Genomic DNA, 56,315 nt, shown 5'->3' on the forward strand with positions numbered 1-56,315 from the left:
TGCAACACGGATGTGACGTCGGGTGCCACGGTCGGGATCTCGGGTGGGCCGTCGGCGCAGATGAACATTTCGTATCCGCCGGCGGTGGTGATCGGTGCGACGGTGACCCCAAACATTTCCACGACGTTGCGGCCGGGCACGATCGCCGATATTCCGTTCGGCAGCAAGAAGATGCAGACCGGGAAAGCCGGTATCACCGTCGACGGGGTGCATGTGAAGGTCGACGGTTGTTTGGGGCCGGTCGCCCTGCGCGCGTATGTGACCGTGAGTGTGTCAACGGCGTTGAACGACAACACGATCAACGTGCACGGCACACCGCACTACCTCTGACCTGTGGTGTTGTCGGTCGCCGTCATGTGACGACTGGTGGTTCGGCCACCGTGTTCGTCCTCGCCGCGGTACATCTCTCAATTCTCTGTTCGTTCTCCGAAGGGCTGTGATTCTTATGATTGCTCCTGCTTCGTCCGTTCCGGGTGGCGCGCATCGCCTCGACGCCGATGCCGTGACCACCGAACTCCCTACCGTATCCGAGACTGCGGGCCGCTCCCTCGCTAGTACCAAAGCCGAAAGAGAACCTGACAACGCAGCAGGTGGCGGCGGTGTGCCGGTACTGAAGGTGATGTTGTTTCTCGTCGGGTGTGTGTTGCTGGTGCTCGCTGCGGCGAACGTGATGAATATTGGCCAGTGGTCGGACCGGTGGGGGGTGATCCCGGTGTTCCTGGCGTTCTTTCTGGTGATGTCGATCGCCGGACGCTGGTTTTGGGCCGGTGCGGACGCCATCGTTGGTGCCCTGATGTGGGGCAAAACCAAATGACCCGCAGTCAGCGACACCAGCATCGCTTGGGAGAGTCGGTGACGGTGAAGCCTCGTCGTGGGCGTCACCGGGTGCCGCGTCGTCGGCTCGGGGCTGGGTTGCTGGCTGCTGCGGTGCTGGCGGTCGGTGGCGGGGTCACGGTCGCCGCACTTGGGAGTGACCCTGCTCCGGCGCATGCGGATGCGTTGTGTGATCAGATGCGCGCTCAGTACGGCTCGAACTGGCCGTGCATTTCGGTTCCGACGAACACGTTCCAGCCGACGACGAACACCCCGGCACCCACGACGGGTGCAAACGATGCGGGGTCGGGTGGCCCGCAGGTCGGTAGCAATATCGGGCCCGGCCCGGGCGAAGGCAACGGCACACCGATCGTGACTGTGCCGGGACAGGCTGTCCCGCAACCACCAGCAGCAGGCGGCGGTGTGAACGGTGGGGCGCAGCCAACGAGCACGAATGGTGGTGGCTCCGGGCCGTCAGCGCCGCAATCGGTACCCCCGGGCGACACCACAGGGCAGGTTCCGGCGGTGTCCTCCAGTGCTGCGCCTGCGGCGACGACAGTACCGGGTGTGGTCACTGCGAACCCACAGCCAAATAACCCGCGACACGCGTTGGATTCCGGGTCGAAGCAGCCGGAGATCCCGCTGGCGGTGTGGGTCGTGGCAGGTGCGGCGGCGTTCGCTGCGGCGAATCCGCGGGTGCGTCGCGCGGCACTTGGTGGCGCGTCGATGAAATCGGGAAGTTCTGCTGCTCCGCAGAGTGTCTGGGGTCGCCGCTTCGGTTATGTTCAAGCCGCAGCGATCCGTCCGCAACAAGGCCCCGACGATCCGAATGCAGATGCTCGGGCGGATAACGAGCATCACGATCCGCCAGCAAGCAGCAGTACCAGCGGTAATGACGATGGCGGGAACACGTTCAGTGGTGGTGCGGGCGGAGGCTCGCAGTACACACCACAGTCTCCTCCGGCCGCGGTGTCGCCCGCACCGGCACCAGCGCCCGCACCTGCTCCGACTCCTGATGTTGAGCCGACTCCCGATCCGCAGGACGAGCAGCCGTCGTTCACGTTGCCGAATTACGTGCCTCCTGGTGGTGACAAGGGGATCGAGGCTGACCCGGTCTTCTTCCTCATCGATGACGCTGCCGAAGCTGCGATTCTTGCCCTTTTGCTCTCCGCCATCATGGCCACGATCATCAGTGAATACGGCTGGGAGTGGGTACGTACCCACCCCGACCAGCTGCCCGATCTGATGATCGACAAGCTTCCTGGATGGCTCGCTGACCAGGTCGATAAGGTGAAGGACTGGATCAGTCAGTACTTCACGGAGAACCATGACGGTAACGATAACGACACACCTGACCGCACAAAGCCTTGGCAAGGCCAGGGTGATAACCCCCCAGACCGTCCCGAAGGGGTGCCAAGTGATTGGGTACCCAGGCGGTCCGACAACGGAAAAGGGTGGGTATGGCAAAAGCCGGGTGCGACAGGTAACGCGGACTCGGTTCGCGTGATGCAGCCAGATGCCCGAAATCCATCCGGATATGTACGGATCTACAATGGGCACGGTCAGGCGATTGACCTCAACGGTAAACCTTCTGGCAACCCCCAGACCCATATCCCAATCAAGCCCGACGGGTCATTCCCACTGCCGAAAGGGTGGAAACCATGAACGTAGCCATACCACTCCCGCTGGCTGGCGACAAAGTTATCGATATTGACGGTGGCTACACCATTATTCTAAGAACGAACAATGGCAATTTCCTCACTCTTGAGGACCCCATGGTCTGTGTCACTAATGCGGGCGAAAGATTCGTTGTTGATCCACGAGAGGGGTCTCCTCGCGTCGAATTGCTAACACCGTTGATGGAGAGTCCGATTACTTCGGCGGCCTACACCGAGGAATATCAGCTGACTGTGCTACTCGATAGTGGGTTCTCCTTCTTCGTTGAACCAAATCACGATGGATATGAATCGTGGAATGCGCGGTACGGCGACCACCTAATTGTGGCAATGTGGGCGCCAGACCTCGGGAATCATTAGCTTGCCGAGTTCAGCACCTTACGTCATCTGTCGGTGCGAGGACCTGCATGTGTCCGTCTCGCCACCAGGTCAGTAGTCGTGTGGCTTCGGTGTTGGGGTTCGAAAGCTGTCCCGGTAGCTCCGCCAAGTCATGAGTCGCGACATCGTTGACATACGGTGTCGCGGCTCATTGCTTTTGCGCGCCGAAGTGGATGATCGGCAAGTACATTCCACGTGAGCGGCTCTCGCCCCGCGAAAGCACCCGTATTCGTACTGCTGCAGAGTTTCGTCTATTCAGCGTCGAGCGGGTTGGCGGCGATGCGCGTCAAGATGTCATCAGCGACAGCGTGTGCGGCAGCGCAGCCGGGCTTTCGGCCGGTCTGATCACGTAAGTTGGTCGAGAACTCCGAGGCAATGTCCAGGCGTGGGTATCGGCGGAGTACCTCAGCACGGAAACTGGTGTCCATGGGGAGTGGCGCACCCGAGAACTCGTAACCCGTTGCCAGCCAAAGCGCGCGAGATTCCGCGTCGGTGTTGGGCTGTTCGGGCGCCATGTGTTCGACGATGATCCTGCGGGCACGAGCGCGACGGTTGATAGTCCAACCTGCTCCGGCGGTCAGGACCGAGGCGATGTGCCCGCCCGCATCTTCGAAGGCGAGAGAGTGGTTGTCGAATTCGGCGACGAGCCCGATATCGTGCAACAGCGCGGCGACGTAGAGAAGTTCGTGATCGAGTTGAAGGCGAGAAGCGCGGGCGTGCGCGGCGGCCCACACGTAGGACCGCAGGCTGTGGTTGAGAAGCGCCGGCGTGCAGTACTCGGTGGCCACCTCAAGAGCCCCGCGAGCAGCGGCCGTTGACGGCGCGGAGAGATCGGCCAAGCGCATGGCGAACGATCATGCCAGATCTGCCGGCGTCCGAAGTTGAACCGGTGGGCCCCACATGGCACCTTGCTTCTCGTGCCAGATATGCCCGGTGCCGCAACGCTGCGGCGAACCGTGATCGCGATCGTCGCTCTCCTCTCCTCGATGCTCGGCGTGGTCGTCGGGAGTCCTGCGGCTCATGCACTGCCGTCGGGCCTGAACTATGTCGCGCTGGGCGACTCCCGTGCCTCCGGCAACATGCCGGGTCTGCAACCGTCCGACGGTTGCTAGCGGAGTTCCACGTCCTATCCCAGCGTGCTGGAGCGCATCGCGCACGTGCACAGCTTCGTCGACCGCTCATGCGCGGGTGCGTGGGCCGCCAACGTCACCCTTCTGCCGGAGAACGGGCCGTTCGGGTCGATCCCACCCCAGATCCGCGGCGTCACCAAGACCACCAACCTCGTCACCATCTCCATCGGCGGAAACGACCTCAACGGGGGAGCGATCGCCGAGCGGTGCCAAGTTCCCCTACCCGGCGGCGACGCGCGTTGTCGATTCAACACGGGGCACATCGCTGCGGCACATCGCATGCTCGCCTACATGGAAGGCCAGGTTGACGGCGTGATGCGCGGAGAAGGCGGCACCCAACGCCCGCATCGTCCTCGTCGGCCACGGTGGTCAGGTCGGCAGACGGGGATGCTGGCCGTTCGTCCCCGCCTCCGACGGCGACGCCGCCTGGATGAATGACTTTCTCGCACAGTTCAATATGACTCAGGCACGGATCGCGGCACGATACGGCGCAGCGTTCGTCGACGTCGGAGCGCGCTCGGCCGGACATGACCCGTGCTCGGCTCAACCGTGGTTTGAGGGAGCGGTCCCGCGCGAGATCGCGGTGTTCGGTCACCCCCATCAGGTCGGCGCGGCGATGATCGCGGAATGGCTTCGCGAGGTCGCCTGAGGGCGGGCGGGCGACGTTCGTCGGCCGGGGTCAGGGCACGGCGACCGTGGCGAACCCCGGCGTGTACACACCGCCGGGAAGCAAGGTCAGTGCGACCTGTCCCGGACCGGTGCGCAGATCGGCGTGCGCCGGTATGTCGTTGAGTCCGTTGCTGAGTCGGGCAGCACCGGTGGCGCCGGTCGACAGGTTGATCCAGCGCACCTCGGAGTTCGGTGGGCAGAACCACCGCGCCCACTTCTCGGCGGTGACGGTGACCTCGCCTCGGTGGCGGCCGACCTCGGTGAAACACCGGGCGGGCGTGGAGTCGAGGCTGCCGGTCGGCATCCCGTACGGCGCAGGGTTGATCTGGAACCCGATGGCGGTGACCGACGCCGACGCGTCGGCGGGTTGTGCGAGAACGAGTGCCCCCAGGGCCACGCCTGCGGCGGCGAAAGAGCGGATCAAAGTGCGAATGGTCATGAGTGACCTCCTTGACTGCTCTATCGCCACCGCGGCCGGAAATGTGACATTTCCGACGGAAGTGCTACTGCTGCGCGGGGGTGACCGGATGCGGATCGGTGCTGCGCTTCTGGACGATCACCCCGGCCGCGACGATGATCAGCGCGGAGATCGCGGAGAAGATGATCGCCTGGCGCTGTCCTGCATCGAACACCATGAGCACCAGTACCGCGACGATGAACACCATCACCGCACCGGTGAGGTAGGGGAACAACCACATCGTCACCGCAGGCCGATGTCCCTCCTGTCGCAACGTGCGGCCGAGCTTGAGCTGGCTCGCGGCGATGGTCAGGTAGACGAACAGCGCGATCGCGCCGCTGGTGGCCAGCAGCCACGCAAAGATCTTGTCCGGCAACACGTAGTTACCGATCACCGCCAGGAATCCGATGACCATCGACAACAGCACCGACACCCACGGCACGCCGTTACGGGACAGCCGTCGCACGGCCCACGGCGCGTCGTGCCGGGTGCCGAGCGAGAACAGCATGCGTGAGGCGGTGTAGAGCGCGGAGTTCAGGCACGAGGCGACGGCGGTCAGGATGACGATGTCCATGATCAGCGCGGCGTGCGGGATGCCGATCGCCTCGAGCACCGACTGGTAGGAGCCGTCGGGCAGCTTGTTGTAGGGCAGCAGGGACACGACGACGAAAATCGAGCCGAGATAGAACAGCGAGATCCGCCAGATCACCGAGTTGACCGGCCTGGTGATGCCCTTCTCCGGGTTGGGTGATTCGGCTGCGGCGATCGTGACGATCTCGGTGCCCATGAACGAGAACATGGTGATGAGCATGCCTGCGATGACCGCGCCGAAACCGTTGGGCATGAAGCCGTCCGGCTGCCACAGATGATGGATGCCGCTGACCTCCGAACTCGGAATCCAGCCGAGCATTGCCGCCACGCCGACGATGATGAACAACACGATCGCCACGACCTTGATCAACGCGAACCAGAACTCGAACTCGCCGTAGTTGCCGACGCTGATCAGGTTGGTGACGGTCAACAACACCGTGACCGCCAGTGCCCAGATCCATTGCGCGCCACCGATGAGATCGGTGAGGATCGACGCCGCGGCCGTCGCCTCGACGGGGATCACGAGCACCCAGAACCACCAGTACAGCCAGCCGACGGAGAAGCCGGCCCAGCGGCCGAGGGCGCGGTCGGCGTATACCGAGAACGAGCCGGTGTCGGGGTTGGCGGTCGCCATCTCGCCGAGCATGCGCATCACCAGCACCACCAGTGCGCCGGCCATCGCATACGAGATCAGTACCGCCGGGCCGGCCTTCTCGATGGCGTTCGCCGAACCGACGAACAGACCGGCACCGATGACGCCGGCGATGGAGATCATGGTGATGTGTCGGGGCTTGAGGCTCGACCCGAGTGAACCGTGGCCGCCGGCGGCGGTCGATTCGGAGGATTGTCGGTCGACAGAGGTCATGGGTTGCGTCTCCTACGGTGGTGAGAGTTCACACAGAATTCAGCCCCTTGTGGGGGCGCGGTGACCGAATCTACGGCGGGTGCGGCGGACTCGCAGCAGAAGCGAACTTTGTCCGATTCAGGAGAACCCTCAAGTGCCCGCCGTCCAGGATCGCCGCTGGTGGGGACCGTCGCACGGACCGATTGCAGATCGCGCCGACCCACTCGCTACACTTGACGACGGATCCCGCGCGGCGTGCATCCTGTGAACTCCCCCAGGGCCGGAAGGCAGCAAGGGTCAACGGGCTCTCTCGGGTGCGCGGGGTCCCCATACATCTCACGCCGATGCACATCTCAGTCCGATACATGAGGTCCCCCGTTGAACTATCACTCCAAGAGTGCCGACGAGCTTCGCGCCACCCAGGAGGACCTCCGAAAGCTCTACGACGCGCTGTGCGCGGCAGGGCTGACCCTCGATCTCACCCGCGGCAAGCCCGCGCCCGAGCAACTTGATCTGTCCAACGAGTTGCTGTCACTGCCCGGCGCCGATTTCCGCGCCGCGGATGGCACCGACACCCGCAACTACGGCGGCCTGCGTGGTCTGCCGGAGCTGCGGGAGATCTTCGGCGAGATCTTCGCGGTCGATCCCGCGAATCTGATCGCCTACGGCAACGCGAGCCTCGAGATCATGCATCACCTGACGACGTTCGGGTTGCTGCGTGGCACCGTGGATTCGGCGCAACCGTGGTCGTCGGGTCCGGTGAAATTCCTGTGCCCGGTTCCCGGATACGACCGCCACTTCGCGATCACCGAGCAGTACGGCATCGAGATGGTGCCGGTGCCGATGAACCCCGACGGCCCCGACGTCGACGCGTGCGCGGCACTGACCGCCGCCGACCCGTCGATCAAGGGCATGTGGGCGGTACCCACGTACTCCAACCCGACCGGCGTCACCTTCTCCGCGGAGGTCACCGAGGGCCTGCTGTCGATGCCGGCCGCCGACGACTTCCGTATCTACTGGGACAACGCCTACGCGGTGCACACCCTCGTCGACGAGGCGCCGACGCCTCTGCCGGTGATCGAGATGGCCGCTGCCGCAGGCAATCCCAACCGCGTCTACGTTCTCGGCTCGACGTCGAAGATCACCTTCGCCGGTGCCGGGGTCTCGTTCTTCGGATCGTCGAAGGCCAACGTCGACTGGTTCGTCGAGAACATCGGCTTCGCGACCATCGGACCCGACAAGGTCAATCAGCTGCGCCACGCACGATTCTTCGGTGACGCGGCCGGGGTGCGTGCCCACATGGCCCGCCACCGCGACATCCTCGCCCCCAAGTTCACGACGGTGCTCGGCATCCTCGAGGATCGGCTCGCGGAGTCGAAGGTCGCGTCGTGGTCCGAACCCGAGGGCGGCTATTTCATCAACCTCGACGTGCCCGACGGCGCGGCGAGCCGGACCATCGCGTTGGCCAAGGACGCGGGTATCGCGCTGACCCCCGCGGGCTCGACGTTCCCGTACAAGCACGACCCGCACGACCGCAACATCCGGTTGGCGCCGACCTTCCCGAGCATCGACGACCTGCAGGTCGCGATGGACGGTGTCGCCACCTGCGTGCTGCTCGCCGCGACGGAGACGCTGCTCTCCGCGCACGGTTCCTGAAGGGCGCCGAACTTCGGTGGGCGTGGCGGGTGACCGATCGTGACAGGTGGCCGCGGGCGCCGATTGGCTCTGTGCGTGGCTGCGCTCGCGATCGCCGCACTCGCCCTGTGGTGCCAGCACCTGATCCTGCCGTTCTCCACCCCGTTCTGGGGTTTGTTCGACTATCAACTCGACCTCGACGTCTACCGCGCGGGCGCACTGACCGTGTGGGACGGCGGCAGTCTCTACGACGCCAAGTTGCTCGGTCAGATGGACTACACCTACGCGCCGGTGTCGGTCATCGTGTTGATGCCGTTCGCCTGGATGTCCTTCGAGGCCGCCCGGATCGTGTGGAGTGTCGGCATCATCGTCGCGCTCTATCTGGTGATCGTCCTGTGCTTCCGGGCCCTCGGCAGGGATGTGAACTGGCCGCTGCGATGTCTGGCGGTCGCACTGGTCGCCGTCTCCATGCTCCTGGAACCGGTGCGCACCACCATCTGGTATGGCCAGATCAACGTGTTCCTGCTGCTGATCATTCTCGCCGACCTCGTCCGCCCCGACGGTTCACGACTCAAGGGCGTCGGCGCAGGCATCGCCGCCGGCATCAAACTGACGCCGCTGATCTTCGTCCTCTACTTCGCGCTGCTGCGGCGCTGGCGTGCGATGGCCGGGGTAGTCGGCGGATTCCTGCTGACCGCCGTCGTCGGATTCGTGGTGCTGCCCAAGGAATCCTGGTCGTACTGGACCGACAAGATCTTCGACTCCAACCGAGTGGGTGCGCCGCAGACTCTCGGTAATCAGTCGTTGCGCGGGCTCATCGCCAATCTGATGCACACCGACGCCCCCAACACCGCGGTGTGGATGGTCCTCGTGCTCATCGCGCTGGGCCTGGGGATGGGCTCGGCGGTCCTCGCCCATCGACGCGGCCATGAGTTGCTCGCGATCTCGATCGTCGGTATGACCTCGTGTGCGGTGTCGCCGATGGCCTGGGGGCATCACTGGGTGTGGTTCGTGCCGATCGTCGTGATCTGCGTGAACCTGTTGCTGCGCACCGATTTGTCGGCGATGCGCCGCGTGTCCGCCGGGATCGGACTCGTTGCGCTGATCCTGACGGCATTCGCCTGGCGCACGCACTTCGCCTATCCGATGTGGTTCGTGAACCGCACCGTGCCCGACGCGTACTTCACCGGGTTGTTCTTCAAGGCGCAGACGGGACCGGCGTGGGCACAGGCTTTCCTGGTCTATCCGTACAACGCGATCTTCCTCGGTACGACGATCGGGACCCTCGTCGTGCTCGGACTGCTCGACCGCCCCGCGCGCCCGACCGAGGAGAACACGGACCCGACGGACACCGCTACGCTGCCCAGCTGATTTCGGGGCTGCCCGGCTGGTTCCCGGTTAGTCGAAATTCACCGAATCGGACATGGCGTCGTGTGCCGCGATCTACGCTGACGCCATCGTCGCCGACCACCGCTGGATCAGTCGGCCCGCGTATGAGGAGAACTGCCATGCCCAGTATCAGTACCCCGGAATCGATGGACCTCGGATCGTGGATCGCGCGCCGGGCCGCCATCGGCCCCAACCGCCCGGCCATCACCTGCGACGACACGACGATGAACTTCCGGGAGTTCTCCGACCGCATCGACCGGTTGGCCGCCGCTCTGCGCGCCGGTGGTGTCGGCGTCGGTGACCGCGTCGCCTATCTCGGCCTGAACCATCCGATGTTCCTGGTCGCCTTGTTCGCCTCGGCGCGTGCCGGAGCGACGTTCGTGCCGTTGAACTTTCGGCTCACCGGAGCCGAACTCGCCTACATCATCAACGACGCCGGCGCGCACACCCTGATCGCCGACCCCGCGCTCACGGCCGTCGTCGACGAGGTGGCCGATCAACTCACGCTACAGCGGCGCATCGCCGTCGGTGAGCACGCCGGCTGGGAATCCGCCGAAGCCGTCATCGCCCACGCCGAGCCGATCGTCGACCCGGCCCGTCCGTCGCCGGACGCCATCGCTGTCATCATGTACACCTCGGGAACGACCGGTCGCCCCAAAGGGGCGATGCTCACCCACGGAAACCTGTTCTGGAACAACATGAACTCGCTACTGTGTCTGGACGTCGAGACCTCCGACATCAGCTACTGCGCCGCACCGCTGTTCCACATCGGGGGACTCAACGTCACGACACTGGTCACCCTGCAGAAGGGTGGGCACATCGTGCTGGCGCCGTCGTTCGATCCGGCCGCGGCACTCGCCTCCATTGAAAAGCATCGTGTGACAACGATGTTCGGTGTGCCGGCGATGTTCCTGTTCATGACCCAGGTGCCGCAGTTCGAGACCGCGGACCTGTCCAGCCTGCGCTACCTCATCTGCGGTGGCGCACCGGTGCCCGAACCGTTGATGCGTCGCTACGCCGAGCGCGGGCTGGCCTTCGCCCAGGGATACGGACTCACCGAAACCGCCCCGCTGGCACTCGTGATGGGACTCGACGAGTCGGCGGCCAAGATCGGCGCCGCAGGCAACAAGGTGGTGCCGCTGTCGGATGTGCGACTCGTCGATGCCACCAATTCGCCTGTTCCGGTGGGCACCCCGGGCGAGGTGTGTGTCCGCGGCCCACAGGTGATGGTCGGGTACTGGCGCAACCAGGCGGCCACCGACGCCGTCATCGACGACGAGGGCTGGTTCCACACCGGCGACATCGGCCGCGAGGACGACGACGGCTACATCTACGTCGTCGACCGCGTCAAGGACATGGTGATCACCGGCGGCGAGAACGTGTACCCGGCCGAGGTCGAGAGCGTCCTCTACAGCCATCCCGCGGTCGCCGAGATCGCGATCCTCGGGCTGCCCGACGTGAAGTGGGGAGAGGCGGTCACCGCCGTCATCGCCACCGCCCCCGGCCACGAGGTCACCCTCGAGGAGCTGCGTGACTTCGCCAAGGACCAACTCGCCCGCTACAAGCTGCCGTTGCGTCTGGAGTTCGTCGACGCCCTGCCACGCAACCCCTCGGGCAAGGTGCTCAAATACCAGCTTCGTGAGCAGTTCTCCACTCCTGTCCCCCAGGCGTGATCGACCGGTCCGACCTGTGGGGGAGCGGGTCGGACTGTCGGGGTTCGCCGGTACTCTCGACGCGTGGCCCTGTATCGCACCTACCGTCCGGCGACGTTCGCCCAAGTCGTGGGCCAGGAGCACGTCACCGACCCCTTGAGCCGCGCACTCGACAGCGGACGGATCAATCACGCCTACTTGTTCTCCGGGCCGCGCGGCTGCGGCAAGACGTCGTCGGCGCGCATCCTCGCCCGTTCGCTCAACTGCGTGCAGGGCCCGACGTCGACGCCGTGCGGGGAGTGCTCGTCGTGTGTGGCGCTCGCGCCGGGCGGGCCGGGCAACCTCGACGTCATCGAACTCGACGCGGCCAGCCACGGTGGTGTCGACGACACCCGTGAGCTCCGGGATCGCGCGTTCTACGCCCCGTCCGAGTCGCGCTACCGCGTGTTCATCGTCGACGAGGCGCACATGGTCACCAACGCCGGGTTCAACGCCCTGTTGAAGATCGTCGAGGAGCCGCCGGAGCATCTGATCTTCGTGTTCGCGACCACCGAACCGGAGAAGGTGCTGCCGACGATCCGCTCGCGCACCCATCATTATCCGTTCCGGCTGCTCGCCCCGCCGGTGATGCGCGGGCTCCTCGAGGACATCTGCGCCAAGGAGCACGTGCGGGTGGCTGCCGACGTCTACCCGCTGGTGATCCGCGCCGGCGGCGGTTCGCCGCGCGATTCGCTGTCGATCCTCGACCAGCTCCTCGCCGGGGCCGGCGAGGAGGGGGTCACCTACGAGCGGGCGCTCGCCCTGCTCGGCGTCACCGACATCGCCCTGATCGACTCCGCCGTGGACGCTCTCGCCGTCGCCGACGGGGCCGCGTTGTTCACCGTGGTGGAGCAGGTCGTCGACGCCGGCCACGATCCTCGCCGCTTTGCCGTCGATCTACTCGAGCGCCTTCGGGATCTGATTCTGCTGCAAGCGGTTCCGGATGCCGCCGACCGCGGTCTGGTGGAGGCGCCGGGTGATCAGCTGGCGCGGATGCGCAGTCAGATCGATCGCCTCGGCCCCGGCGGGCTGACGCGTTTCGCCGAGATCGTCCATAGCGCGCTCGGCGAGATGCGCGGCACCACCTCACCACGGCTACTGCTGGAGGTGATGTGCGCGCGAATGCTGTTGCCCACCACCTCAGCCGACGACGCGGCACTCCTGCAACGCCTCGAGCGGATCGAGTCCGGGGTGGTCGTGGCCGCACCCGCGGCGTCGGCGACCCCGGCCCCGGCGGCATCGACAGCGTCTGCCCCGGCGGCTCCGGCGCCTCCCGCAGACGGGCCACCACCGAAGTATGTGCGCCCGTCCCAGCGCAAGGCCACCGAAGATCATGTGGGACAACAGGACACGTCGCCATCGGCTGATGCCCCGGATGAGACGGAGCGCGCGGCGGCCGAGAAGGCGGCAGCCGAGCGCGCGGCGGCAGAGAAGGCGGTAGCGGAGAAGGCTGCGGCGGAAAAGGCTGCGGCAGATCGTGAGGCCGAGCAGGCTGCTGCCGCGAAGGCCGCAGCCGAGCGCGCGGCAGCGGAGAAGGCTGCAGCGGAGAAGGCTGCAGCGGAGAAGGCTGCTGCAGAAAAAGCGGCCGCAGAAAGGGCAGCGGCCGAAAAGGTGGCGGCCCAGGTGCCGGTCGCGGATCCGACTGCCCCCCAACCGCCGTCACGGACCCGGTCGGAACCCGAGCCGGAACCCGAACCCGAGCCGATCGCGGAGGTCGCCGGCTTCGACGACGAGATCCCGCTTCCCGACGAGCCGTTCGACGAGTACGAAGCGCCACCGGACGAACCGGTCCCGGCGGCGCCCCGCAGCGCACCGGAACCCGAACCCACACCGGAGCCGCAGACGGGTCTCGACCCCGATACGCTGCGCAAACGGTTCCAGGAAGTGCGCACCGCTGTTCGGACACGCTCGAAGAGCCTGGAACCGATGCTGTCGGCGGCGGTCGTCGACGATCTCGACGGCACCACCGTCGTTCTCGCTCACCCGATCGACGTGTTGGTGGGCAGATTGTCTGCCCCGCACGCGGTCTCGATCATTCGTGAGGCGTTACAGGAGGTGTTCGGCGCCGATCTCGACGTGCGCACCGTCCACCGTGACACCTCGACCCCGGGCCCCGCGGCTGCGCGGCCGCAGGCTGCTGCCGCACCCAAACGGCAGACGTTCTCGCGGCCGAGTCGGGCGCGCTCGGACTCGGCGGAGGGAAGTGCTCCCGCGCCCGAACCCGATCCGGAACCCGAGGAGCCCGAACCGCCCCGTTCCGACGAGGAGATCAGTGACGACGAGCGTGCGGAGATGGTCGCCGACGCGCACAACGCCACCCCCGACGCGCGGATCGACCCCGACAAACTCGCCCTGGATCTACTTCAGACCGAGTTGGGTGCGCGGCCGCTCGAGTAGCGAACCAGCTGTGGCGCGCGGGGTCTCGAGGCTCCGGCGCTGGCGCGCCTGCGCACCTCGACCAGCGGGGTGGAGGGCGTCCGGCGTCGACCAGCGGGCCTTACAACCGATGGTCGAGGTGTGACGAGCCGCAAGGTGAGGAGCCTCGAGACCCGGTGCGCTGCAGGTGGACTCGCCCTATGCGTCCCACCACGGCCGCAGCGGGAGCTCGTGACGACCCTTGTCGTCGAGCTTGACGCCGAGAACGTGGTGTAGCTGAACGATGTTGCGTTCGAAGCCGATGCGGCAGCCGGCCATGTAGAGGCCCCACAGGCGCGCGGTGCCCTCGCCGACCTCTTCGACGGCCTCGTCCCAGTGTTCGACGAGATTGCGGTTCCAGTCACGCAACGTCATCGCGTAGTGGTAGCGGAAGTCCTCCTCGTGCACCACCTCGACGCCGCCGATGTCCTGCAGTTTGGAGATGATCTTGCCCGAGCCGGTCAGCTCGCCGTCGGGGAAGACGTAGCGGTCGATGAACGACCCGGCCCGTGAACTCTTGGCGTTGTCGGGACGGGTGATGCAGTGATTCAACAACATTCCGCCGTCGCGCAGCTTGTCGCGCATGAACGAGAAGTACGACGGGTAGTTGTGGACGCCGATGTGCTCGGTCAAACCGATCGAGGACACCGCATCGAATCCCGACTCGGTGACGTCGCGGTAGTCGCTGTGGCGGACCTCGGCGAACTCGGACAGCCCCTCGTCGATGATCGCCTGCTGCGCCCACTGCGCCTGCTCGGCCGAGAGGGTCACGCCGAGTACATGGACCCCGCGTCGGGCGGCGTAGCGGACCATTCCGCCCCAGCCGCAACCGATGTCGAGGAGCCGGTCGCCGGCCTTGAGCCGAAGCTTGTCGAAGATCAGCCGGTACTTGTTCTCCTGCGCGGCTTCCAGCGATGCGTCGAGGTCGGGGTACACCGCGCACGTGTAGGTCATCGACGGTCCGAGTACCCACTCGTAGAAAGTGTTCGACACGTCGTAGTGGTGGTGGATGACCTCGGCGTCACGGGCCTTGCTGTGCCGCAACCCCTCGGCGAACCGACGCCAGCGCGGCAGTGCCTCCTGCGGGGGCGGTGCGATCGGCTTGAAGTGTTCGATACCGAGCGACCGCGCCACCTGCGCCAGCACCAGCGGTGAGGGGCGTTTGAACTCGAGGTCGGCGGCCAGGGCCTGCAGGGCGCCGTACGGGTCGCCGGGGTGGGCGCCGATCAGCTCCAGATCGCCGGACACGTACGCGCGGGCCAAGCCGAGGTCACCGGGGGCGGTCACCAGGTAGGTGGTGCCGCGCGGCGTCACCAGGTTCAGGCCGAACTCGGCGTCCTCGGGACCGGCAGAACTGCCGTCGTAGGCGGTGACGCGGATGTTGAGATTGCCGCCCACGATGGACTCGAACACCTGGGCCAGGGTCATCTTGGCATGCTGCGCATCGTTTTTCGACGGTGCGCTGTCCTTGTAGGTCGTCATTGCCGTTTCACCGCTTTCGCATAGAGATCGAGCAGTCGGCCACGTGGGTCGTACCGCTTCTTGAGCAGTCGGTAGTGCTCGCCTCCGTAGAGTTCATCGAATTCCTCAGGGCTGTAGAAGGATTCCGAATACAGAGACTTGTGGCCATCGAGCTCGGCCACCTTGCGTTCGATCAATTTGTTGGTGTATCCCGGATCGCCGGGCGTCACCGGAACCGCCGACCAGAACCCGACGTTGACATAGGTGCGGTCGGGCTGCAGCGGGTACAGCGGCCAGGGGCGCAGCGGATTCGCATCGGGTGTGCTGCCGCCGACCTTCTCACGAAGGCGCAACGGGCACAACCAGATCGGCTCGATCGGCACGCTGGTCAAGAACCAGTCGAGATAGTCGGTGGTGTGCTCGATCGGCACCTCGATGTCCTGCACGACTCGCTCGTTGGCAGGTAGGCCCTTGCGCTTGTTGAGGCGATCGGCGATGTCGAAGCGCTGGTCGTAGCCGATCAGCTTCCAATAGAAACTGCTGCGCAGCAAACGTTTCGGCCACAGGCGGCGGATGCGGGGCTCTTGCGCGCCGAACGCCCGGGAACACCAGAACCAGTCGGTGTCCCACCGCCACAGATAGTCGTGGATAGTCAACCGATCGCGCTGGGGTGTGCGCGTCGAATCGTGCTGAATGGACCGGTAATAGATGTCCATCCCCGTGTAATCGCTGACCGGTCCGGCTTCATCGGTCTGCCGCCCCAGCGTCAGATAGGCCTCGTCGGCGCTGAACACGGTTCCGTCGAGATAGTCGACCCGCTCGCCGTCGTAGGACCTGTCGGTGACGATCGCATCCATCGTCGTCTGCAACGCCGACAGATCGGTGAACCGCACATGCCGCAGCGCGACGTACGGGGCGACCTCTTCCAACTCGATTCGCAGCCGCACCGAATAGCCGAGCGTCCCATACGAATTGGGGAATCCGTAGAATAGATCCGCATAGTCGTTGGTCGGGGTCGCGGTGATGATCTCGCCGTCGCCGGTGAGGATGTCAATCTCGAGGACCGACTCGTGGGGCAGTCCGTTGCGGAACGAGGTGCTCTCGATGCCCAGGCCGGTCACGGCGCCGCCGAGGGTGATCGTCTTGAGCTGCGGAACGACCTTGGGAGCCAACCCGTACGGCAGCGTCGCGGCGACGAGGTTCTCGTAGGTGCACATCCCCGCGACATCGGCCGTCTTGGCGGCCGCATCGACCGAGATCACCCGGTCGAGGCCGGAGACGTCGAGACCGGGGTGCGGGTTCTTGGCCCGGGCCCGGAAGAGGTTGGAGGTCTTCTTCGCCAGACGGACCGTGGCCTGCGGTCCGATGGCGCGGTAGCTGGCCAGGAGGGTGGCCACACCCTCGTCGAATGCCGCTGCCCCCATCTCCATCTGTGCCGAGCTCACTTGGCTAGCCTAGGACGTGAGCAGCACGCCCGCCAATCAGTACATCGTGAAGGAGTTGGGTCAGTGGGTCAGATTTCCGCCAGTCAAACGACAGAGGTGGCCGCGTCCCCGGATGCCGTGATCGGCGCGCTCGCCGACTACGCCGACACCCGCCCGGCGATCCTGCCCGAGCAGTACCGCGACTACCAGGTGATCAGCGGCGGCAACGGCGACGGCACCGTCGTGCACTGGATCCTGCAGGCGACCTCCAAGCGTCAGCGTGACGTCAAGGCCACCGTCTCCGTGACACCCGGCGCCGGGAGCGCAGCGAGCGGGCCGGACGCCGCAGCCACGATCACCGAGAAAGACGAAAATTCGTCGATGGTGACCACCTATCAGGTCTCGCCGTCCGGCTCGGGCAGCAAGGTCACCACCACGACCACCTGGAACAGCAACGCCAGCGGCATCGGCGGCTTCTTCGAGAAGACCTTCGCGCCCAAGGGACTCGCCCGCATCCAGGCCGCCCTGCTCGCGAATCTCAAGACGCGGCTGGAGAAGTAGCCCACCGCGGTGGGTAGCCGGACCGGGAAACAGCGCGGTCGCGCACGGCCGTCACCGCTGCCGCCGCGCGACGGTGTCGACGCCACCCGGGTCGTGTTGCGGTCGGGGCCGGAGTCGACCGTCGGGGAGTGTCTGCGGGCCACGCCGTCGTTGCAGGAGCTGACCGACGCCGACCTCGCCGATCGCGCGCAGCGGGGAGAGATCGTCGACGCCGACGGCCGGCCGCTGACGCTCGAGCAGCCCGCGCGTGTCAACACGTCGGTCTACCTCTACCGCGACCTGCCCGACGAGATCACGATTCCCTTCGATCTGCCGATCCTGTACCGCGACGAGTACATCGTCGTCGTCGACAAACCACACTTCCTCGCGACGATGCCGCGCGGACAGCACGTCACCCAGACCGCGCTGGTGCGGTTGCGCCGCGTGCTCGGCACCGACCTCGTCGCCCCCGCACATCGGCTCGACCGCCTCACCGCGGGGGTGTTGCTGTTCACCCTGCGACCCGAGGTGCGTTCGGCCTACCAGGATCTGTTCGCGCAGCGCCGGGCCGAGAAGGAGTATCGGGCGCTCGCCCCGGCCGCGGGGGTCACCGATACCAGGGTGGTCCGCAATCGGATCGAGAAAACCGCCGGTGACCTGCGGGCACGTATCGTCGACGGACCGGTGAATGCGATCAGTGAGATCACCGAGATCGAGCAGACCGCGGGCGGGTCGGTCTATCGGCTGGTCCCGCATACCGGTCGCACCCATCAGCTGCGCCTGCACATGGCTCTGCTCGACGTGCCGATCGTCGGCGACCCGCTCTACCCCGAGGTTCGGCCCGAGGTGGCCGGGCGACCCGCGCACGGTGACTTCTCCGAGCCACTGCGACTCGTCGCGCACAGCCTGTCGTTCGTCGATCCGTTGACCGGGCAACCGCGTCGATTCGAATCCCGGCGCACCCTCACCGACGGTCACCACTGACCACCGCGGGAACTGGTTACGCTGTCCCCGTGACCATCCTCGCCTCCTACGAACGCCACCCCGACCTGGGGTGCGAGGCCGTGGTGTTCATCGACGACGAGTCGATGGCCTGCTTCCAGATCCAACGCGAACTCGTCGGTGGGGACCGCGCGGGCGATCGGTACTGCATCTCCACCGGTGCCAGCGCCCCGATCTACGATGCGATCCGGCAATGGCGTCGCGTCGAGCACAATCGCCTCGAGTTCGCCCTCACCCCTCGCGCGAGCAGGCTCTTCGGCGACGAGGAGCTGTCCTTCGAGATCACCCCGGTCGGTGACGACACCGTCGACGACATCGTGGCCCATGTCGAGCGCCTGTTGCGCTGATCCGGTCCGGCCCGGCACGCGCGCCCCGTCGGCACCGCCGACTACCCTGGGGCCCGTGAATCAACCTTTCGATCCCAGCGCACTCTTCGGCGGCGGAGCCGGCGGCGACAACCCGATGGCCGGGTTGCTGCAGCAGGCCCAGCAGATGCAGGCCAAGTTGCTCGAAGCGCAGAACGAGATCGCGGCGACAGAGGTCACCGGTACCGCGGGCAACGGTCTGGTGACCGTGACCGGCAACGGGACCGGTGAGATCACCGCGGTCACCATCGACCCCAAGGTCGTCGACCCCGACGACGTCGAGACCCTGCAGGATCTGCTGCTCGGCGCACTCGCCGACCTCTCGAACAAGCGCGAGGAGCTCGCCGGCGAGAAGATGGGACCGCTCGCCGGAGGTCTCGGCGGCGGACTGCCCGGCCTGGGCTGAGGTACGACGCACCGATGTATGAGGGCCCCATCCAGGATCTGATCGACGAGCTCGCCAAACAACCCGGGCTCGGCCCGAAGGGTGCCCAGCGCATCGCGTTCGCGCTGCTGGCCGGCGAGAAGAAGGAGATCGATCGACTTGTCGCGGCCCTCATCCAGGTCCGCGACAACGTCACCTTCTGCGCCGAGTGCGGCAACGTCTCGGCCAACAATCTCTGCCGGATCTGCTCGGATGCCCGACGTGACGCGACCAAGATCTGCGTCGTCGAGGAGCCCAAAGACGTCCACGCGATCGAGCGCACCAAGGAGTTCCACGGCCGCTATCACGTGCTCGGCGGCGCGCTCGACCCGCTGTCGGGGATCGGCCCCGACCAGTTGCGTATCCGCGAGTTGCTGCGACGGCTGGCCACCACCGACGACGGCACTGAGGTCACCGAGATCATCGTGGCCACCGACCCCAACACCGAGGGCGAGGCCACCGCGACATACCTGCTGCGGATGCTCAAGGACTTCCCGGGGCTGTCGGTGACGCGTCTGGCGTCGGGGCTGCCGATGGGCGGCGACCTGGAGTTCGCCGACGAACTCACCCTCGGCCGTGCGCTGTCGGGCCGCCGCATCCTGGCATGACGATGACGGCGCCCACCCTGTCGGCCGATCTCGACGCCCGGCTCGACGACCTCGCCGCGGAGATGATCTCCGGGATCGTCGCCATCGACGGCCCGTCCGGTGCGGGCAAGTCGACGGTTGCCGACGCCCTCGTCGCCCGCTTGCGGGCCCGCGGCACCGGGGTGGTGCTCGTCCGCACCGACGACTTCGCCACGTGGGACAACCCGGTCGCGTGGTGGCCGGAGCTGGAAACCGATGTGCTGCATGCCTTTGTGCGTCGGCACGATTACCGTTATCGGCCACGGGAGTGGGTCGACGGTGTGCCGCAACTCGGTGGTCGGGTGTGGGTGCGGTGGGAGCCGCTACTGGTGATCGAGGGCGTGTCGTCGGCGCGGCGTCGTATCGCCGACCGGCTCAGCCACGCGCTGTGGCTCGACGGCGGTGACGCCGACGCGCGGCTCGAACGCGCCGTCGCCCGCGACGGTGAATCCTCGCGTCCCCTGCTGCAACGATGGCAGCAGTTCGAGCGCGGCTGGTTTGCCGTCGATCGCACCCGCGAGCGCTGCAAGGTCCTCGACTGAGCTCGGCTCGGTGAGCACCGCATGGCCCGACGACGATCCCGATACCGCGATCTCGCCGATCTCGATGCCGCGCTGATCGACTGCCGCGCCTGCCCTCGTCTGGTGGCGTGGCGCGAGAAGGTGGCGCGGGAGAAACGTGCCGCCTTCGCCGACTGGGACTATTGGGGACGGCCCGTCCCGGGGTTCGGGCCCGTCGACTCCCGCATGCTCATCCTCGGGCTCGCGCCGGCCGCGCACGGCGCCAATCGCACCGGCCGCATGTTCACCGGCGACCAGAGTGGTGACGTGCTGTTCCGCGCGCTCTACGATGTCGGGCTCGCCTCGCAACCGACCGTCGTCTCCGCCGATGACGGGATGGAGTTGTTCGGGGTGCGCATGACTGCCCCGGTGCGTTGCGCTCCGCCGCAGAACAAGCCGACCACCACCGAGCGCGACCGATGCGCCCACTGGTTACGCGCCGAGCTGGACCTCCTGGCGCCCACGGTGCGCTCGGTGATGGTGCTCGGCGGCTTCGGATGGCAGGTGGGGTTGCGGACGTTCGAGGAACTCGGCTGGCAGATCGACCGTCCCCGACCGAAGTTCGGCCACGGCGCGCGTACGGTCATCCGACGTGACGACGGCGCCGAGCTGACGGTCTTCGCCAGCTACCACGTCAGCCAGCACAACACCTTCACCGGGCGGCTCACCCCGGCGATGTTGCGGGCGGTGATCGTCGAGGCCGCCCGGCACGCCGGATTACCCGCGCGCGACCGCACGGTCGGGTGAGCCGGCGGTCGATCAGTGGGCGTCGAGATCGATCTCGTAGTGCACGAATCCGGTGTCGGTGGCGACGGCGTCGTAAAGTCTTCGCGCAGTGGCATTCTGCTGTTGGGTCAGCCAGTAGACCTTGGTGAGTCCGGCGTCGCGTGCCGCCTCGCGGACGTGGTCGATCAGGGCGCGTCCGACGCCGGACCTGCGACTGTCGGGGGCGACGAACAGGTCCTCGAGATAGCAGTAGCCGGTGCGGCTCCAGGTCGACGGATGGGCGAGCCAGTGGACCAGACCGATGGCGCGCCGCTGGTCGTCGCGTGCGATCGCACCGTGAATACCGTCACCGGAGACGATGCGCCGGAACGTGATTGCGGTGATCTCGGGGTCGAGGTCGGTCTCGTAGAAGCGCAGATAGCCGTCCCAGAGTGTCAGCCAGTCGTCGTGATCGTCGGCGCTGCAGGGCGAGATCGTGGTCATGGCGACACAGTACGTCGGGCTGCGGATTCCCGACAGCCGACGTCGTCGTGTGGCGTAGGGTGAGGCCATGTCCCAGCGTGGTGATCAGGTGTGCCGGTGCGGCCATCCGCGGTCGGCGCACGACCACCTGCGTGCGGGCACCGACTGTGCCCTGTGCGGGGCGTCGGGCTGCTCGCGGTTCCGCCGGTTCCGCTTCTGGCATCGGGGCGGGGCGGGTGCGGCCGACGGCTCAGCGTCGGGCGGCGGCGAGTCGCTCGGCGCGCAGCCGGTCAACCTCTGGGAGGTCCAGCGGCGCAAGCGAATCGGTCCCGATCGCCCGGGCGAGGAGAAAATCGGCTAGCTCCGGGTTGCGGGCCAGCGCCGGGCCGTGAAGGTAGGTGCCGATCACCGACCCCGCGACCACACCCTCGGTGCCGTCGCCCACGCCGTTGCCGACGCCGTGACGCACCCGCCCGAGCGGGGTGGCATCGGCCCCGAGAGTGCTTCCGCCCCTATGGTTTTCGAATCCCGACAACGGCTGGGTGAGTCCGGGCAGCACCGGGTCGGTGACGAGCTCGCCGATGCTGCGGGTCTGCTGCGGTGCGGTGGTGAGGTCGAACAGCGAGATGCCGTCCACCCGTTCGCCGGCCGACGTCTCATACCAGTGGCCGAGCACCTGGATGGCCGCGCAGATCGCCAGCACCGGACGGCCCGCGGCCGCCGCACGTTGCAGCCCCGGATAGCGGGTGAGGTGCCGGGTGGCCAGCCGCTGCGCGTAATCCTCGGCGCCACCGAGGGTGTAGACGTCGAGTGAATCGGGGACCTCGTCGTCGAGGGTGATCGAGATGATCTCGGCGTCGATGCCCCGCATCCGGGCCCGCTGCCGCAGCACCAGGGCGTTCCCGCCGTCGCCGTAGGTGCCCATCACGTCGGGGAGCACCAGCCCGATACGCAGCGTCGAGTCGCTCATTTGCGTTCCTCCCGTACGCGTTCCATCGCGGTGCCGAGATCGCGGAAGGCGGTGTAGTTCGCCAGGACCTCGACGCGTCCCGGCGGACATGAGGCGATGGCCTTCATCGGGTCGGGGATGGTGGTGTGTTCGGCGCCCGCGTAGAGCAACCGCACCGACAGGTCGGCGGCGCGTTCGCCTGCGGCGACCACCGCCATCGTCTCGAACGCCTCGAACCGCACGTCCCACAGCCAGGAGAGATCCTCACCGTCGGGGACCTGCCCGTTGACGGCGATGACCAGTCCGTCGGCATCGTGGTCGATCATCGACAACGCTTCCTGCCAGCCGGCCGGATTCTTGGCCAGCAGTGTGCGCACCGAGTGGTTGCCGACCTGATGGATGCCGTAGCGTCCGGCAACCTCGCCGACGGTCTGCACCGCCGCCACCGCCTTGGCCGGGTCGGCGCCCATCGCGACGGCCGCGGCCACGGCCTGCGCAGCATTGCCGCGGTTGGCGCGGCCCGGCACGGCGAGAGCCATCGGCGCGACGAAGCCATCGGGGCCGTAGATGTTGTCGTCGTCGACCCACCAGTCCGGGCTGGGGCGCCGGAAGTTCTCGTCACCGGTCGAATACCAGTCGATACCGCCGGGTGGTATCGACGGTCCGCTGCCGGAGTCGGCGGTCGCACGCGCGATGGGTTCGCCGGTGCGCGGACAGCTCACCGAATCCCCGACCCAGCTCGACCCGGCCGCCACCCACACCACCTTCGGCGCATCGAAGGCAGCGGAGGTGACCAGGACGTCGTCGCAGTTGGCGACGACGATCGTGTCGGGGTGGCGGCCGACGCCGGCGCGCAGGGCGCGTTCGATCATGTTGATCTCGCCCACCCGGTCGAGTTGATCGCGCGAGAGATTCAGCATCACCACCACCTCGGGATCGGTGGCGTCGGCGACGTGCGGGACGTGTAATTCGTCGACCTCGAGTGCGCAGATCGGCGCCGAACGTTGCAGGCTGAGCGTGGCGATGATGCCGGCGTCCATGTTGGCGCCGTCGGCCTGGGTGGCGACCTCGCCGAGTTCGGCGAGCGCCGCCGCGGTCATCCGCGTCGTCGTCGACTTGCCGTTGGTGCCGGTGATCAGCGCCGTACGCTTGCCGGCCGCGAGGCGGGCCATGATCTGCGGGTCGATCTTCTCGGCGACCAGCCCGCCGATCATCGAGCCCTTCCCGCGTCCGGCGGTACGGGAGGCCCAGCGGGCGGACGCGGCGGCGGCCAGGGCCAGCGAGGTGCGCAGCGGAACTCGGTCGGACATGGGGACGAGTCTGGCACAGGGGCGCCGACGGTGCCGCCGGACCTCGGCGGGGTACCCTCGCGGCCGTGAGTAGGGCCACAACGCTGACGATTCCGCTTCCGTTCCGCGCCGTCCGTTCGGCGATGCGTCTCGGCGGACACCTTCCGCCGGGTGTGCTGGGCGTCGCCTCCCGGATCTGCCCGGTGAACTCCGACGGCGAGCACATCGCCCCGGAGATGTTGGTCGCCGGCGTCGCCACGCGACTCATGCCCGGTGGCGACATGAGCGGCGCGACCGTCGAGCGCGCCCGCCACAACCTCGAGGTGAACTCGGCGATCTCCGCCGAGCGGACCCCGCCCCTGGCGGTCGTCGAGGATCTGCTGATCGACGGGCCGGGCGGCGACCTGCCGGCCACCCGATACCGCGCCGAGGTCTCCTCGACGGGGCTGGTGCTGTTCTTCCACGGTGGCGGGTTCTCGCTGGGCAGTCGGGCCACCCACGACGCCTACTGTCGCCGACTGGCCCTCGACACCGGTGCCGACGTCCTGTCCGTCGAGTACCGGCTCGCCCCCGAGCATCCGTTCCCGGCGGCCGTCGACGACGCCCTGGCCGCGTGGCGCTTCGCGGTGAGTGCGGCCCCGCGCTGGGGTGTCGACACCGATCGCCTCATCGTCGCCGGCGACAGCGCAGGCGGGAACCTCGCCGCGGTGGTGTCCCAACTCGTGCGCGGCGAGGAGGTGACGCCGCGTCTGCAGCTGCTGCTGTATCCGGTCACCGACATGACGCGATCCGGCGGTTCTCGGCAGGAGTTCGCCACCGGCTACTTCCTCACCGCCGAGCGCATCGAGTGGTTCACCGAGCGCTACATCCCGGCCGGCGTGCCGCGCAGTGATCCGCGGATCTCCCCGCTGCTCGCCGACGACCTCACCGGACTGCCGCCCGCCCACGTGGTGGTCGCCGGCTTCGATCCGTTGCGCGACGAGGGAATCGCCTACGCCGACGCCCTGTCCGGTGCCGGCGTACCCACCTCGCTGCAACGCGAGTCGGGCATGATCCACGGCTTCGTCAACATGCTCGGCTTCAGTCCCGCTGCCCGACAAGCGGTCTCGGGGATTCACGACGTGGTGCGCGGCGTGCTCTGACAGAGGTTTCACCCGCACCGGCCCGCACCCTCGACCGTGGCGCGGCCAGCACCCCGGCGGCGCATCCGGCGATGACCAGAGCGGCGCCGGCGATCTCGATACCGCTCGGCACCTCGCCGAGCAGTAGCCAGGCCGCGCTGATCCCGACCACGGGTACCAGCAACGACAGCGGCGCGACCCGGCTGGCCTCGTACCGCTTCATCAGCATCGTCCAGAGTCCGGACCCGGCGATCGTGCCCAGCAGCACCACGTAGGCCAGGCCGACCAGCGCGATCAGCCCGGACGACGAACCCAACGTCGTCAACGACGTCAGGTCGGCGCGAGGGCCTTCGGTGGCAAAGCTCAACGCCAGGAACGGGATCGGCGGTACCACCGACATCCACAGCGTCATCCGCAGGGCGTCGTCGGGTTGGGCCAGGCGGCTGCCGATGTTGCCGAACGCCCAGGACAGGCCGGCCAGCACGGTCAGCACCATCGGGACGACGATGCCCACACCGATCGACGAATGTCCGGCGCGGTCGACGCCGATGACGACGATCCCGGCGACGGCGATCGCGATGCCGAGGATCTGCGCGGGCACCAACCGCTCACGCAGGAAGAGCACGCCCAGCAGCACGGTGAACGGCGCCGAGGTCTGCAGGACCAACGAGGCCAGCCCGGTGGGCATCCCGAGGTTCATGGCGAGGAACAGGAATGCGAACTGCCCGAACCCGAAGCCCACTGCGTACAACAGGAACCATCGCATCTGCACGCGAGGGAACTTCACGAACAGCACCACCGGGACGGCCATCACCGCGAACCGCAGAGCCGCGAAGAAGAACGGCGGGAAGTGGTCGAGACCAACGCGGATCGCGATGAAGTTGAGGCCCCAGAGGACGACGACGGTGAGGCCGAGCAGGCGATCGCGGGTGGTCATGAGTCCATCGTCGGGCTGGCATCGATGAAGACAATCGAATTCTTTTGCAGTAACCGTTCGTTATTGCTTCATCTTTGCTTGCGGAGCGCTACCGCCACCCGAGCGCAGGTGCCACGTCCTTCAGGATCGCCTCGATGACGTGCGCGTTGTAGTCGACGCCGAGCTGATTGGGAACCGTCAGCAGCAGGGTGTCGGCAGCGGCGATGGCCTCGTCTTCCCGGAGCTGTTCGATGAGCTTGTCGGGTTCTTCGGCGTAGGACTTGCCGAACCGCGCGATACCGCCGTCGATGTGACCGACCTGGTCGGAGCTGTGCCGGTCCCGGCCGAAGTAGGCCCGGTCCATGTCGTTGACCAACGGGAAGATACTGCGGCTCACCGATACTCGTGGCTCACGCTCGTGACCGGCGAGCTTCCAGGCGTCGCGGAACCGCTGGATCTGTTCGGCCTGGAGTTGGTGGAATGGCACACCGGTGTCCTCGGTGAGCAGCGTCGACGACATCAGGTTCATGCCCTTCTCCGCGGTCCACTCGGCTGTCGCGCGAGTGCCCGCACCCCACCAGATGCGATCACGCAGGCCCGGTGACTGGGGTTCGATGCCCAGCGGTCCCGGCGGGTTGGGGAACATCGGCGATGGATTCGGCTCGGCGAAGCGCGCACCCTCGATCACCTGGAGGAACACGTCGGTGTGCGAGCGCGCCATGTCGGCGTCGGTCTCGCCGTCTGCGGGAACATAGCCGAAGTACTTGTAACCCTCGATCACCTGCTCGGGGGACCCCCGGCTGATGCCGAGCTGGAGTCGTCCGCCGGAGATCAGATCGGCCGCGCCGGCGTCCTCGGCCATGTACATCGGATTCTCGTACCGCATGTCGATGACGCCGGTGCCGATCTCGATGGTCTCGGTCTTCGCGCCGATCGCGGCGAGCAGCGGAAACGGCGAACCGAGCTGCCGTGCGAAGTGGTGCACGCGGAAGTAGGCGCCGTCCGCGCCGAGTTCTTCGGCCGCGACCGCGAGGTCGATGGATTGCAGCAGAGTGTCCGCGGCCGAGCGGGTCTGCGAGCCGGCCGACGGGGACCAATGTCCGAAGGAGAGGAAGCCAATCTTCTTGCTCATGACACCAGTTAACCGGACTTGGGTCCGCTTTGTTCCACCAGGTCGGCGAGGCGGGCAAGATCGGCCGCGACCGTCGCCGCGTCACGGTCGAACTCCTCGTTGGTGAGGTCGAGTTGCCGCAGGGTGAAGACCACTTCCGAGCCGTCGGGGTGGGCCAGCACCCGCACCGGATTGGTGACCGTCGACCCCGACGAAAGGGTCACGTCGTGGTCGATGACGCCGAACTCGTTGTCCGGAACGAAGCGCACCGTGACGGTGCCCATCGGGGATTCGACGAGGAGGTCGTCGCCACGGCGCGTGACCGGTGCCTGCGCCAGCCCCGACGCCCAGAGCGCCAGGTTGTCCGGGTCCGACGCGAACTCGTAGACCTGATCCGGCGAGGCGGCGATGACGTGACTCACGTGACGACTACGCATTCATCCATCATGCGTGCCGGGTCCGGCATGCATGGTGGATGCAGGTCATAGGATCGCGCCATGGAGGTTCGTCGACTGCGGTTGCTGCGCGAGTTCGCCGACCGCGGCTCGATCGGCGCGGTCGCCGACGCGCTGCACATGACGCCGTCGGCGGTATCGCAACAACTCAAGGTGCTCGCCGAAGAGGCCGGTGTAGCGCTGCTCGAACCGGACGGCCGACGCATCCGTCTGACCGGTGCGGGCCACGCGCTGGTGCTGCGCGCCGATGACGTCATCGCCGCGGTGGAGCGGGCGCAGGAAGAGATGGTGTCGTACCGATCCGGGCACACCTCGGTGCGTCTGGCCATGTTCCCGTCGGGTGCGACGCTGCTGCTGCCCGACGTGCTGACGCGGGCCACCGAAGCGGGAATCGACGTCCATGCCTTCCACCTCGACGTCGGATACCCCGAGGCCGCACCGGCGTTGGCCGATTTCGACATCGTCGTCACCCACCGCGACGAGCGGATGCCCACGCTGACCGATCCGCGGGTCACCGTCACCGAGCTGATGCGCGAACCGCTGGACGTGATCGTCGCGCGCACCTCGGACCTCGCGGATCATCGGCGGGTCGCGGTCTCCGAACTCGCCGACCGCGACTGGATCAGCGTGGAGGGAGGGTTCCCGGTCGACGATGTGCTGCAATCGATCTCGGCGCTCACCGGAGTGGCACCTCGGGTGATCCAGCGAATGCTGGACTTCACGACGATCGAGGCGCTCGTCGCCGCCGATCACGGGATCGCCCTGATGCCGCGTCATGCGGCCCGGCATCCCGACGTGGTCGCGTTGGAGCTCAAGGGAGTTCGCGCTGCGCGGGTGTACGAGGCGTTCACCCGGCCCCATCCGCGTGCGGCGATCGCGGCAGTCGTCGATGGCCTGCGTCGGGTTGCTGACGCCGTCGCCCGCTGAACTACTCGCCCTGCTCAGCTGCCGGGGATGCCGGTCGTAACCGTTCCGGTGGCGTTGCCCATTGTTTGCAATTGCGGTGTGGTGCCGTTGAATCGGTTGAGATCGACCGGCGTCGGAATGCCGGGGAGCTGTCCGGAATCCGTGTACTGCCAGAACGTCCACGTGCTCCAGCCTCCGTGGGGCATCTCCGGTGCGGCCTGGCCGTTGTAGGACGCGATCCATAGCGGGTGGTCGGCAAATTCGGTGGTGCCGCCCATCGCGGTGTCCCAGAACTTCGGATAGGTGTACAGGATCGTCTTGCGGCCGGTCAGCGACTCCAGGGTGGCAAAGAACTCCCGCACCCACGCGGCGAGGTCCGTCGGATTGAGCCCGCCGGAGTTCTCCAGATCGAGAACCGGTGGGAGATCGAGCATTCCGTTCTGCCCGAGCACGACCCCGGCGTAGAAAAGTGCTTGCGCGGCAGCTGATTGCGAGGGGTCGGCGTAGTGATAGGTGCCGCGGATGAGGCCGGCGGCACGCATGGTGAGGCTGTCGGGAACGAAGTACGGATTCACATAGGTGAGGGATTCGGTCGCCTTCACCATGGCGATCTGCTGGCCGGCGGCGCGCACCGCGAACCAGTTGATCAGCGACACGTTCGGATGCTGGTAACTCGACACATCCGGCCCGACCGACGGGGCCGCGGCAGCCGGCGTAACGGTCAGCGAGCCGGCGACACCCACCACCGTCGCGACGGTGGCGGACATGACAAGACGACGGCGCACCATGCGCCCCAGGATAGGTCTGTACGCCTCAGTTGACACCCCACCTGTCACTTCTGTAACACACTCGTGGCCAGAAACACCTGTAACGGTCAACTCGGTCAAGGGTTTTGACCGAGTTTGGTGGATAGGGGGTCTCGAGGCCTCGTCGCTGGCGCTCCTCGGCACCTCGACCATCGGCTAGAGGCGCCGCCGAAGCGGGGTTTTCCCCACCGGGGGCGGGTGGCAGGGCGTTTCCCCGGTGGTCGAGGTGCGAGGCGCGTGCGCCGAGCCTCGAGACCACTTGTGTCAAGGCTGGTTTCGGATCTCAGCGATGGCTCGGGTGGTCTCGAGACGCTCCGGCTCGCTGCGCTCGCGCGGGGCTCCTCGACTATCGGGGAACGGCGACCGTCGTCGAGGGAACACCGCGGCTTTCCCCACCGATGGTCGAGGTGTGAGGCGCGTGCGCCTCGAGACCGCCTGCCACGGTGCTGGTTCCAGCCCACGGACTACCAGGTCGGATGCTCGCGATAGAAATCCAGGTGCGCCCTCGCGGCAGACTCCCAGGTGAGGGATCGGGTCAGGGCGCGCCCGGCGTCGACGCGCGAATCGGGATCGGCGAGGGCGGCGGCGAGGTGGTCGGCGAGGTCGGCAGGATCGGTGGCATACCGCACGGTCTCACCGAACACCTCACGGAGGATCGGCAGATCGCGGGCGACGACGGGGCGGCCGGCGGCCAGCGCCTCCATGGCGGCCAGCCCGAATCCCTCCTTGGTCGACGGGAAGGCGAAGACGTCACACGCGGCGACCAGCGACGGCAGCACGTCGTCGGCGACCGCACCGAGCACAACGGGCTCGACACCGAGATCGTGGGCGCGCCGGTCGAATTCCGCGCGATAGTCGCGGTAGTCGAAGAGGGTCTCACCGCCGGCGAAGACGAGTGACAGGTCCGGGACGCGAGCCCGCAGCAACGCGAAGGACTCGACGAGATCGATACTGCCCTTGCGGGGTTCGATGCCACCGACCGCCAATACGAAGGGGCCCAACTGGTCCCGCCATCGCTGTCGAGCGGTGGCAGCCGAAGGCTCCGGGCCGGCCGCGACCGAGAATCGAGTGTGGTCGACCCCGTTCGGAATCACCGTGGGGTGCAGTCCCCATCCGGCTCGAACCTCCTCGGCGACCGACCGTGACACGCAGATCCGCGCATACGGGTTGACGACGGCCTTCTCGTGGCAATCGACGAGGATCGGGGTGGTGAATTGGTCGAGATGGTGGATCGTGCGGATGCAACGTCCGACGGCGTTGGCACTGATGCAGTCCTGGGCGTGCACGATGTCGGTGGCGGTGGCGTCGAACTGTTCACGCATCGTGGTGATCGACCGCATGATCCGGTCGGTGATGGACTCGTTCTCACGATCGGGAAACGGGATGAGGCGCACCGCGACCGATGGATTCACAGTTCGGAAGAATCCCTCGTCGCCTCCTCGCGCCAACGACCACACCGTCACCTCGGCGCCCTGATCGGCCAGTGCCTCGGCGAGATTGAGGGTGTGGACCACCCCGCCACGCGGTTTGGTCGAATACGTCAGGAGTGCAATGCGCATGGAGTTCGTCATCTCCTGATCTCGGTATCGCTCGGCAACCGGTAGGCGTCGGTGCGCAACTCGGCCAGGTGGTCCAGAACCCTACGGGCCCGGCCGATCTCGTGCTCGACGTCGACGGTGACCTTGGCCAGCCCACCCTTGGAACGGGTGGTCGTCAGGATGTCACCGCCGGGGCCGACGACCTTGGCCTGACCCAGGAATCGCAGCGACCCGGTGATGCCGGTCAGATTCGACGACACCACGAACACCTGGTTTTCCGCGGCGCGGGCACTGTCGTAGAGGTCGAACAGGCGCGACTGGCGGTCGGCGGGTAGCCGTGCAGCACGGTCGGTGACGCTGGCCGGCCAGGCCGAGAGCGCGGCGATGGTCGTCGCCCCGTCGAGAGCCAGGGTGCGCGCCGACTCCGGGAAGGTCTTGTCGTAGTCGATCAGCATGCCGAGCCGGCCGATCGGGGTGTCGAACGCCTCGAACCGATCACCGGCCGTGTACGCGAGGGACTCGCCGGCGGGCTGGTGCACCTTGCGATGTGTTCCGAGCACACCGTCACCGTTGACACAGACCGCCGAGTTGTACCGAACCCCATCGGCTGCCTCGGCATAACCGATGCACACCACCATCTTTCCCGCGGCGGTGGCGATGGCCGCCAATTCGGGTCCGTCACGGTCGAGGGTGGGTGGCAGGTCGTCGACGTCGGGCGCGCGAAGATCGCCGATGTACCCGCCGAGTGCGGCGTCGGGAAAGACCAGCAGGTCCACACCCTCGCGTGCGGCGGCCTCGATGATGCCCAGCGCCTTGGACACTGCGCGCTCGACGTCGCGGCCGAAGTGCGCGGCGAGAGCTCCGAGTGTCACGGTTGTCATGGACGTTCAGCCTACCGAGTGAGGTGGTCGGTTGATGGGTAACTCATGCCGCCCCGAGCCCGGTCACACCGCGGTCCACGGCGACGGTACTGACCCCGTCCGGCCAGCGCAGCCGCACCCCGGCGCCCGCCACCAAACGTCCACATGCCGCCGACACCACGGGTGCGGCCGACCCGGGATCGGCGGGTCGGGTGTCGGTGACGAGCATGCCGTACCCCGGAAAACAGGTGAGCCAGTCACCCATCGCGGCTTCAGTAGGCCGCGGCACCGCGGCAACATCGAGTTCGGCACCGGTCCCCGACGCTTCCGCGAGCATTCCCAACGTGCCGATCACGCCGGCCATACTGACATCTTTCGCGGCGCGCGGGCGCAACCGCGCCGGCAACCCTGTCATCCGTCGCAGCTCGTCGGGGTGGCGGGAACTGGTGCTGTCCCATTGCCTTCCGTGATATCCGGGTCGCCACCCGCCGGTGGTGTCGGCGAGCAGGGACACGACGTCGCCGACGCGGCCGGCGCCCGCGGCGATCGGATGGTCGGTGCGGCCCAGCGCGGTCACCGACAATGCCGACGGCACCCCGAGCTGCGTGTGGCCGCCGAGAACCGCTGTGCCCCAAGCATCAGCGGCCTCGGCGATACCGCGGACCACGCGTTCGACGTGTGCCCGGGTCGGGCCGCCGACCGCGTCGAGCAGACCGACCGGCGTCGCGCCCATCGCGGCAAGGTCGTTGATGTTGACCAGTACCGAGCACCACCCGGCCCACTCGGGATCCCGCTCGACCATGGACGGAACGATCGCGTCGCAGGCCGCGATCAGATCGGTACCGGGGACCGGCGCGCCGTCGTCACCGCGAAATCCCGCCGGACCCAACCCCATCGGTTGGGCCCGGAACGGCATGAGAACTTGCGCCAGAGGCGCTTTGGTGGCGTCGGCGGCTCGCTGGATGCGACCGATCGGCCACCGCATCCGGCGATGAGCCCGGCCGCGCACGGTGACGTCGGCGCCGCAGTCCTCCCAGCCGAGTCCGGTGAACAACCCGGCGAAACGGTCCTGGACGCATGCGTCGAACCGTAGGGCGCCCGCTGTCTCCACGTAGGCGCACGCGGCCCGGATCAATGCCGCGCCCACACCGCGGATCGGACGGTCGGGGTCGACGACGAGTCGGCTGCCCGCCCAATATCCGATGTCGGGGTCCAGACAGGGAGCCACCCGCACCCCGCCGACCACGGCACCGTCATCGGTGACGGCGATCAACGCCACCATGCGTGGATCGTCGTCGACGTCGTCGGCATCGCTTCCGTCGAAAAGTCCTTGCCGGACCACGAATTCGGCGCGCCGCAGAGATCGATAGGCGTCCATCTCGGCGCGGGAGTCGGCGACGCGGATCAGGTGGGTGGTCTCGGTGCCGGACTGTCGGCGATGCGGGGTGCCCGCGAGGATCGAGAGGTCACCCCGAGCGGGAGCGGGTGGTGCGGCGTGGGGGAGGGTCCGGTGGTCGAGCATGTTCTCACCCACCGACATTCGCCAGCACGCTGCACGCCCCGCACGCGGCGCATCCGGCGCGTTGGTCGCTGCCGGCCATGTCGATGAGCTGCAGGTGTGACGCGACCTCGCGGCTGATCTTCTCCACCGTCGCCGCGTCGGGGCCGGTGGCGCCATCCACATCGACAGCCAGGGTGCCCTGTTGCGGGCGGAACGGCACGATGAACGGGTAGACCCCCATGTCGGCGAGTTCCTTGGCGCCGGAGATCATCTCGTCGGCATCCTCGCCCAATCCGACGAGGAGGTAGGTGGAGACCTGGTTGCGGCCGAACACGCGGACGGCCTCGGCCCAGGCCGCCCGGTATTCGGCGAGCGGTACCGTCGACTTCCCCGGCATCCACCGGCGTCGGACCTCGTCGTCGAGGGATTCGACGTGGATGCCGATCGCATCGGCACCGGCGTCGCGCAGGTCGCCCAGGACCGAGAGATCGGCGGGCGGCTCGCACTGCACCTGGATGGGGAGGTCGGGGACGGCGTCCTTCACCGCGCGGACACATCGTGCGAGATGCCGTGCGCCCCGGTCATGTCCGGCCGACGTCCCGGTCGTCATCACCATCTGGGTCACACCGTCGAGGTCGACGGCGGCACGCGCGACCTCGGCGAGTTCGTGGGGTCGCTTGACCGCGGTCGTGGAACCGGCTCGCAGCGACTCCTCGATGGAGCAGAACCGGCAGCGTTGATCCTCGGCGTAGCGGATGCAGGTCTGAACGACGGTGGTGGCCAAGACGTTCTGACCGTGCAGCCTCGCGATCTGCTCGTACGGAACTCCGTCGGCGGTGGCGAGATCGTAGAACCTCGGCCGGCCGATCGGGGTGATCTGCACACCGACGTCCTCCCCGTCGAGGAGAACGCGATCACCGTCGAAGATGAAGGGGCTGTTGTCGTTCCGGGGAATCGCGGCGTGCAGTCCGTCGATGACGAGGTGACCGTCATCGCTCGGACCGGCACCGCCGGTGCGATGGACCGGTGGCGTGCCCCGGATGCCCAGCAGTGCGAGGTCGACGCGGGTGGAGACGCTCATGATCATCCTCCGATCGGTGGGGTGAGGGAGCAGGGTTATTGACTCGCGGCGAGGCGTAACGGTGAGCGGGTGGTGCCCTCGCAGATCGTTTCCGCGATGTGGCGAGCGTCGCGGTCGATGCCGAGGAATCGTCCGGAGCCCCAGGTGTGCATCCACGGCAGACCGACAAAACTCAGACCGGGTACCTCGGTGATGCCGCGGGTCTGCATCGGACGGCCCGACCCGTCGAAGGCGCTGGCCTCGATCCACCGGTAGTCGGGTCGGTAGCCGATCGCCCAGACGATGGAGGTGATGCCGGCGTCGGCCAGATCGAGGGACTCGGGTTGCGAATCGGGTTGCCACACCGGGGTGTATCGGGTCGGTGGAGGTGCGTCGATGCCGTTGGCCTCGATGTGGCGGTCGATGTCGGCGCAGATGGAGTTGTACACCGTATCGGCGTTGTCGAGGGCCGCGGTCAGCGTCGGCGCGAATCGTAGGCCGCTGTCTTTCCCGTCGACGAGGGTGCCGTACAACCGCATCCCCTCGAGCGCGAAACGCCGCAGGTCGATGTCACGGCCGCCGTCACGCCCGGTGACATAGTGGTTGGTCTTCTCTCGGGCGGCCTTTCCGCCGTGATACTCCTGCGCCGGGGTGTCGTAGAGGCCCATCTCGGCCAGCCACGTCATGCAGTCGCGTCCACGGTAGGTGCGCGCGACGCGGGGAGCGTTGCCGATCGCGAGATGTACCTCGCGGCCGGCGAGATGGAGATCCTCGGCGATCTGCGCCCCCGACTGACCGGACCCGACGACGAGCACCGCCCCGTCGGGCAGTTGGTCGGCGTTGCGGTACTGCTCCGAATGGATCTGCGTAACAGTGGGATCGAGCGCGGAGGCGAACGCCGGGACGACGGGCAGTGGGTAGCCGCCGGTGGCGATGACCACCTGATCGCAAGTGAGAACTTCCTCGCCGGCGTCGCCGCTCACGGTCAGCTCGAATCGGTCGTCGGCGATCCGGGACAGGCGCGTCACGGTGGTGTGGGTGCGCAGCGGCGGCTCGAAGGTCTCCAGCCAGCCCGCGAGCCAGGTGACCACCTCGTCGCGGGTCATGAACCCGTCGGGATCGGCGCCGTCGTAGGAGTAGCCGGGCAGCCGGCAGTGCCAGTTGGGGGTGACGAGGGTGAAGTTGTCCCAACGGGTGTCGGCCCAGGCGTGCATGGGTGTGTCGCTCTCGATGACGACGTGATCGATGTGCGCCTTGCCGAGATACCAACTGACCGACAGGCCGGCCTGGCCGCCGCCGACGATGACGACGGGGATGTGGGGGGGATGGGCGGAAGTGCTCATGGGAGCTCCGAACGATGTGGGGATTCAGGGGTGGGGGAGTGGCGGGTGCATGCTCAGGACTTCGACGACGGCATCGTCGGCGAAATCGGTTGCGGTGACGGTGATCGCTTCGGCTGTCGCCGCCGCCGAGGTGCAGGCGAAACCGAACGTGGCACGGACGCGCTCGGCGGCCTCACCGAGTGCGACGAGGCTGCGGGCGCGGAACTCGGCGACCGTGTAGTGATGGCCGCTGCTCAGATGGTCGTGAACAACCAGCGACGGCGAATAGCATTCCTGCACACGCCCGTCCGGCCAGCGCACCGCGAAAGTCATCTCAGGCATGAGCGGGTTCCCGCCACGCCGCTGCCTCGGTGTCGGTGATGAGTCCGTAGGCATCGGGCCGCCGGTCGCGCAGATGGAACATGCCGGCGCGCATGGCGGTGAAGGTGGCGTCGATATCGACCTCGGCGACGGCCATCCCGCTGCCGAGGAGCGTCGAATCCAGGACGTTGCCGCCGGGATCGACGATCTTGGCGTTGCCGACGTACCGCAGCGAACCGAAGGTCCCGGACTGGTTGGCGGCGATCCAGAAGACCTGATTGTCCAGTGCGCGTGCGGTATCGAAGAGATTGAAGCGGTAGGTCCAGCGGTCTTCCTGCAGGTTCTCCGCCGTTGCGGTGCGGGCGGCCGGCCACGCCGAGAGGCTCGCGATGATCTCGGCACCCTGCAGCGCCATGATGCGTGCTGCTTCGGGAAAGGCCTTGTCGTAGCAGATCTGCAGGCCGACGCGCCCGACCGGAGTATCGAAGACCCCATACTCGGTGCCCGCGGAATAGGACATGTTCTCGCCCAACGGTTGATGCACCTTGCGGTAGCTGCCGTAGATCCGGTCCCCGTCGAGAACGGCTGCGGCGTTGTACCGCGTGACCCCGTCCTCGGCGAGTTCACAGAAGCCGATCGCGATGAGCATGTCACCCGCGATCGCCTGAACGCGCGCGATCTCCGGACCATCGAGCGAGATCGCCGGTGGCAGTGAGCGACTGGTGGTCGCGACGGTGTCGCCGTGATTGCCCAGTGAGGAGAGGTAGCCGCCGATGGCGGCCTCGGGAAAGACGAGGAAATCGACTCCGGCTGCTCGGGCCCGTTCGACGTGGTCGGCGATCACCCGATAGTTGTCCTCGAGGTCGCGGGTGAAGTTGGCCGCGACGGCGGCTAGTGTCGTCATGAGGTGATCCTGGTGGTGGGCATGGGAACTCGGCTCACACCATGTAGGTGGAGTTGATGATCGCGCCCTTGCGGGCGTAGTGGATGAGAGCGTCTTGCACGTCGAGCGGATGTGCCGGGATCACGCCCTCGATCAGATCCTCTTCGCGGCCGCCGTGCAGGGCGAGCCCGAATCGGCAGCAGAAGACCGTCCCGCCCTCGGAGATGAAGGTGGCCAAGGAGTCGTTGATGTTCTGTTCGCCGGGGAAGCCCGAATCGCCGGTGGTCGGGAAGCCGCGTGTGGCAAGGCAATTGATGGCGCCGGGTCCGTAGAAGTAGATCGCCGACTCGAATCCCTTGCGCAGTGCCCGGGTGGCCTGTAGGACGGCGACGAACGAGACCGATGACTCGTGGGCGATGCCGTGGACGAGGGTGAAGTACGATTCGCCGTTCTCCGCCTGGTAATCGGGGAAGATCTTGGTTCCGCCATAGATGTTGGAGCCCTTGGGAAGTGACGGATGGGGGATCTCGGCGAGGGAGGTGGCGATGTTCTCGGTGATGGTCTCGTCGAATGCGGGCATGGCTTCTCCTGTGGAGACGGCGCGTGGATGTGCGCGGCGAATGAGGGGGTGGGCGACGTTGCCCGGGATGTGAACGGGGATCGGAGTCGGCGTGGGCCGGTCGGTCACCTGCCACCAATTTCAGACCTCGAGTATTGCGTGGTGGTTACCGGCGGAATAAGGGATCGCCGGATTCGTGTAACACAGCCCTCGGCGTACCCGGAGCGCCACCGACGCCTGTTCCCCATGGTAGGCCGACCTGTGCGCCTGGACCTTGTGCGCGTGGAGAAACTAGGATATGCAACTATTGCAGACAGGCGAGCGCCGCTCGAGCATGTGACAGCGTGAGGGAAGGAAACCGATGGCCGACGATGCGTCGATCCGCACGGAACGCCGGGGGCGGGTGGCCCACCTGGTGCTCAATCGCCCGAAGTCGATCAACGCCCTCGACCACGAGATGGCGCTGACCATGGACAACGCGCTACATGCGTGGGCGACGGACGACGCGATCGAGACCGTGGTGATCTCCGGGACCGGTGAGAGAGGCCTCTGTGCCGGCGGCGACATCGTCGCCATCCATCGCGACGGCGTCGCACTCAGCGGCGTCGACGCCGAGGGCGGCGCCCACGACGACCGCGACGCCGCGGCGAGCCCGTCCGGACGCTTCTGGCACGACGAATACCTCCTCAACGAGTACATCGCGAACTACCCCAAGCCCTACGTCGCGATCATGGACGGCATCGTCATGGGCGGCGGCGTCGGGATCTCCGCCCACGGCAACACCCGCGTCGTCACCGACCGCACCAAACTCGCGATGCCCGAGGTCGGCATCGGCTTCGTGCCCGACGTCGGCGGCACCCATCTGCTCGCGCAGGTCCCCGACCAGTTCGGCACCTACCTCGCGCTGACGGCCGCACCGATCGACGGCGCCGAGGCGATCGCCCTCGGACTCGCCGACCACTATGTGCCCGCCGAGAAACTCGACGAACTCGTCGCAGCGCTCGCCGACCGGCCGGCCGGCGAGGTGCTCGCCCAGTTCTCGATCGAACCGCCCGCCGCGGGGCTGCTCGAGCAGCGATCGTGGATCGCCGAGGCCTTCGCCGCCGACGGCGTCGACGAGATCATCGCGCGATGCCGCGCCGTCGGCTCGGACTTCGCAACGAAGACCGCCGAACGGATCGCCGCGAAAAGCCCACTGGCCCTGCGGGTGGCGCTGCGTTCGCTGCGGGAGGCGCAGCACGACGCGACACTGGCCGACTCGTTGCGCCGTGAATACCGGGTGTCGTTGCGCTCGTTGCTGTTTCCCGACCTCGCCGAGGGCATCCGAGCTCAGGTCATCGACAAGGACCGCAACCCCGTCTGGCGGCCCGCCGACACGATCGACGACTCCGTGATCGACGCGTTCTTCGCGCCGCTGCCCGACGACGTCGAACTGACCTTCGAGGTCGAATCCCACACCGGCGCCTGACCTTTCCTGGCACGAGAAGCTCCGCCGCCGAAGCCATTGACGAACCGAAGCCATTGACGAAGGAGTCACCATGAGCACCACCGAACCGCAGACGATCCTGATCGAGCGCCGCGACCGCATCGGCATCATCACCCTCAACCGTCCCAAGGCACTCAACGCGCTCAACACCGAACTGATGACCGAGGTGGTCGCCGCGGTCAAGGAGTTCGACGCCGACGCGGGTATCGGGGCGATCGTGCTGACCGGATCGCAGAAGGCGTTCGCCGCCGGCGCCGACATCAAGGAGATGTCGTCGAAGACCTACGCCGAGGTGGTCAACGAGTCGTTCTTCGGTGCGTGGGATGAGCTGTCGCGCAGCCGAACCCCCATCATCGCCGCCGTGACCGGGTACGCGCTGGGCGGCGGGTGTGAGCTGGCGATGCTGTGCGACACGATCATCGCCGGCGAGAACGCCGTCTTCGGGCAGCCTGAGATCAACCTCGGTGTCATCCCCGGCATCGGCGGATCGCAGCGCCTGACCCGCGCGGTGGGCAAGGCCAAGGCGATGGACATGGTGCTGACGGGCCGGCAGATGAAGGTCGACGAGGCCGAACGCATGGGTCTGGTGTCGCGGGTGGTGCCCACCGAGGAAGCGCTCGACACCGCACTCGACGTCGCGGCGACCATCGCGTCGAAGTCGGCGATCGCGACCGCGCTGGCCAAGGACGCGGTGAACCGCGCCTTCGAATCGAGCCTCACCGAAGGTGTTCGCGCCGAACGCGCGCTGTTCTATTCGACCTTCGCCACCGATGACCAAACCGAGGGGATGGCCGCGTTCGTCGAGAAGCGGGAGCCGCGGTTCACCCACCGGTGACCCGTCGGGTCACCCGACCGGGGTGACGAGTGCGGCGATACGCCGTGAAACGGGCACCTCCGTCGTAGGCTCGACGCGTGACGACGACCGATGCCATCGACAGCGACAAGGGGACGAGTCCGCCACGGGCGGCCCTGGTACTCGGGGCGCTGATCCTGGTGGCCGGTGTCGCCAACATCAATCTGTCCGTGGCCAATGTCGCACTGCCCGATATCGGCAAGGCCCTCGACGCCAGCTCGACGCAGCTGAATCTGATCGCCGTCGGCTACTCGCTGGGACTGGCGGCGTCGGTGTTGTACTTCGGTGTACTGGGCGACCGTTTCGGTCGGCGGCGACTGCTCATCGCCGGCATGTTGTTGACGCTGCCGGCGTCGCTGATCGCCGGTTTCGCGGTGGGTCCGAACGTCTTGTTCGCCGCACGTGTCCTCGGCGGGATTTCGGCCGGTCTGGCCTATCCGACGACCCTGGCGATCATCACGGCCCTGTGGACCGGTGCCCGCCGTACCGGCGCGATTGCGGCGTGGTCGGCGATCGGCGCGGCGATCTCGGCGACCGGACCCGTCGTGTCGGGGGCGTTGCTGGAGCAATTCGCCTGGCAATCGGTCTTTTTGGTGACGTTGCCGCTCGCCGTGCTCGCGCTGGCCGGCGCGTGGTTCCTCGTGCCTCCCGACCGCGGTGACACCGCCGTCGCCGTCGACAACCTCGGCGGCGTCCTGTCGATCGTGCTGGTGGGTGCCACCGTGCTTGCAATCAACTTCGCCCCGCTGAGCAACATGCGGACCACGGTGTGGGTGCTCGCGGCGATCGCGGTGGTCTCGATCGTCGTGTTCGTGTGGCGCCAGCTTCGGATCAGGGTGCCGCTCTACGACTTCCGGATCGCCGCCCGGCCGACGTTCTGGGTGGCGGCGGTCGGCGGCATCGTCATCTTCGGCACCCTGATGGGTGCGATGTTCGTTGGTCAGCAGTATCTGCAGAACGTGCTCGGCTACTCCACTCTCGCCTCCGGTGCGATGGCCCTGCCCGCCGCCGCGGCGATGGTGGTGGTCGCACCGCAGTCGGCGAAACTCGTGGAGTCCATCGGATCTCGCTACACCCTGCTCATCGGGTACCTGTTCATCATTCTCGGCCTGGCACTGGCACTGATCATGTGGCACGACACCGCGCCCATCTGGTCGGTGATCGGTACCTACATCCTGATCGGCGCGGGCGTCGGATTCGCCGGCACCCCGGCGTCGCATTCGTTGACCGGCTCGGTGCCGGTCTCACGCGCCGGAATGGCATCGAGCACCTCGGATCTGCAGCGCGATCTCGGTGGCGCGATCATGCAGTCGGTGCTCGGGGCGATCCTCACCGCCGGGTACGCCAAGACGTTGACGGCGGCGATCTCCGCCTCACCCGACGCCGACCACGTCAGCAGCGAGACCCAGGCGGTGCTCACCAAATCCTTTGCCAGCGCCGCGGATCTGGCACAACGCTATCCGCAGTACTCGCACGAGATCATCACCGCCGCACGCGAGGCCTTCGTGCACGGTGACGCCCGGGCGAACGCGGCGGCGATCGTCATCGTCGGATGCGGGGCCCTGCTGGTGGCCGTGTGCTATCCGAAGGCGGCCAAGGAGCGAGAAGCGATGCGCCGCTACGCCTCCGAACGCGGGGTATCGGCCTCCGACGACACCTGAGCGGTGTTCAGGTCACCTCGAATGCCGGGCTGACGCCGACGATCGGGCGTAGACGACCGGTCGCCGACTTGACGTCACCGAAATACCGGATGCGATGACGACCGTGTGCGCCCTGCGGGATTCGCCACGTGATGGTCACGATCGATGCCGAATCCTGACCGTCGGGGCGCTTCCAGTCGAGTTCGCTTGCCGCCCCGGTGTCGTCCTCCGTGGTGATCCAGCGTCCCCCGTCGAAACGCTCGATCACGTAATAGCCGTCGGTGGGCCGGGACCCGTCGGCGGGCACACGTCGCACACGATTGCTCGGATGTGCTCCGGAGAACGACACCGAGACCGATTGTCCGGCAACGTAGGTGGATCTCGGTGCGGAGACGACCGCACCGAAGGTGGTGTCGCGGACCGGGGTGTCGGCGGGGACCGGTGCGAGAAGATTCGGTTGCAGCCCACTGGTGTCGGCGGGCGTCGGTCCGAGATCGCCGCGCCTTCCCGCGGCCATCGTGCGGGCCAACCGGTCGAACTCCTGCATGTAGGCGCACAATGTGTAGCGCCCGAAGAGTGTCTCGCCGCCCTCGTACTGTTGCGACAGGAACTCCTCCGGCGTCGTCACGTACTGGCTGTAGCCGTTGGCATAGCCCTGCATCAGCACGTTCTCCAGTGGCACGCGCAGTGTGTCGGCGACGATACGCCGGATGCGCAACCCGGCGACGATGGTGAATTCGGCAGGCCCGCAAGCCAGGACGAGGTCGCCGATCCGGATCAGCTGGATCGGCAGCACCTGCTCTATCCAGGGTCGTGGGGGAAGGTAGCCGAGCGGGAACAGGTCGAACTTCGGTGCCTGGATCGCGACCGCCCACTCCGGCGGCGTCGCGCTGGTGTCGACGCCGAGGGCCTGCGCGAACGGCAGCGTCACACCTTCCTGGAGAAAGCTCAGCTGGCTCCGCGTGTTGTCTTCGGTGCTGGTGGCCGCGGCGGCGGCACCCATGATCGCCGGGGTGGTGCGGGTGGGTTTTCCGTCCGGGGTGTAGTGGCCGTCGATCCGGATGTCGGAGAGATCGAGGAAGCGATAGGCGTAGCTGATGGCGCCGGTCAACGGCCGAGCTGCGGCGAAAGCACGTTGTGCGGCGCGGTGTTGGCGGTCGCCGATCATCACCCGGTTGGTGCGGTGGTCGGCGGTGGGTCCGCCGGGGTGCATCTTGCGCAGCCACAGGTTCGGTGTCATGTCGCCGGCATTGGTCTGCGGAAATGCGGCCACCACACCGGGATTCGCGCTCTCGGCCAGATAGGACGCGTAGCCCTTGTTGTCACTGGAGATCAGGGTGTTGGCGTCGGTGAGCGAGGTGCCGTGCGTGGCGAACCAGGTGATCTCGCCGATCACGGTGCCGCCCTGACGCAGTCGTAACGCGGTGACCTGGGGGTCGATGTGTTCGGGGAAGTGCTTCTGGTCGGCTGCGGGATTGCGGACGAACGCCTGCAGCGAACGGTTGGCGCTGGCATCGTGCAGCTCGCTGTGGCCGAGCTCGAGCGTTCCCGGAGCGAGACTGTTGTGTGCGGCGACGATGGCCTCGACGATCCCGTCGACCTCGGCGCGATACGAGTTCTCCCGATGCCCCAGTGCGGCAAGGACGTACGCGTAGTCCCAGGCGGTACCGCCGCACGAGTTGTGATTGTGCGTGGCGTTGATGTTGACGTTCTCGTTGGTGTAGACGTTGCCGAAGCGTTGCGTCAGCGCCTTCATCACGCCGACCCGGTGGGATTCGAAGATGCACGCGAGATCGGCGTTGACGAAGACGATCCGGGTGCCGGTGGCGGCGTCGGCGATGATGTATGCGCGCGCCCACACGCGTTGCAGGAGTCCGGTGGCCACCTGCGAGAGATCGGAGTATCCCATCATGCCTTGTCCGGCAATGGCTCCGGTGATGTCACCGCGTCCGGCGCCGACGAGATAGCCGCCCGATGGTGCCGCCTGTGCCGAGCCGGACGGGGCGGCGACACCGGCCACGCCGAGTGCCGTGGCGCCGACCGCCGCTCCGGCCAGTAGCCCTCGCCGGCTGACCCCGGCTGCTCTCGCGGTGTCCGTCATCGTTGTCGTCCCTCCGAACCGGCCTTGCCCGCATCGTCGGCGGGTGTGGCCATCGCGGCAAAAGTGGTGGCCAACACGGCGATGTGGCGCCGCGCGGCGTCGCTGTCACGGTCGGTGAGCCACGACAGCGTCAGTCCGTCGAGCGATGAGGTGACCATGTGGGCGAGTTCGTCGGTCGGCATCGTCCACCGCAGTGACATCGTCTCGGCGATGAAGCGCAGCGCGTCGGCGACCGCCGACCGGTAGACCTCCCATTGGCGACGCCCGGCTTCGGGATCGTGGCGCATCGCGTGGGTGGCAACCTCGAGCAGCGCGATCTCTCGCCTCGGATCGCTTTCCAGGAGGCGCAGGTAGGCGTCCATCGCCGCGGTCAGCACCTCGGTGAGTCCGGTACCGGGGTCGGTGAGTTCCACGCTGAGCAGCGCGCCGAGTCGTTCGGCGCTGGTGATCTCCTCGATCACGGCGCTGATCAGTGCCTCGCGCGAGGAGAAGATGTAGAACAGTGCGCCCTGCGGCATGTCGGCCTCACCGACGATCGCCCGTGTGGTGGCCGCGGCGAGTCCGTCGCGTGCGATCACCCGGATCGCGGCGTCGATCAGTTCCGCACGGCGCTCGTCGAACGTCATTCGGCGCATCGAGAATCCCCCCGGATCAGTTGATCGTTCGGTCAACTATGCATCACGGGTGGTGATCTGTCGCGCGGATTGCGAGAATTCGTCAGATCGTGTGGTGGTGCAGGGTGGGCAGACTGTCATAGGCGTTGCGGATGTGCCGTGCGGCGAGTCGGGACGCACGATCCGCGTCGCCGGCGGTGATGGCGTCGAGGATCTCGTGGTGCTCGGCCATCAATCCCGCGCGCAGAGCGGCCCAGTCCTCGACGTCGGTGAAGGCGGCAAGGATCGCGCGACGCTGGGCGTTGCGGATGGCGACGGTCATCGCGGTGACGAGCCGATTGCCGCCGGCTTCGGCGATGGCGGTGTGAAAGGCGATGTCGGCGTCGTTGAAGGCGGCGCGATCGTCGACGGCGGCCTCCATCGCGGCCATCGCCTCGTGGACCGGCGCGAGGCGTGCGGGATCGTGTGCCCGCGCGGCCAATTCGACGCTCGAGGACTCCAGCGTCACCCGCGCGTCGACGACGTCGGCGAACGCGAAGTTCGACAGCGCGATGTGCAGGCGCAAAAAGTGGGTCAGTGCTTCGGCGGGCATCGCGGCGACGAAGGTGCCGGCGCCGGCGCCGCTGCCGACCGCCGATCGGAGCACGCCCTGAGCCTCGAGGACGCGCAACGCCTCGCGCACCGCGGGCCGGCTGACCTGCAGGCGTGCGGCCAGATCGCGCTCGGGCGGCAGTGGATCGCCGACCCCCAGTGCACCGGAGAGGATCTGCTCCTCGATCGCGTCGATCACCATCTCGTAGGTGCGGGTACGCGCCACCGGTTGCCAGTTCGGGCTGGGTGCGGCCTCCGTCGCGGATGACCGGCCGATCGTCATGGAAACCACCTTCCGTGCGGGGTCTGGTTCCCGCGTCGATCCGGGTCGCGCTGTTGACAGGCGCGACGGGATCACCCTACCGTGAATCATGTGGTCAGACCACAGGTCTTTCCAGTTCACAGCCCCAGCCAACTCCGTGGAGTCCGCATGCGAATCCCCGAACGTGAAACCCGGCCATCGATCACGCGATCGGGACACCCGGCATGAGGGTCGCCCTGTTCGCCACCTGCTTCAACGACACGATGTGGCCCGGCACGCCCCGAGCGACCGTGCTGCTGCTCGAGCGACTCGGCGTCGAGGTCGAGTTCCCCGTCGAGCAGACCTGCTGCGGTCAGATGTTCACCAACACCGGCTACGCCGACGAGGCGATTCCCGGCGTGCGGCAGTTCGCCCAGGTTTTCGGTGAGTTCGACGCGGTTGTCGCGCCCTCGGCCTCCTGCATCGGCTCTGTGCGCCATCAGCATCCGGGTCTGGCCGCCCGCTCGGGCGACCGCGGGTTGCAGGACGCGGTGGCTGCCTATACCCCGAAGGTGTACGAGCTCAGCGAATTCCTCGTCGACGTCCTCGGTGTCACCGACGTCGGCGCGTACTTCCCGCACCGGGTTACCTATCACCCCACCTGTCATTCGCTGCGCATGCTGCGCGTCGGCGACAAACCGTTGCAGCTATTGCGGGCCGTCAAGGGTATCGATCTGGTGGAACTGCCTGCGGCCGAACAGTGTTGTGGATTCGGCGGCACCTTCGCGATGAAGAACGCCGACACCTCGGTGGCGATGGGCTCCGACAAGTCCGCGCATGTCAAGAAGACCGCCGCCGAAGTGCTGGTGGCGGGCGACAATTCCTGCCTCGCCCACATCGGGGGACTACTCAACCGGGAACGTGCCGGGGTCCGGATGATGCACCTCGCCGAGATCCTGGCCTCCACCGAGAAGGAGCCTGCATGACCACCTCTCGCGACCCGGTGCACGAGATGCCCACGATGGCACCGTCACTGGCGTTGGGCTCCGGTCATCCGCACGTCGGGGTCACCTCGACCTTCGTCGGGATGCCGAAGTTCCCCGAGGCCGCCAGGGCCGAGCTGGCCAACACCACCCAACGTCGAAATCTTGCCCACGCCACCGGGATCATCCGCACCAAGCGGGCCGGGGTGGTCGGCGAACTCGACAACTGGGAGCAGTTGCGCGTTGCCGCCGAACAGATCAAGAATCGTACCCTGCGTAACCTCGACCGCTATCTGATCGAGTTCGAGGAGAAGGCGAGTGCCGCCGGGGCCGTGGTGCACTGGGCCCGGGATGCGCAGGAGGCCAACCGGATCGTCGTCGACCTGGTTCGTCAGACCGGCGCCGACGAGGTGGTCAAGGTCAAATCGATGGCCACCCAGGAGATCGAACTCAACGAAGCCCTCCAGGATGCGGGGATCGACGCCTGGGAGACCGATCTCGCCGAACTCATCGTCCAACTCGGCGACGACTGGCCCAGTCACATCCTCGTGCCGGCCATCCACCGCAATCGCAGCGAGGTCCGTGAGATCTTCCTGCGACGGATGAAGGAGGTCGGCCGTCCGGCGCCCGACGATCTCACCGACGATCCCAAGCGGCTCGCAGAGGCCGCCCGACTTCATCTGCGCGAAAAGTTCTTACGCGCCAAGGTCGGCATCAGTGGCGCGAACTTCGCGGTCGCCGACACCGGTAGTCTCGTCGTCGTCGAATCCGAGGGCAACGGCCGCATGTGCCTGACCCTGCCGGAAACGCTGATCTCGGTGGTGGGCATAGAGAAGATCCTGCCCACCTGGTCCGACCTCGAGGTCTTCCTGCAGGTGCTGCCGCGGTCGAGTACCGGCGAGCGCGAGAACCCGTACACCTCGATCTGGACCGGCGTCACCCCCGGCGACGGACCCCAGAACGTGCACATCGTCTTGCTGGACAACCATCGCACCGACGCGCTCGCCGACGAGGTCGGCCGAGATGCTTTGCGCTGCATCCGATGTTCGGCGTGTCTGAATGTGTGTCCGGTGTACGAGCGTGCCGGCGGACACGCCTACGGTTCGGTCTATCCCGGGCCGATCGGCGCGATCCTCACCCCGCAGCTACGGGGTACGTCGTCGGCGGTCGACAAGTCGCTGCCGTTCGCCTCCAGTTTGTGCGGGGCGTGCTTCGATGTGTGTCCCGTGCGTATCAACATCCCGGACATTTTGGTGCACTTACGAACCCGTGTCGTCGACGAGAAGCGAGGTGGGCTGCCGAGCGGTGAGGCCGCCGCGATGAAGGCCGGTGCGTGGATGTTCGCCGATCATCGGCGGCTCGAGGCGGCGCAGAAGGCGGCCACCACCAGCCACCGGTTCTTCGGCAAGCGCACGACGATCGGCGCCCTGCCGTGGCCGTTGTCGGCGTGGAGCTCGGCGCGCGACGTCCCGGTGCCGCCCGCGGAATCGTTCCGCGACTGGTGGAAACGAGAACGCGGGAACCGCGCGTCCGGGGAGGAGGACCGATGAGCGCGCGCGAGGACATCCTGAGCCGCGTCCGAGCTGCGATCTCCGACGTCGACGACGCATCTCGCGCGAGTGGGATCGACTGGGACTACGGACAAGCGGTGCCGACCGGCGATCTCGACACCGTCGGGCGTTTCGCCGAACGCGTGGCCGACTACCGTGCCGTCGTCGAACGCGTCGGAGAGCACGACCTGGCGCAGCGGATCTCCGCGGCACTGGCCGAGGTCGACGGGCGGGTGCTCGCCGACCCGGCGTTGCGTTTGCGCCTGGGCATCGAAGGGAACTGGATCGATGACGAGACACTTTCCCCGACACAACTCGACCGGGTCGGCGCGGTGGTGACCACGGCCGCCGTCGGGATCGCCAACACCGGCACCATCGTGTTGGACCACGGCGTCGGGCAGGGTCGGCGCGCGTTGTCGCTGGTGCCCGACGTCCACCTCTGCCTCGTTGACGCCGCACAGATCGTCAGTGATGTCCCCGAGGCCGTAGCCCGGCTGATCGCCGACGGTGCGGCCGCCCGCCCGCAAACCTGGATCAGCGGCCCCAGCGCCACCAGCGACATCGAACTCGACCGCGTCGAGGGCGTGCACGGTCCGCGCACCTTGCACGTGGTGATCGTCGGCTGAAGCCGGGTGGGCGGATTGTCCCGACGTGGGCGGCGATCAACTGACAGATCGTCGGTTGCCGGGTGGAGGTGGACGCAGCACAGTATCGCCATGACAGCTACACCCGATATTTCCGCCGATCCGGCAGCCGTCGAATACGGCGGCAAGGTTCTCGCCGTCGAGCCCGGCGGCAACGAGCCGATTCCCCTCGAGGCCCGCCACGGCAAACCCCGAGGGCTGTTCTGGACGTGGACCGCCCCGAACCTCGAGTTCGCGACGATCTTCGTCGGCGTCATCTCGGTCGCCTACTTCGGTCTGTCGTTCTGGCAGGCCGTCGGCGCCGTGGTGATCGGCAACCTGCTGGGCGCGGTCGCGCATTTCTTGCTCTCCGCCGAGGGGCCGCTGCATGGTGTGCCGCAGATGGTGTTGGGGCGCTTGGCCTTCGGTCACAACGGCAACATCCTGCCGGCGACGTTCATGGCGGTGATGTGCGGCGTCGGGTGGTTTGCCACCAACAGCGTCAGCGGCGCCTTCGCGTTGTCTACCCTGCTCGGCATCACCCCGATAGCCGGGCTCATCGTGATCGTGGTGCTGCAGACGGCATTTGCGTTCTTCGGCCACAATCTGGTGCAACGCTTCGAGCGACTGGCGGCCCCGATCCTCGCGATCGTCTTCCTCATCGGCGCGGTCATCATCTTCAGCAAATCCGATGTGTCGGCGGGATCGGCCGAGGGCGGCTTCTCGATGGGCGGCTTCCTCCTCGCGGTGGGCGCCTCGTTCGGCTACACGGCGGGCTGGACGCCCTACGCCGCCGACTACACCCGCTACCTACCGCCGACCGTGTCGAAGATGCAGACCGGGCTGTTCGCCTCGGCCGGCCTGTTCCTCTCGTGCACACTGCTGATGGTGGTCGGTGCCGCGTCGATGACGATCGGTGCGCCGACGTCGGACAACCCCACGGACGCATTCACCGCCAACTTCCCGTCGGCCATCGCCGACCTCACCCTGCTCGCCATCGCGGTGGGAGCGATCGCGGCCAACGCCATCAATGTGTATTCGGGCGCAATGGCTTTCGTGACGATGGGATTCAAACTTCCCGTTGGCGCGCAGCGGGCACTGGTGTCGGTGTTCTTCGGTGTCGTCGGGTTCCTTGTCGCCTGGTGGGCGCTGGCCGACGCCGCCGCCTCCTACGAGGCGTTCCTGCTGCTGGTCGCGTACTGGATCGGTCCCTGGCTCGGCGTGGTTTTCGCCGACCGTGTGCTGCGACGCGAGCCGCCGTCCCTCGAACTCCTCTATGACCGCAAATACACCAACTGGGGTGGCCTGGCCGCGTTCGTCATCGCTCTCGTCGCCTCGGTCCTGTTGTTCTGCAACCAGGAACGGTTTGTCGGCTTCATCGTCCGGGCGGTGCCCGAACTCGGTGACATCGGCGCCTTCGTCGGCTTCGCCATCGCCTTCATCGCCTACCTCCTCCTGGCCCGCTCCCGGGTCGAGAAGTCGGTGCAGCAGTACGGCTGACGCGTTGGCGTAGGGTTCCAGCGTTTGCTTGCGGCGGTCTCGAGGCTCGCCGCACGCGGCTCGCACCTCGACCATCGGGGAGGACCGTTCCCATCCCGGTGGCCGTCCACCCCGCGTGGAATGCTCCAGGACTTCCCATCCGATGGCCGCCCCATCCCGATGGTCGAGGTGCCGAGGAGAGCCAGCGACGAGCCTCGAGACCTGTTGTGCTGAAGAGTGTCCGGGGCACGGTAGTCCAGTTCCAGTGCTGCTACAAGCGGTCTCGAGGCTCGCCGCACGCGGCTCGCACCTCGACCATCGGGGGGAAACTACTAGCCATGGAAGGCGACTCGGCCTTCCCTCACCCGGTGGCCCTTCCTGCCCGGTGGTCGAGGTGCCGAGGAGCGCTAGCGACGAGCCTCGAGACCTCGTGTGCCGACAGGCTTCCGGGCCACGGGCACGACACCTCGACCATCGGGTGAGGACAATCTCTATGGAGTTCTCAAAGATCAGATGCGGTCCCGGCCGGCCGGGTGCGGGAATCAGGCTGCTGCGTCGTCGAGTCGCATGGTGCGGCGGTGATACGACGGCACTGGCCGTCGTTTCGGATCCACAGTGGCGGGTGGGATGAGCCAGGGGTGTCGGTCGTATCCCATGATGATGTCCCAGCCGTGGTGGTGGACGTCGTCGTGGCAGCTGGTGCAGAGCAGGCAGCCGTTGTCGAGGTCGGTGGGACCACCGTCGGCCCAGTGCTGCACGTGGTGTGCTTGGCAGCGGCCGGCGTGGGCGCCGCATGTGATGCATCCGCGATCCCTGACGAGTAGTGCTTTGCGTTGGCCGGGGGTGAAGAAGCGTTCCTGGCGTCCGACGTCGAGGGGTGCGCCGTCGGTGTTGAGGGTGATCGTGGTGATGGTGGTGTCGCACGACAACATTTTGGCGGTCGCTTCGGTGATCGCGCCCATGTTCTGTAGGTCCCCGCCGAGGGCCGGGTTGTCGGCTGACCAGGTCCACAACAACCCGTTGGTGGGTTTCGTCGAGAAGGTGGTGTCGGCCAATCCTTGTGCCGCGAGTTCGACGATCGTTTCGAACGCGGCGGCACAGATCTGTTCGGGCGTCCGCGGATCGGGTGACCCGTCGGGTTGAGGCTTGGGCGCCGACAAGGTTTCCATCAGGGTGCGGGTCTTTTCCCCGGCGATGATGTCGAGGTTCGCCGAGATCTCCAACCGTCCGTCGTCGGTGATGCGGTCGGTGTAGGAGTTGATTCTCTTGTCCTCGGCGGCTGGTAACCCGCCAGGCGTCTCCGCGGCGAGCTCGTTACCCAGCTGCCGTGCGTAGAGGTTGATTTCGGCGGGGGTGAAGTCGGCGAAGTAGTGTGACAGCAGTTTCCGGAGATATTCACACCGTTGGACGGTGTCCAAAGGTTCGGGGGAGCGGGTGTCGATGTGCGCCAACCCGCGGACGATGGCATCGGTGTGCTCCGACGAGATAGACCCGTCCGCGGCATGCGCCAACAGACCGACATCGGTAGTGGCCGAGATGCGCACGTACCGACCTGCGACCGAGGGCGCGAAACCCATGCTGATCAACAACTCCCGAAGTCGGGTGGTTTTGTGATCGGCGACGCCCAGGCGATCAAGTTCGCCGGTGAGGGTGGTGGCGTGGTGATCGATCAGATTGCGAAGCAGCAGGACTTGTTTCATGGCGCCGAAGGCTTGGGGTCCGGTCATGTCCGGGTTCCATTGCAGGTCGCTGAGTTGGGTGACGATGGTGGCGAAGACTGCTTCGGCGTCAACGGTTTCCGCGTCAAGAATTGTGGTGGTGTCGATCATGGGCCCCTCCCCGGTGGCTGATCGGTGTGAGGGGTCCAGTGTACCTCGCCAGGGTGTTCGATGCAAGGGGTGTTTTGGTGAATTCTGCTTGTGGACAACGTGTTTCGGTGCTGATTTTCTGTCGGTGGGGTGTGGTAGGGGGTGCAGGTTTCGTTTGTGTTGCTTTGGATGTGGTTGGGGGGCTTGTTGTCTCGCCGGGTCTCGAGGCTCGCCGCACGCGGCTCGCACCTCGACCATCGGGAGGGGGTCGTCGATCGGGGGCGTCTTGACCATCGGGGGTGGAGGGCGCCTTCGCCGTCGGGGGGAGGGTGCTCCTCGTCGGGCGGGGGGAGGGACTCCTCGACCATCAGAAGCGGACGTGCGGGGAAGTCAGCGCTGATCCGCAGTCCCGGCGTGAAAGACGTTGATGGCCAGCAATATCGATGCGTACATGGCCGGGGTGGTCGGGTCAAAGCCGAGTAAGACGCGAATGCGATCGAGGCGCTGATACAGACTCTGGCGCCCGATGTGGAGGGCCTCGGCCGAGCGGGTGGCGCTGCATCCGTACGTGAGATGAACTTCGAGAGTGTGGACGAGTTGCGAGGATGACGTCGCATCCTGGCGTACCAGCGGCTCGATGATGCGGCTCAGCTCGGTGCGCAGCCCGTCCGACAACTCGCGCGCCGCGGCGTCGGAGGCGAGTTCACGGCTGGTCCGGATGTCGGCGGCCGTACCGCCGGCAGAGCGCAATTCGACTGCCACACCCAGCCTTTCCGAACAAGTGCGGAGTTCGTCGGCCAACGTCAGGGCAAGGCCGGGACCCGCGCCGGTGTCGGCGAGCGGGCATGGCGTCCCGACGACGACGGTGAGGCGGCCGAGGCGCCGCGGATCGTCGGCCAGCGCCGCGCGGACCTTCTCGGCCGGTTCGGTGAGTCCGGCGTCGGTGGTGACGACCAGACCGTAAACGGTCGCATCGACGGTGGCGTGGACGAGTCCGCCGAGATCCGCAGCCGCCGACAACGCCGTCTCGACCATCCGGGTATCGGGTGCGTGGCCGGCCACCGGCACGAGCACGGCCTTGTCGCTGACCGGTAATCCCGACGTCGACAGCCGCGCAAGAAGATCCGCGCGCCGCAGAGGCCGACGGTCGACGAGCTCGGCCACCAGTTGTGCACCGATGGACGACCGCCCACCGGATCGGGTCAATACCGCCGCCAGCGGTCCGGCTCCGACACCGAGCAGCGCCTGCACACGTGCGACGGGTATCGAGGAGGCGCTCGGACCCGCGAAGACCTGCCCGATCTCGCGGCCGCGCAACGTGATCGGTTGCGCGGCGATCGCGCCGTCGACGACGCGCCACGCGGCCCGATCGTCGTCCACACCGTGGACCGCGAGCAGGGCGCCGCCACCACCCACCACGACGATCGGCGTCCCGGTCACCTCGGCGATGTGCTCGATCATCGCGGCCGCGGCGCCGCGGGCGAGGTCGTCATGCAGGGTTGCGTCGAGTCCACTGCGTAGCCGCAGGTCGCCGACCTCGTCGGACACGATCTCGGTATTGGCCGTCCGGCACACCTCGATGAACGGCACGATCCGTGTCAATTCGATGATCGGCAGGTGCGCGGCCGAACCCTCCCGGATCATCTCCTCGGGGACCGCGTCGAAGCTGCGTCCGACCTCGAACGCCAACCCGGCGACGCCGCGTTCGGCCAGGTCACGCACATAATGACGACGGGTACCGGCGTCCAGGCCGGCCAAGCCCAGGCCGGTGGTGAGCAATAGTTCGCCACCGGTCAGCAACGGGCCGATCTCGAAGATCTCGCTGGAATGCACCCAGCTCACCGGCGCGTCGAGCCGGTCGTGGGCGGTCAGCACACGCGGCCCGGCCGGAGCGAGGTGCGTGTCGATCATGTGCCGCAGAGTGAGCGACGGTGCGGCGGGCAGCGGAGATTGAGACACGATGCCGACGATATGCCCGTTGGCGCGCGCTCGCGACCGGACGAATTGTCGGTTGAGTACGGCCGCGCCCGACGGCACTCTCGAAGCATGACCTCCACCATTGCCGACACCGGGCTCGACCCGCGATCCTTGCTCGACGTCGCCTACGGCCAGGCGCAGGCCGGTCTCGCCGAGGGCGGTATCCCCATCGGTGCCGCCCTGTTCGCCGCCGACGGCACCCTGCTCGGCCAGGGCCGCAATCGGCGTGTGCAGCATGACGATCCGTCGGTGCACGGCGAGACCGACGCCTTCCGTGCCGCCGGCCGGCAACGGGACTACTCCTCGACGATCATGGTCACCACCCTTGCTCCCTGCTGGTACTGCAGCGGGCTGATCCGCCAGTTCGGGATCGGGTCGGTGGTCATCGGCGAGACGACGAACTTCTCCGGCGGTCAGGACTGGCTGCGTGAGCTCGGAGTGCAGGTCACCATCGTCGACGACGACCGCTGCATCGCGATGATGAGTGGCTTCATCGAGACCCGCCCGCACCTGTGGAACGAGGACATCGGTGTCGCCGACACCGAGTCCGACCCAGCCGAGGAGACAGCATGACCACCGCGAACCAGACCGCGAACCCCCAAACCGCGAACCCTCAAACGGCCAGCCCCCAAACCGCCAGCCCCATCCTCACTGTCGATCTGCAGCAGTGGCGGCAGGGCGGGGACGCCGCAGCGCAGGTGTGCGCGGCCGTCGACGAATCCCTGCAGAAGGCCGGTTTCCTGCTGGTGACCGGACACGGGATCGATCCGTTCCTTCCGGCGGCGTTGCGTGCCGCGGCCCGTGAGTTCTTCGCACTGCCCGCCGAGGTCAAGGCGCAGTATGCGGTCGGCGTCGGCGGTCGCGGATGGATCGGCCCCGGCCTGGAGGCCAACGGCTACGCCGAGGGCACCGAAACACCACCGGACCTGAAGGAGACCTATAACTCCGGCGCGCAGACCCCGGTCGGGATTCCCGAGGTCGACGACTACTGGTTCGCCCCCGACGTCTGGCCCACCGAGACCCCGCGACTGCGGGAGTTGTTCACCGCGTGGACCTCTCAGATGAAGGCACTTTCCGACGACCTGCTCGCGCTGATGGCCGAGGCGCTCGGAAAGGCCGGTGAGGACAACCCGTTCCGCGGCTTGGCGGGTAATGCCACCTGGACGTCGAACATCAACCACTATCCGCCGATGACGGTTGTCGGCGACCCCGAGCCCGGCCAGTTCCGGATCGGCCCGCATACCGACTTCGGCACGGTCACCGTTCTCGACCGTGAACCGGGAGCCGGTGGCCTACAGGTGTACAGCGACGAAAGTGGTTGGGCCGACGCCCCGTACGATCCGACGGCACTCACGATCAACATCGGCGATCTTCTCGAGTACTGGTCGGGTGGACGTTGGCCGGCCGGGCGTCATCGTGTGCTGCCACCGCAGCCGGAGAGCCCGGAGGAGGATCTCGTGTCGTTGATCTTCTTCTACGAGCTCGATCACGGCGCCGTCGTGACTCCGCTGGCTCCGCCGGTCGGTCGGGTCTCGGGGCGGCCCGATGTGATCGCCGGGGAGTTCATCAAGGAGCGGCTGGACGCGATCACCCTGGGGTGAGGTGTCCTCGTGCCGGTCATCCGATGCGCGGTACGTTGGTGACGTGGACTTCCGAATCTTCACCGAACCTCAGCAGGGCGCCGATTACAACCAGTTGCTCGCCGTGGCCATGGCGACCGAGGATCTCGGATTCGATGCGTTCTTCCGGTCGGATCACTTCCTGGCGATGGGCGACGCCGACGGTCTACCCGGCCCGACGGACGCGTGGGTGACGCTGGCCGGTCTCGCCCGCGAGACCTCCCGCATCCGGCTCGGCACGCTTGTCACCTCGGCGACCTTCCGGCTCCCCGGACCGTTGGCGGTCTCGGTCGCCCAGGTCGACCAGATGAGTGGTGGCCGTGTCGAATTGGGCCTCGGATCGGGGTGGTTCGAAGAGGAACACCTCGCCTACGGCATCCCATTCCCGCCGCTCGGACAACGGTTCGACCTGCTCGAGGAATCACTGGAGATCATCACCGGACTCTGGCAGACGCCGGTCGGTGAGCGTTTCGACCACGACGGCGCGCGCTACACGGTGAAGAATTCCCCCGCATTGCCCAAGCCGACGCAGTCGCCGCGGCCGCCGATCATCATCGGGGGCATGGGCCGCAGACGGACGCCCGCCCTCGCCGCACGCTTCGCCGACGAGTTCAACGTCCCATTTCAGTCGCTTGACACCGTGGCCGCACAGTTCGACACGGTGCGCTCGGCGTGCACCGCCGCCGGTCGCGACGCCGACGATCTCACCTACTCGGTCGCCCTCGTGTTGTGTTGTGGCCGTACCGAAGACGAACTGTCACGTCGCGCGCAGGCGATCGCTCGCGACGTCGCCGAACTGCGTGCGAACGGCGCCGCCGGCACACCCGACGAGGTTGTCGAGACGATCAGCCGTTTCCGCGACGTCGGTGCGAGCCGCGTTTACCTGCAGGTCCTCGATCTCGCCGATCTCGATCATCTCGAACTCGTGGCGAAAGAGGTTGTGCCGCAGATCGGTGGCACTGCGTAGATCGGTGAACACTGCGCAGATCGGCGGGAACCGCGCAGCTCGGTGAGAGCTGCGCTACCGTACCCGAGAGGATTGCCCGATTCGGGTGATCGGGTCACGACCGAGAAGGCTCTCAGGGGCCGAGAGGGCGGTGCGGGTATGCGGGTTCGGGGTCGACGGTCGGTACGCCGTGCGGCGCTCGTGGCGGTGATCGCCGCGACGGTGATCGCGACGGCGGGAGGTGCCGCTGCCGCACCGGCTTTCGCGAGCACGCTGCCGGAGATATACGGCACCACGGTCGCCGGTGGGGTGACGGCGTCGAACGTGTCGAATCACCTTCGGGCACTGCAGGACATCGCCGACCGCAACGGCGGCAGCCGAGCCCTGGGCACCGCCGGGTACCTCCGAAGCCTCGACTACGTCGAGGCCCGGCTGCGTGAAGCCGGCTACGCCCCGACGCGGCAGGAATTCACCGCGACGATGTTCGAGGAGAAGAGCCATCAGCTCAGGGCGGGTGGCGCGCAGATCGATTCGCAGGTTCTCGGCTATTCCGGGTCGAGTGCGTCACTCACCGCGCCCGTGAGCGCGGTGCCGACCACCGACACCACTCCCGGCTGCCAGCCGGGTGATTTCTCGGCGACCGCCCGCGGCGCGATCGTCGTGGTCGACCGTGGTGTGTGCCCATTCGGTGACAAGGTGGCCAACGCGAAGATCGCCGGGGCGCGCGCCGTGGTGATCGTGAACACCGAGAACGGCCCGCTCCAAGGCACTTTGGGTGAAGATGCCCGCGATCCGCTACCGGCGGTGGCGGTGTCACGCGACCTGGGGTCGCAGGTGCGGCAGGCAGGGTCGCTGACCCTGGCGGTCGATGCCCACACCGCACGCGTGAAGTCGTGGAATCTCCTCGCCGAGACCCACACTGGCCTGCC

Annotated in this window: 56 protein-coding genes and 1 other RNA gene (2 of these 57 running past the window's edge); 32 read left to right on the forward strand and 25 right to left on the reverse strand. The window is 67.1% G+C overall.

Features of this window, described 5'->3' with window-relative positions:
• The 4 genes from QNM97_RS25370 to QNM97_RS25385 all read left to right on the forward strand — a co-directional run.
• On the forward strand, nt 1–330 hold the 3' portion of the coding sequence (locus QNM97_RS25370; RefSeq protein ID WP_283820854.1) for an MspA family porin. It extends 306 nt beyond the left edge of the window; only the last 330 of its 636 coding nucleotides appear in the window; the start codon falls outside the window, past its left edge; its stop codon occupies nt 328–330.
• 172 nt (nt 331–502) lie between these two features.
• On the forward strand, nt 503–814 hold the full coding sequence (locus tag QNM97_RS25375) for a hypothetical protein (RefSeq protein ID WP_283820855.1): 312 nt from the start codon (nt 503–505) through the stop codon (nt 812–814).
• Nucleotides 815–1,380: 566 nt separating this feature from the next.
• The gene (locus tag QNM97_RS25380; protein WP_283820856.1) at nt 1,381–2,478 is read left to right on the forward strand and encodes a hypothetical protein; all 1,098 of its coding nucleotides are present in this window, start codon (nt 1,381–1,383) and stop codon (nt 2,476–2,478) included.
• Complete coding sequence (locus QNM97_RS25385) at nt 2,475–2,849, forward strand: DUF6188 family protein (protein WP_283820857.1); 375 nt, start codon at nt 2,475–2,477, stop codon at nt 2,847–2,849. The genes QNM97_RS25380 and QNM97_RS25385 overlap by 4 nt, the downstream gene beginning before the upstream one ends.
• A 269-nt stretch (nt 2,850–3,118) precedes the next feature.
• On the opposite strand, the gene QNM97_RS25390 is transcribed toward QNM97_RS25385, so the two are convergent.
• On the reverse strand, nt 3,119–3,655 hold the full coding sequence (locus QNM97_RS25390) for an HD domain-containing protein (protein ID WP_283820858.1): 537 nt from the start codon (nt 3,653–3,655) through the stop codon (nt 3,119–3,121).
• Between the two features lie 129 nt (nt 3,656–3,784).
• Between QNM97_RS25390 and QNM97_RS25395 the strand changes: the two genes are divergently transcribed.
• The 3 genes from QNM97_RS25395 to QNM97_RS25405 are packed head-to-tail and all read left to right on the forward strand — an operon-like array spanning nt 3,785 to nt 4,646.
• Nucleotides 3,785–3,979, forward strand: a complete 195-nt coding sequence (locus tag QNM97_RS25395; protein ID WP_283820859.1) for a hypothetical protein — start codon at nt 3,785–3,787, stop codon at nt 3,977–3,979.
• A 24-nt stretch (nt 3,980–4,003) separates the two neighbouring features.
• Nucleotides 4,004–4,435: an SGNH/GDSL hydrolase family protein gene (locus tag QNM97_RS25400; protein ID WP_283820860.1), complete on the forward strand. Its 432-nt coding sequence runs from the start codon at nt 4,004–4,006 to the stop codon at nt 4,433–4,435.
• Nucleotides 4,344–4,646 (forward strand): SGNH/GDSL hydrolase family protein, encoded by a 303-nt coding sequence (locus QNM97_RS25405; RefSeq protein WP_283823324.1) that lies wholly within the window; start codon nt 4,344–4,346, stop codon nt 4,644–4,646. The genes QNM97_RS25400 and QNM97_RS25405 overlap by 92 nt, the downstream gene beginning before the upstream one ends.
• Before the next feature lie 30 nt (nt 4,647–4,676).
• Here QNM97_RS25405 and QNM97_RS25410 read toward each other — a convergent pair whose 3' ends face one another.
• Nucleotides 4,677–5,105: a hypothetical protein gene (locus QNM97_RS25410; protein WP_283820861.1), complete on the reverse strand. Its 429-nt coding sequence runs from the start codon at nt 5,103–5,105 to the stop codon at nt 4,677–4,679.
• A 64-nt stretch (nt 5,106–5,169) separates the two neighbouring features.
• A complete protein-coding gene (locus QNM97_RS25415) occupies nt 5,170–6,579 on the reverse strand; it encodes an amino acid permease (RefSeq protein WP_283820862.1) in 1,410 nt (469 codons plus the stop codon).
• Nucleotides 6,580–6,796: 217 nt separating this feature from the next.
• Between QNM97_RS25415 and ffs the strand changes: the two genes are divergently transcribed.
• The 5 genes from ffs (at nt 6,797) to QNM97_RS25440 (ending at nt 13,670) form a co-directional block, all read left to right on the forward strand.
• Nucleotides 6,797–6,891: signal recognition particle sRNA small type (gene ffs / locus QNM97_RS25420), an RNA gene on the forward strand.
• Nucleotides 6,892–6,936: 45 nt separating this feature from the next.
• A complete protein-coding gene (locus QNM97_RS25425) occupies nt 6,937–8,214 on the forward strand; it encodes an aspartate aminotransferase type Ic (protein ID WP_283820863.1) in 1,278 nt (425 codons plus the stop codon).
• A 69-nt stretch (nt 8,215–8,283) separates the two neighbouring features.
• Nucleotides 8,284–9,564, forward strand: coding sequence for a glycosyltransferase 87 family protein (locus QNM97_RS25430; RefSeq protein WP_283823325.1), 1,281 nt, complete (start codon nt 8,284–8,286; stop codon nt 9,562–9,564).
• 137 nt (nt 9,565–9,701) lie between these two features.
• Complete coding sequence (locus QNM97_RS25435; RefSeq protein ID WP_283820864.1) at nt 9,702–11,255, forward strand: acyl-CoA synthetase; 1,554 nt, start codon at nt 9,702–9,704, stop codon at nt 11,253–11,255.
• Nucleotides 11,256–11,318: 63 nt separating this feature from the next.
• Entirely contained in the window at nt 11,319–13,670 is a 2,352-nt protein-coding gene (locus tag QNM97_RS25440; RefSeq protein WP_283820865.1) for a DNA polymerase III subunit gamma and tau, read from the forward strand.
• Between the two features lie 177 nt (nt 13,671–13,847).
• On the opposite strand, the gene QNM97_RS25445 is transcribed toward QNM97_RS25440, so the two are convergent.
• A complete protein-coding gene (locus QNM97_RS25445) occupies nt 13,848–15,170 on the reverse strand; it encodes a class I SAM-dependent methyltransferase (protein ID WP_283820866.1) in 1,323 nt (440 codons plus the stop codon).
• Nucleotides 15,167–16,573 carry an FAD-binding oxidoreductase gene (locus tag QNM97_RS25450; RefSeq protein ID WP_283823326.1) on the reverse strand — a complete coding sequence of 469 codons (1,407 nt, stop codon included), beginning with the start codon at nt 16,571–16,573 and terminating at the stop codon, nt 15,167–15,169. The genes QNM97_RS25445 and QNM97_RS25450 overlap by 4 nt, the downstream gene beginning before the upstream one ends.
• Before the next feature lie 84 nt (nt 16,574–16,657).
• Here QNM97_RS25450 and QNM97_RS25455 point away from each other — a divergent pair, with 84 nt between their 5' ends.
• The 7 genes from QNM97_RS25455 to QNM97_RS25485 are packed head-to-tail and all read left to right on the forward strand — an operon-like array spanning nt 16,658 to nt 20,837.
• A complete protein-coding gene (locus QNM97_RS25455; protein WP_283820867.1) occupies nt 16,658–17,134 on the forward strand; it encodes an SRPBCC family protein in 477 nt (158 codons plus the stop codon).
• 9 nt (nt 17,135–17,143) lie between these two features.
• A complete protein-coding gene (locus QNM97_RS25460; protein ID WP_283820868.1) occupies nt 17,144–18,097 on the forward strand; it encodes a pseudouridine synthase in 954 nt (317 codons plus the stop codon).
• Nucleotides 18,098–18,126: 29 nt separating this feature from the next.
• A complete protein-coding gene (locus QNM97_RS25465; protein ID WP_079928607.1) occupies nt 18,127–18,462 on the forward strand; it encodes a hypothetical protein in 336 nt (111 codons plus the stop codon).
• Nucleotides 18,463–18,517: 55 nt separating this feature from the next.
• Nucleotides 18,518–18,886 carry a YbaB/EbfC family nucleoid-associated protein gene (locus QNM97_RS25470; RefSeq protein WP_006371650.1) on the forward strand — a complete coding sequence of 123 codons (369 nt, stop codon included), beginning with the start codon at nt 18,518–18,520 and terminating at the stop codon, nt 18,884–18,886.
• Between the two features lie 14 nt (nt 18,887–18,900).
• Entirely contained in the window at nt 18,901–19,512 is a 612-nt protein-coding gene (gene recR, locus QNM97_RS25475; protein WP_079928609.1) for a recombination mediator RecR, read from the forward strand.
• 2 nt (nt 19,513–19,514) lie between these two features.
• Nucleotides 19,515–20,072: a uridine kinase family protein gene (locus tag QNM97_RS25480; protein ID WP_283823327.1), complete on the forward strand. Its 558-nt coding sequence runs from the start codon at nt 19,515–19,517 to the stop codon at nt 20,070–20,072.
• 21 nt (nt 20,073–20,093) lie between these two features.
• A complete protein-coding gene (locus tag QNM97_RS25485) occupies nt 20,094–20,837 on the forward strand; it encodes a uracil-DNA glycosylase (protein ID WP_283820869.1) in 744 nt (247 codons plus the stop codon).
• A 12-nt stretch (nt 20,838–20,849) separates the two neighbouring features.
• Here QNM97_RS25485 and QNM97_RS25490 read toward each other — a convergent pair whose 3' ends face one another.
• From QNM97_RS25490 to QNM97_RS25500, 3 genes are all read right to left on the reverse strand, one after another.
• Nucleotides 20,850–21,299, reverse strand: coding sequence for a GNAT family N-acetyltransferase (locus tag QNM97_RS25490; protein ID WP_283820870.1), 450 nt, complete (start codon nt 21,297–21,299; stop codon nt 20,850–20,852).
• A gap of 229 nt (nt 21,300–21,528) precedes the next feature.
• Nucleotides 21,529–22,248 carry a type 1 glutamine amidotransferase gene (locus QNM97_RS25495; protein WP_283820871.1) on the reverse strand — a complete coding sequence of 240 codons (720 nt, stop codon included), beginning with the start codon at nt 22,246–22,248 and terminating at the stop codon, nt 21,529–21,531.
• The gene (locus tag QNM97_RS25500) at nt 22,245–23,537 is read right to left on the reverse strand and encodes a Mur ligase family protein (RefSeq protein ID WP_208793148.1); all 1,293 of its coding nucleotides are present in this window, start codon (nt 23,535–23,537) and stop codon (nt 22,245–22,247) included. Before QNM97_RS25500 ends, QNM97_RS25495 begins: the two co-directional genes overlap by 4 nt.
• Before the next feature lie 65 nt (nt 23,538–23,602).
• On the opposite strand from QNM97_RS25500, the gene QNM97_RS25505 reads away from it, so the two are divergent.
• Nucleotides 23,603–24,658 (forward strand): alpha/beta hydrolase, encoded by a 1,056-nt coding sequence (locus QNM97_RS25505; RefSeq protein WP_283820872.1) that lies wholly within the window; start codon nt 23,603–23,605, stop codon nt 24,656–24,658.
• On the opposite strand, the gene QNM97_RS25510 is transcribed toward QNM97_RS25505, so the two are convergent.
• The 3 genes from QNM97_RS25510 to QNM97_RS25520 form a co-directional block, all read right to left on the reverse strand.
• A complete protein-coding gene (locus tag QNM97_RS25510; RefSeq protein WP_283820873.1) occupies nt 24,597–25,574 on the reverse strand; it encodes an EamA family transporter in 978 nt (325 codons plus the stop codon). The genes QNM97_RS25505 and QNM97_RS25510 overlap by 62 nt on opposite strands.
• An 88-nt stretch (nt 25,575–25,662) precedes the next feature.
• Nucleotides 25,663–26,685, reverse strand: coding sequence for an LLM class flavin-dependent oxidoreductase (locus tag QNM97_RS25515; protein ID WP_283820874.1), 1,023 nt, complete (start codon nt 26,683–26,685; stop codon nt 25,663–25,665).
• A gap of 8 nt (nt 26,686–26,693) precedes the next feature.
• Entirely contained in the window at nt 26,694–27,101 is a 408-nt protein-coding gene (locus tag QNM97_RS25520; protein WP_283820875.1) for an SRPBCC family protein, read from the reverse strand.
• A gap of 60 nt (nt 27,102–27,161) precedes the next feature.
• Between QNM97_RS25520 and QNM97_RS25525 the strand changes: the two genes are divergently transcribed.
• Entirely contained in the window at nt 27,162–28,046 is an 885-nt protein-coding gene (locus tag QNM97_RS25525) for a LysR family transcriptional regulator (protein WP_283820876.1), read from the forward strand.
• Nucleotides 28,047–28,060: 14 nt separating this feature from the next.
• Here the strand turns inward: QNM97_RS25525 and QNM97_RS25530 are convergent, their stop codons facing one another.
• The 9 genes from QNM97_RS25530 to QNM97_RS25570 all read right to left on the reverse strand — a co-directional run bounded on the left by QNM97_RS25530 (nt 28,061) and on the right by QNM97_RS25570 (nt 36,896).
• A complete protein-coding gene (locus QNM97_RS25530; protein ID WP_283823328.1) occupies nt 28,061–28,792 on the reverse strand; it encodes a glycoside hydrolase family 25 protein in 732 nt (243 codons plus the stop codon).
• Between the two features lie 503 nt (nt 28,793–29,295).
• Nucleotides 29,296–30,390: an MSMEG_0565 family glycosyltransferase gene (locus QNM97_RS25535; RefSeq protein ID WP_283820877.1), complete on the reverse strand. Its 1,095-nt coding sequence runs from the start codon at nt 30,388–30,390 to the stop codon at nt 29,296–29,298.
• 8 nt (nt 30,391–30,398) lie between these two features.
• Nucleotides 30,399–31,250 (reverse strand): carbon-nitrogen hydrolase family protein, encoded by an 852-nt coding sequence (locus QNM97_RS25540; RefSeq protein ID WP_208793141.1) that lies wholly within the window; start codon nt 31,248–31,250, stop codon nt 30,399–30,401.
• Nucleotides 31,251–31,293: 43 nt separating this feature from the next.
• Nucleotides 31,294–32,751 carry an MSMEG_0567/sll0787 family protein gene (locus QNM97_RS25545; protein WP_283823329.1) on the reverse strand — a complete coding sequence of 486 codons (1,458 nt, stop codon included), beginning with the start codon at nt 32,749–32,751 and terminating at the stop codon, nt 31,294–31,296.
• A 4-nt stretch (nt 32,752–32,755) separates the two neighbouring features.
• Nucleotides 32,756–33,811 carry an MSMEG_0568 family radical SAM protein gene (locus QNM97_RS25550; RefSeq protein WP_283820878.1) on the reverse strand — a complete coding sequence of 352 codons (1,056 nt, stop codon included), beginning with the start codon at nt 33,809–33,811 and terminating at the stop codon, nt 32,756–32,758.
• Between the two features lie 35 nt (nt 33,812–33,846).
• Nucleotides 33,847–35,133: an MSMEG_0569 family flavin-dependent oxidoreductase gene (locus QNM97_RS25555; protein ID WP_283820879.1), complete on the reverse strand. Its 1,287-nt coding sequence runs from the start codon at nt 35,131–35,133 to the stop codon at nt 33,847–33,849.
• Between the two features lie 24 nt (nt 35,134–35,157).
• On the reverse strand, nt 35,158–35,454 hold the full coding sequence (locus QNM97_RS25560) for an MSMEG_0570 family nitrogen starvation response protein (protein WP_079928626.1): 297 nt from the start codon (nt 35,452–35,454) through the stop codon (nt 35,158–35,160).
• Nucleotides 35,447–36,337: a carbon-nitrogen hydrolase family protein gene (locus QNM97_RS25565; protein ID WP_094601318.1), complete on the reverse strand. Its 891-nt coding sequence runs from the start codon at nt 36,335–36,337 to the stop codon at nt 35,447–35,449. Before QNM97_RS25565 ends, QNM97_RS25560 begins: the two co-directional genes overlap by 8 nt.
• Before the next feature lie 34 nt (nt 36,338–36,371).
• Nucleotides 36,372–36,896 carry an MSMEG_0572/Sll0783 family nitrogen starvation response protein gene (locus tag QNM97_RS25570; protein WP_283820880.1) on the reverse strand — a complete coding sequence of 175 codons (525 nt, stop codon included), beginning with the start codon at nt 36,894–36,896 and terminating at the stop codon, nt 36,372–36,374.
• Between the two features lie 340 nt (nt 36,897–37,236).
• Here QNM97_RS25570 and QNM97_RS25575 point away from each other — a divergent pair, with 340 nt between their 5' ends.
• The 3 genes from QNM97_RS25575 to QNM97_RS25585 all read left to right on the forward strand — a co-directional run bounded on the left by QNM97_RS25575 (nt 37,237) and on the right by QNM97_RS25585 (nt 40,875).
• Complete coding sequence (locus QNM97_RS25575) at nt 37,237–38,343, forward strand: enoyl-CoA hydratase/isomerase family protein (RefSeq protein ID WP_283820881.1); 1,107 nt, start codon at nt 37,237–37,239, stop codon at nt 38,341–38,343.
• A gap of 70 nt (nt 38,344–38,413) precedes the next feature.
• Nucleotides 38,414–39,196, forward strand: coding sequence for an enoyl-CoA hydratase (locus QNM97_RS25580; RefSeq protein ID WP_283820882.1), 783 nt, complete (start codon nt 38,414–38,416; stop codon nt 39,194–39,196).
• A gap of 77 nt (nt 39,197–39,273) precedes the next feature.
• Nucleotides 39,274–40,875, forward strand: coding sequence for an MFS transporter (locus tag QNM97_RS25585; protein WP_283820883.1), 1,602 nt, complete (start codon nt 39,274–39,276; stop codon nt 40,873–40,875).
• A gap of 7 nt (nt 40,876–40,882) precedes the next feature.
• On the opposite strand, the gene QNM97_RS25590 is transcribed toward QNM97_RS25585, so the two are convergent.
• From QNM97_RS25590 to QNM97_RS25600, 3 genes are all read right to left on the reverse strand, one after another.
• Nucleotides 40,883–42,955, reverse strand: coding sequence for a neutral/alkaline non-lysosomal ceramidase N-terminal domain-containing protein (locus QNM97_RS25590; RefSeq protein WP_283820884.1), 2,073 nt, complete (start codon nt 42,953–42,955; stop codon nt 40,883–40,885).
• Nucleotides 42,952–43,590: a TetR/AcrR family transcriptional regulator gene (locus tag QNM97_RS25595; protein WP_208793133.1), complete on the reverse strand. Its 639-nt coding sequence runs from the start codon at nt 43,588–43,590 to the stop codon at nt 42,952–42,954. The genes QNM97_RS25590 and QNM97_RS25595 overlap by 4 nt, the downstream gene beginning before the upstream one ends.
• Before the next feature lie 82 nt (nt 43,591–43,672).
• Nucleotides 43,673–44,443 (reverse strand): FadR/GntR family transcriptional regulator, encoded by a 771-nt coding sequence (locus QNM97_RS25600; RefSeq protein ID WP_208793132.1) that lies wholly within the window; start codon nt 44,441–44,443, stop codon nt 43,673–43,675.
• Between the two features lie 203 nt (nt 44,444–44,646).
• Here QNM97_RS25600 and QNM97_RS25605 point away from each other — a divergent pair, with 203 nt between their 5' ends.
• The 4 genes from QNM97_RS25605 (at nt 44,647) to QNM97_RS25620 (ending at nt 49,057) form a co-directional block, all read left to right on the forward strand.
• Nucleotides 44,647–45,387, forward strand: a complete 741-nt coding sequence (locus tag QNM97_RS25605) for a (Fe-S)-binding protein (RefSeq protein ID WP_283820885.1) — start codon at nt 44,647–44,649, stop codon at nt 45,385–45,387.
• The gene (locus tag QNM97_RS25610; protein ID WP_283820886.1) at nt 45,384–46,934 is read left to right on the forward strand and encodes a LutB/LldF family L-lactate oxidation iron-sulfur protein; all 1,551 of its coding nucleotides are present in this window, start codon (nt 45,384–45,386) and stop codon (nt 46,932–46,934) included. Before QNM97_RS25605 ends, QNM97_RS25610 begins: the two co-directional genes overlap by 4 nt.
• Nucleotides 46,931–47,560: a LutC/YkgG family protein gene (locus tag QNM97_RS25615; protein ID WP_283820887.1), complete on the forward strand. Its 630-nt coding sequence runs from the start codon at nt 46,931–46,933 to the stop codon at nt 47,558–47,560. Before QNM97_RS25610 ends, QNM97_RS25615 begins: the two co-directional genes overlap by 4 nt.
• Before the next feature lie 90 nt (nt 47,561–47,650).
• Complete coding sequence (locus tag QNM97_RS25620) at nt 47,651–49,057, forward strand: purine-cytosine permease family protein (RefSeq protein ID WP_283820888.1); 1,407 nt, start codon at nt 47,651–47,653, stop codon at nt 49,055–49,057.
• Between the two features lie 521 nt (nt 49,058–49,578).
• Here QNM97_RS25620 and QNM97_RS25625 read toward each other — a convergent pair.
• Complete coding sequence (locus QNM97_RS25625) at nt 49,579–50,865, reverse strand: HNH endonuclease (protein ID WP_283820889.1); 1,287 nt, start codon at nt 50,863–50,865, stop codon at nt 49,579–49,581.
• A gap of 369 nt (nt 50,866–51,234) precedes the next feature.
• The gene (locus QNM97_RS25630) at nt 51,235–52,881 is read right to left on the reverse strand and encodes a helix-turn-helix domain-containing protein (RefSeq protein WP_283820890.1); all 1,647 of its coding nucleotides are present in this window, start codon (nt 52,879–52,881) and stop codon (nt 51,235–51,237) included.
• 9 nt (nt 52,882–52,890) lie between these two features.
• Here QNM97_RS25630 and QNM97_RS25635 point away from each other — a divergent pair, with 9 nt between their 5' ends.
• From QNM97_RS25635 to QNM97_RS25650, 4 genes are all read left to right on the forward strand, one after another.
• The gene (locus QNM97_RS25635) at nt 52,891–53,394 is read left to right on the forward strand and encodes a nucleoside deaminase (protein WP_283820891.1); all 504 of its coding nucleotides are present in this window, start codon (nt 52,891–52,893) and stop codon (nt 53,392–53,394) included.
• On the forward strand, nt 53,391–54,422 hold the full coding sequence (locus tag QNM97_RS25640) for an isopenicillin N synthase family dioxygenase (RefSeq protein ID WP_283820892.1): 1,032 nt from the start codon (nt 53,391–53,393) through the stop codon (nt 54,420–54,422). The genes QNM97_RS25635 and QNM97_RS25640 overlap by 4 nt, the downstream gene beginning before the upstream one ends.
• A 43-nt stretch (nt 54,423–54,465) precedes the next feature.
• Nucleotides 54,466–55,407: an LLM class F420-dependent oxidoreductase gene (locus QNM97_RS25645; RefSeq protein ID WP_283820893.1), complete on the forward strand. Its 942-nt coding sequence runs from the start codon at nt 54,466–54,468 to the stop codon at nt 55,405–55,407.
• Nucleotides 55,408–55,545: 138 nt separating this feature from the next.
• Nucleotides 55,546–56,315, forward strand: the 5' portion of a protein-coding gene (locus QNM97_RS25650; RefSeq protein ID WP_283820894.1) for a M28 family peptidase. It continues 649 nt past the right edge of the window; the window shows 770 of its 1,419 coding nt (coding positions 1–770); its start codon is at nt 55,546–55,548; the stop codon falls past the right edge of the window.

The organism is Gordonia sp. L191, assembly GCF_030077625.1.
GTDB classification, from domain to species: domain Bacteria; phylum Actinomycetota; class Actinomycetes; order Mycobacteriales; family Mycobacteriaceae; genus Gordonia; species Gordonia polyisoprenivorans_A.

Excerpts from the sequence above, each read along its gene's own strand:
- QNM97_RS25385 (WP_283820857.1), top strand. The coding sequence starts at position 2,475 with ATGAACGTAGCCATACCACTCCCGCTGGCTGGCGACAAAGTTATCGAT.
- QNM97_RS25410 (WP_283820861.1), bottom strand. The coding sequence starts at position 5,105 with ATGACCATTCGCACTTTGATCCGCTCTTTCGCCGCCGCAGGCGTGGCC.
- QNM97_RS25415 (WP_283820862.1), bottom strand. The coding sequence starts at position 6,579 with ATGACCTCTGTCGACCGACAATCCTCCGAATCGACCGCCGCCGGCGGC.
- QNM97_RS25435 (WP_283820864.1), top strand. The coding sequence starts at position 9,702 with ATGCCCAGTATCAGTACCCCGGAATCGATGGACCTCGGATCGTGGATC.
- QNM97_RS25445 (WP_283820866.1), bottom strand. The coding sequence starts at position 15,170 with ATGACGACCTACAAGGACAGCGCACCGTCGAAAAACGATGCGCAGCAT.
- QNM97_RS25450 (WP_283823326.1), bottom strand. The coding sequence starts at position 16,573 with ATGGGGGCAGCGGCATTCGACGAGGGTGTGGCCACCCTCCTGGCCAGC.
- recR (WP_079928609.1), top strand. The coding sequence starts at position 18,901 with ATGTATGAGGGCCCCATCCAGGATCTGATCGACGAGCTCGCCAAACAA.
- QNM97_RS25480 (WP_283823327.1), top strand. The coding sequence starts at position 19,515 with ATGACGGCGCCCACCCTGTCGGCCGATCTCGACGCCCGGCTCGACGAC.
- QNM97_RS25485 (WP_283820869.1), top strand. The coding sequence starts at position 20,094 with ATGGCCCGACGACGATCCCGATACCGCGATCTCGCCGATCTCGATGCC.
- QNM97_RS25490 (WP_283820870.1), bottom strand. The coding sequence starts at position 21,299 with ATGACCACGATCTCGCCCTGCAGCGCCGACGATCACGACGACTGGCTG.
- QNM97_RS25495 (WP_283820871.1), bottom strand. The coding sequence starts at position 22,248 with ATGAGCGACTCGACGCTGCGTATCGGGCTGGTGCTCCCCGACGTGATG.
- QNM97_RS25500 (WP_208793148.1), bottom strand. The coding sequence starts at position 23,537 with ATGTCCGACCGAGTTCCGCTGCGCACCTCGCTGGCCCTGGCCGCCGCC.
- QNM97_RS25510 (WP_283820873.1), bottom strand. The coding sequence starts at position 25,574 with ATGACCACCCGCGATCGCCTGCTCGGCCTCACCGTCGTCGTCCTCTGG.
- QNM97_RS25515 (WP_283820874.1), bottom strand. The coding sequence starts at position 26,685 with ATGAGCAAGAAGATTGGCTTCCTCTCCTTCGGACATTGGTCCCCGTCG.
- QNM97_RS25520 (WP_283820875.1), bottom strand. The coding sequence starts at position 27,101 with ATGCGTAGTCGTCACGTGAGTCACGTCATCGCCGCCTCGCCGGATCAG.
- QNM97_RS25525 (WP_283820876.1), top strand. The coding sequence starts at position 27,162 with ATGGAGGTTCGTCGACTGCGGTTGCTGCGCGAGTTCGCCGACCGCGGC.
- QNM97_RS25530 (WP_283823328.1), bottom strand. The coding sequence starts at position 28,792 with ATGTCCGCCACCGTCGCGACGGTGGTGGGTGTCGCCGGCTCGCTGACC.
- QNM97_RS25535 (WP_283820877.1), bottom strand. The coding sequence starts at position 30,390 with ATGCGCATTGCACTCCTGACGTATTCGACCAAACCGCGTGGCGGGGTG.
- QNM97_RS25540 (WP_208793141.1), bottom strand. The coding sequence starts at position 31,250 with ATGACAACCGTGACACTCGGAGCTCTCGCCGCGCACTTCGGCCGCGAC.
- QNM97_RS25545 (WP_283823329.1), bottom strand. The coding sequence starts at position 32,751 with ATGCTCGACCACCGGACCCTCCCCCACGCCGCACCACCCGCTCCCGCT.
- QNM97_RS25550 (WP_283820878.1), bottom strand. The coding sequence starts at position 33,811 with ATGAGCGTCTCCACCCGCGTCGACCTCGCACTGCTGGGCATCCGGGGC.
- QNM97_RS25555 (WP_283820879.1), bottom strand. The coding sequence starts at position 35,133 with ATGAGCACTTCCGCCCATCCCCCCCACATCCCCGTCGTCATCGTCGGC.
- QNM97_RS25560 (WP_079928626.1), bottom strand. The coding sequence starts at position 35,454 with ATGCCTGAGATGACTTTCGCGGTGCGCTGGCCGGACGGGCGTGTGCAG.
- QNM97_RS25565 (WP_094601318.1), bottom strand. The coding sequence starts at position 36,337 with ATGACGACACTAGCCGCCGTCGCGGCCAACTTCACCCGCGACCTCGAG.
- QNM97_RS25570 (WP_283820880.1), bottom strand. The coding sequence starts at position 36,896 with ATGCCCGCATTCGACGAGACCATCACCGAGAACATCGCCACCTCCCTC.
- QNM97_RS25575 (WP_283820881.1), top strand. The coding sequence starts at position 37,237 with ATGGCCGACGATGCGTCGATCCGCACGGAACGCCGGGGGCGGGTGGCC.
- QNM97_RS25580 (WP_283820882.1), top strand. The coding sequence starts at position 38,414 with ATGAGCACCACCGAACCGCAGACGATCCTGATCGAGCGCCGCGACCGC.
- QNM97_RS25590 (WP_283820884.1), bottom strand. The coding sequence starts at position 42,955 with ATGACGGACACCGCGAGAGCAGCCGGGGTCAGCCGGCGAGGGCTACTG.
- QNM97_RS25595 (WP_208793133.1), bottom strand. The coding sequence starts at position 43,590 with ATGCGCCGAATGACGTTCGACGAGCGCCGTGCGGAACTGATCGACGCC.
- QNM97_RS25600 (WP_208793132.1), bottom strand. The coding sequence starts at position 44,443 with ATGACGATCGGCCGGTCATCCGCGACGGAGGCCGCACCCAGCCCGAAC.
- QNM97_RS25605 (WP_283820885.1), top strand. The coding sequence starts at position 44,647 with ATGAGGGTCGCCCTGTTCGCCACCTGCTTCAACGACACGATGTGGCCC.
- QNM97_RS25610 (WP_283820886.1), top strand. The coding sequence starts at position 45,384 with ATGACCACCTCTCGCGACCCGGTGCACGAGATGCCCACGATGGCACCG.
- QNM97_RS25615 (WP_283820887.1), top strand. The coding sequence starts at position 46,931 with ATGAGCGCGCGCGAGGACATCCTGAGCCGCGTCCGAGCTGCGATCTCC.
- QNM97_RS25620 (WP_283820888.1), top strand. The coding sequence starts at position 47,651 with ATGACAGCTACACCCGATATTTCCGCCGATCCGGCAGCCGTCGAATAC.
- QNM97_RS25625 (WP_283820889.1), bottom strand. The coding sequence starts at position 50,865 with ATGATCGACACCACCACAATTCTTGACGCGGAAACCGTTGACGCCGAA.
- QNM97_RS25635 (WP_283820891.1), top strand. The coding sequence starts at position 52,891 with ATGACCTCCACCATTGCCGACACCGGGCTCGACCCGCGATCCTTGCTC.
- QNM97_RS25640 (WP_283820892.1), top strand. The coding sequence starts at position 53,391 with ATGACCACCGCGAACCAGACCGCGAACCCCCAAACCGCGAACCCTCAA.